General features: G+C 64.3%; 52 protein-coding genes (1 of these 52 cut by a window edge). 27 read left to right on the forward strand and 25 right to left on the reverse strand.

The genetic code is table 11. The features are described from left to right. Together RAD04_RS03770 and RAD04_RS03775 are read right to left on the reverse strand one after the other, a co-directional pair. Positions 1-284 (reverse strand): ATP-binding cassette domain-containing protein (locus RAD04_RS03770; RefSeq protein ID WP_461622711.1); only part of this gene is annotated, 284 nt, incomplete at its 3' end. Between the two features lie 66 nt (positions 285-350). Continuing rightward, positions 351-1217: an IclR family transcriptional regulator gene (locus RAD04_RS03775; RefSeq protein WP_461623155.1), complete on the reverse strand. Its 867-nt coding sequence runs from the start codon at positions 1215-1217 to the stop codon at positions 351-353. 131 nt (positions 1218-1348) lie between these two features. On the opposite strand from RAD04_RS03775, the gene RAD04_RS03780 reads away from it, so the two are divergent. From RAD04_RS03780 to RAD04_RS03825, 10 genes are all read left to right on the forward strand, one after another. Next, positions 1349-3445 (forward strand): 3-hydroxyacyl-CoA dehydrogenase NAD-binding domain-containing protein, encoded by a 2097-nt coding sequence (locus RAD04_RS03780; RefSeq protein WP_461622712.1) that lies wholly within the window; start codon positions 1349-1351, stop codon positions 3443-3445. A gap of 220 nt (positions 3446-3665) precedes the next feature. Then, complete coding sequence (gene pimA, locus RAD04_RS03785) at positions 3666-5345, forward strand: dicarboxylate--CoA ligase PimA (protein WP_461622713.1); 1680 nt, start codon at positions 3666-3668, stop codon at positions 5343-5345. Further along, positions 5342-6529 (forward strand): acetyl-CoA C-acyltransferase, encoded by a 1188-nt coding sequence (locus RAD04_RS03790; RefSeq protein WP_461622714.1) that lies wholly within the window; start codon positions 5342-5344, stop codon positions 6527-6529. The genes pimA and RAD04_RS03790 overlap by 4 nt, the downstream gene beginning before the upstream one ends. A 16-nt stretch (positions 6530-6545) precedes the next feature. Continuing rightward, positions 6546-7736 (forward strand): pimeloyl-CoA dehydrogenase large subunit, encoded by a 1191-nt coding sequence (gene pimC, locus RAD04_RS03795; RefSeq protein ID WP_018318818.1) that lies wholly within the window; start codon positions 6546-6548, stop codon positions 7734-7736. 163 nt (positions 7737-7899) lie between these two features. Next, positions 7900-9042: a pimeloyl-CoA dehydrogenase small subunit gene (gene pimD / locus RAD04_RS03800; protein ID WP_461622715.1), complete on the forward strand. Its 1143-nt coding sequence runs from the start codon at positions 7900-7902 to the stop codon at positions 9040-9042. A gap of 164 nt (positions 9043-9206) precedes the next feature. Then, the gene (locus tag RAD04_RS03805) at positions 9207-9980 is read left to right on the forward strand and encodes an SDR family NAD(P)-dependent oxidoreductase (RefSeq protein WP_461619199.1); all 774 of its coding nucleotides are present in this window, start codon (positions 9207-9209) and stop codon (positions 9978-9980) included. A gap of 273 nt (positions 9981-10253) precedes the next feature. After that, positions 10254-11759, forward strand: a complete 1506-nt coding sequence (glpK, locus tag RAD04_RS03810) for a glycerol kinase GlpK (protein ID WP_461622716.1) — start codon at positions 10254-10256, stop codon at positions 11757-11759. Positions 11760-12018: 259 nt separating this feature from the next. Further along, entirely contained in the window at positions 12019-12612 is a 594-nt protein-coding gene (locus tag RAD04_RS03815; protein WP_461622717.1) for a GNAT family N-acetyltransferase, read from the forward strand. Between the two features lie 12 nt (positions 12613-12624). Beyond that, on the forward strand, positions 12625-12915 hold the full coding sequence (locus tag RAD04_RS03820) for a hypothetical protein (protein ID WP_461622718.1): 291 nt from the start codon (positions 12625-12627) through the stop codon (positions 12913-12915). A gap of 189 nt (positions 12916-13104) precedes the next feature. Then, positions 13105-13734, forward strand: a complete 630-nt coding sequence (locus RAD04_RS03825; protein WP_461622719.1) for a glutathione S-transferase family protein — start codon at positions 13105-13107, stop codon at positions 13732-13734. A 16-nt stretch (positions 13735-13750) separates the two neighbouring features. On the opposite strand, the gene RAD04_RS03830 is transcribed toward RAD04_RS03825, so the two are convergent. The 4 genes from RAD04_RS03830 to metF form a co-directional block, all read right to left on the reverse strand. After that, positions 13751-14755 (reverse strand): DUF3592 domain-containing protein, encoded by a 1005-nt coding sequence (locus tag RAD04_RS03830; protein ID WP_461622720.1) that lies wholly within the window; start codon positions 14753-14755, stop codon positions 13751-13753. Between the two features lie 219 nt (positions 14756-14974). Then, positions 14975-15832, reverse strand: coding sequence for a tetratricopeptide repeat protein (locus RAD04_RS03835; protein ID WP_461622721.1), 858 nt, complete (start codon positions 15830-15832; stop codon positions 14975-14977). A gap of 416 nt (positions 15833-16248) precedes the next feature. After that, the gene (metH, locus tag RAD04_RS03840; RefSeq protein ID WP_461622722.1) at positions 16249-20100 is read right to left on the reverse strand and encodes a methionine synthase; all 3852 of its coding nucleotides are present in this window, start codon (positions 20098-20100) and stop codon (positions 16249-16251) included. 6 nt (positions 20101-20106) lie between these two features. Then, positions 20107-21027: a methylenetetrahydrofolate reductase [NAD(P)H] gene (gene metF, locus RAD04_RS03845; RefSeq protein WP_461622723.1), complete on the reverse strand. Its 921-nt coding sequence runs from the start codon at positions 21025-21027 to the stop codon at positions 20107-20109. Between the two features lie 398 nt (positions 21028-21425). Between metF and RAD04_RS03850 the strand changes: the two genes are divergently transcribed. Then, positions 21426-22445, forward strand: a complete 1020-nt coding sequence (locus tag RAD04_RS03850; protein ID WP_461622724.1) for an LLM class flavin-dependent oxidoreductase — start codon at positions 21426-21428, stop codon at positions 22443-22445. 126 nt (positions 22446-22571) lie between these two features. On the opposite strand, the gene RAD04_RS03855 is transcribed toward RAD04_RS03850, so the two are convergent. Further along, positions 22572-23432, reverse strand: coding sequence for a prephenate dehydratase (locus RAD04_RS03855; protein ID WP_461622725.1), 861 nt, complete (start codon positions 23430-23432; stop codon positions 22572-22574). 39 nt (positions 23433-23471) lie between these two features. Beyond that, on the reverse strand, positions 23472-24212 hold the full coding sequence (locus tag RAD04_RS03860) for a 3-deoxy-manno-octulosonate cytidylyltransferase (protein ID WP_461622726.1): 741 nt from the start codon (positions 24210-24212) through the stop codon (positions 23472-23474). A 219-nt stretch (positions 24213-24431) separates the two neighbouring features. Between RAD04_RS03860 and RAD04_RS03865 the strand changes: the two genes are divergently transcribed. From RAD04_RS03865 to RAD04_RS03890, 6 genes are all read left to right on the forward strand, one after another. Beyond that, positions 24432-24986: a c-type cytochrome gene (locus RAD04_RS03865; RefSeq protein WP_092254355.1), complete on the forward strand. Its 555-nt coding sequence runs from the start codon at positions 24432-24434 to the stop codon at positions 24984-24986. Between the two features lie 211 nt (positions 24987-25197). Further along, positions 25198-27099 carry an extracellular solute-binding protein gene (locus RAD04_RS03870; protein ID WP_461622727.1) on the forward strand — a complete coding sequence of 634 codons (1902 nt, stop codon included), beginning with the start codon at positions 25198-25200 and terminating at the stop codon, positions 27097-27099. A gap of 14 nt (positions 27100-27113) precedes the next feature. Beyond that, positions 27114-29000: an extracellular solute-binding protein gene (locus RAD04_RS03875; protein WP_461622728.1), complete on the forward strand. Its 1887-nt coding sequence runs from the start codon at positions 27114-27116 to the stop codon at positions 28998-29000. Positions 29001-29002: 2 nt separating this feature from the next. Next, a complete protein-coding gene (locus RAD04_RS03880; protein WP_091955929.1) occupies positions 29003-30112 on the forward strand; it encodes a microcin C ABC transporter permease YejB in 1110 nt (369 codons plus the stop codon). After that, positions 30112-31290, forward strand: a complete 1179-nt coding sequence (locus RAD04_RS03885; RefSeq protein ID WP_026202073.1) for an ABC transporter permease — start codon at positions 30112-30114, stop codon at positions 31288-31290. Before RAD04_RS03880 ends, RAD04_RS03885 begins: the two co-directional genes overlap by 1 nt. Positions 31291-31294: 4 nt before the next feature. Further along, positions 31295-32932, forward strand: a complete 1638-nt coding sequence (locus RAD04_RS03890) for an ABC transporter ATP-binding protein (protein WP_461622729.1) — start codon at positions 31295-31297, stop codon at positions 32930-32932. Between the two features lie 89 nt (positions 32933-33021). On the opposite strand, the gene RAD04_RS03895 is transcribed toward RAD04_RS03890, so the two are convergent. The 4 genes from RAD04_RS03895 to RAD04_RS03910 form a co-directional block, all read right to left on the reverse strand. Beyond that, entirely contained in the window at positions 33022-33249 is a 228-nt protein-coding gene (locus tag RAD04_RS03895; RefSeq protein ID WP_461619212.1) for a hypothetical protein, read from the reverse strand. Between the two features lie 36 nt (positions 33250-33285). Next, positions 33286-33567, reverse strand: coding sequence for a hypothetical protein (locus tag RAD04_RS03900; RefSeq protein WP_461622730.1), 282 nt, complete (start codon positions 33565-33567; stop codon positions 33286-33288). A gap of 200 nt (positions 33568-33767) precedes the next feature. Then, positions 33768-34622 carry a C40 family peptidase gene (locus tag RAD04_RS03905; RefSeq protein WP_461622731.1) on the reverse strand — a complete coding sequence of 285 codons (855 nt, stop codon included), beginning with the start codon at positions 34620-34622 and terminating at the stop codon, positions 33768-33770. Next, positions 34615-35988, reverse strand: a complete 1374-nt coding sequence (locus RAD04_RS03910) for a leucyl aminopeptidase family protein (RefSeq protein ID WP_461622732.1) — start codon at positions 35986-35988, stop codon at positions 34615-34617. Before RAD04_RS03910 ends, RAD04_RS03905 begins: the two co-directional genes overlap by 8 nt. Positions 35989-36188: 200 nt before the next feature. Here RAD04_RS03910 and RAD04_RS03915 point away from each other — a divergent pair, with 200 nt between their 5' ends. Then, entirely contained in the window at positions 36189-36392 is a 204-nt protein-coding gene (locus RAD04_RS03915; protein ID WP_091955935.1) for a hypothetical protein, read from the forward strand. Positions 36393-36629: 237 nt separating this feature from the next. Then, positions 36630-37445 carry a tetratricopeptide repeat protein gene (locus tag RAD04_RS03920; protein WP_461622733.1) on the forward strand — a complete coding sequence of 272 codons (816 nt, stop codon included), beginning with the start codon at positions 36630-36632 and terminating at the stop codon, positions 37443-37445. A 75-nt stretch (positions 37446-37520) separates the two neighbouring features. Here RAD04_RS03920 and RAD04_RS03925 read toward each other — a convergent pair whose 3' ends face one another. The 10 genes from RAD04_RS03925 to RAD04_RS03970 all read right to left on the reverse strand — a co-directional run bounded on the left by RAD04_RS03925 (position 37521) and on the right by RAD04_RS03970 (position 46446). Further along, positions 37521-38495, reverse strand: a complete 975-nt coding sequence (locus RAD04_RS03925; protein ID WP_461622734.1) for a type II secretion system F family protein — start codon at positions 38493-38495, stop codon at positions 37521-37523. A 9-nt stretch (positions 38496-38504) separates the two neighbouring features. Then, entirely contained in the window at positions 38505-39482 is a 978-nt protein-coding gene (locus tag RAD04_RS03930) for a type II secretion system F family protein (RefSeq protein ID WP_461619218.1), read from the reverse strand. A gap of 10 nt (positions 39483-39492) precedes the next feature. Further along, positions 39493-40962, reverse strand: coding sequence for a CpaF family protein (locus RAD04_RS03935; RefSeq protein WP_461619219.1), 1470 nt, complete (start codon positions 40960-40962; stop codon positions 39493-39495). 21 nt (positions 40963-40983) lie between these two features. Beyond that, a complete protein-coding gene (locus RAD04_RS03940) occupies positions 40984-42252 on the reverse strand; it encodes an AAA family ATPase (RefSeq protein WP_091955939.1) in 1269 nt (422 codons plus the stop codon). After that, positions 42249-42983: a CpaD family pilus assembly protein gene (locus tag RAD04_RS03945; protein WP_461622735.1), complete on the reverse strand. Its 735-nt coding sequence runs from the start codon at positions 42981-42983 to the stop codon at positions 42249-42251. Before RAD04_RS03945 ends, RAD04_RS03940 begins: the two co-directional genes overlap by 4 nt. A 20-nt stretch (positions 42984-43003) precedes the next feature. Further along, a complete protein-coding gene (locus tag RAD04_RS03950; RefSeq protein ID WP_461622736.1) occupies positions 43004-44479 on the reverse strand; it encodes a type II and III secretion system protein family protein in 1476 nt (491 codons plus the stop codon). A gap of 11 nt (positions 44480-44490) precedes the next feature. After that, positions 44491-45288, reverse strand: a complete 798-nt coding sequence (gene cpaB, locus RAD04_RS03955; RefSeq protein ID WP_461622737.1) for a Flp pilus assembly protein CpaB — start codon at positions 45286-45288, stop codon at positions 44491-44493. Between the two features lie 128 nt (positions 45289-45416). Beyond that, positions 45417-45941 (reverse strand): A24 family peptidase, encoded by a 525-nt coding sequence (locus RAD04_RS03960; RefSeq protein ID WP_461622738.1) that lies wholly within the window; start codon positions 45939-45941, stop codon positions 45417-45419. Positions 45942-46064: 123 nt separating this feature from the next. Next, a complete protein-coding gene (locus RAD04_RS03965) occupies positions 46065-46205 on the reverse strand; it encodes a hypothetical protein (RefSeq protein ID WP_461623192.1) in 141 nt (46 codons plus the stop codon). Positions 46206-46281: 76 nt separating this feature from the next. Beyond that, complete coding sequence (locus tag RAD04_RS03970) at positions 46282-46446, reverse strand: Flp family type IVb pilin (RefSeq protein WP_007599783.1); 165 nt, start codon at positions 46444-46446, stop codon at positions 46282-46284. 270 nt (positions 46447-46716) lie between these two features. Between RAD04_RS03970 and RAD04_RS03975 the strand changes: the two genes are divergently transcribed. The 4 genes from RAD04_RS03975 to RAD04_RS03990 all read left to right on the forward strand — a co-directional run bounded on the left by RAD04_RS03975 (position 46717) and on the right by RAD04_RS03990 (position 49654). Further along, positions 46717-47544, forward strand: a complete 828-nt coding sequence (locus RAD04_RS03975; RefSeq protein WP_461622739.1) for a sterol desaturase family protein — start codon at positions 46717-46719, stop codon at positions 47542-47544. A 150-nt stretch (positions 47545-47694) separates the two neighbouring features. Beyond that, positions 47695-48192, forward strand: coding sequence for a pilus assembly protein N-terminal domain-containing protein (locus RAD04_RS03980; protein ID WP_461622740.1), 498 nt, complete (start codon positions 47695-47697; stop codon positions 48190-48192). A gap of 230 nt (positions 48193-48422) precedes the next feature. Then, positions 48423-49004: a TadE/TadG family type IV pilus assembly protein gene (locus RAD04_RS03985; RefSeq protein ID WP_461622741.1), complete on the forward strand. Its 582-nt coding sequence runs from the start codon at positions 48423-48425 to the stop codon at positions 49002-49004. A gap of 23 nt (positions 49005-49027) precedes the next feature. Further along, on the forward strand, positions 49028-49654 hold the full coding sequence (locus tag RAD04_RS03990) for a TadE/TadG family type IV pilus assembly protein (protein WP_461622742.1): 627 nt from the start codon (positions 49028-49030) through the stop codon (positions 49652-49654). Positions 49655-49753: 99 nt separating this feature from the next. On the opposite strand, the gene RAD04_RS03995 is transcribed toward RAD04_RS03990, so the two are convergent. The 3 genes from RAD04_RS03995 to RAD04_RS04005 form a co-directional block, all read right to left on the reverse strand. After that, positions 49754-49966, reverse strand: a complete 213-nt coding sequence (locus RAD04_RS03995) for a cold-shock protein (RefSeq protein ID WP_028142093.1) — start codon at positions 49964-49966, stop codon at positions 49754-49756. 257 nt (positions 49967-50223) lie between these two features. Continuing rightward, entirely contained in the window at positions 50224-50511 is a 288-nt protein-coding gene (gene infA / locus RAD04_RS04000; RefSeq protein ID WP_008131890.1) for a translation initiation factor IF-1, read from the reverse strand. Between the two features lie 23 nt (positions 50512-50534). Further along, on the reverse strand, positions 50535-52109 hold the full coding sequence (locus RAD04_RS04005; protein WP_461622743.1) for a DEAD/DEAH box helicase: 1575 nt from the start codon (positions 52107-52109) through the stop codon (positions 50535-50537). Between the two features lie 505 nt (positions 52110-52614). Between RAD04_RS04005 and urtA the strand changes: the two genes are divergently transcribed. The 4 genes from urtA to urtD all read left to right on the forward strand — a co-directional run. Further along, on the forward strand, positions 52615-53937 hold the full coding sequence (urtA, locus tag RAD04_RS04010; protein ID WP_026202068.1) for an urea ABC transporter substrate-binding protein: 1323 nt from the start codon (positions 52615-52617) through the stop codon (positions 53935-53937). A gap of 84 nt (positions 53938-54021) precedes the next feature. Next, entirely contained in the window at positions 54022-55629 is a 1608-nt protein-coding gene (urtB, locus tag RAD04_RS04015; RefSeq protein ID WP_461622744.1) for an urea ABC transporter permease subunit UrtB, read from the forward strand. After that, positions 55626-56795 carry an urea ABC transporter permease subunit UrtC gene (urtC, locus tag RAD04_RS04020; RefSeq protein WP_461622745.1) on the forward strand — a complete coding sequence of 390 codons (1170 nt, stop codon included), beginning with the start codon at positions 55626-55628 and terminating at the stop codon, positions 56793-56795. Before urtB ends, urtC begins: the two co-directional genes overlap by 4 nt. A gap of 4 nt (positions 56796-56799) precedes the next feature. Further along, positions 56800-57421, forward strand: the 5' portion of a protein-coding gene (gene urtD / locus RAD04_RS04025; RefSeq protein ID WP_018318771.1) for an urea ABC transporter ATP-binding protein UrtD. The gene runs 140 nt beyond the window's last position; only the first 622 of its 762 coding nucleotides appear in the window; the start codon lies at positions 56800-56802; the stop codon falls past the right edge of the window.

Consider the following 57421-nt stretch of genomic DNA (forward strand, 5'->3'; position numbering starts at 1 on the left):
TGGAAGGTGCGGCCGATGCCGATCTCGGCGATCCGGTGCGGCGGCCGCGTCAGGATGCTCGCGCCCTCCATCAGGATGTCGCCGGATGACGGCTGGTAGAGCCGGGACAGGCAATTGAAGAGCGTGGTCTTGCCGGCGCCGTTGGGGCCGATCAAGCCGAGGATCTGGCCCTTGTGCATGTCGAAGGACACGCCGTTGAGCGCGATGATGCCGCCGAACACGACGCTGACGTCGCGAACCGCGAGCAGGGGCGATGTCCCCTGCGCGAGCTGTGCCTGCGTCATCTCGTCTCGCTCACGTCATTCAGTGAGCGAAGGGGCGATGCGAACCGCTCCCGATGATGACAAAGGCTATCTGAATCCCTCGGCCACACGCGCAACTTTTCCTCCTGATTTCAGCTTTTTGCTGACGTCTTTTTTGGAATGCGGCATTAGACCCCCGAGCGCCGCTTCGATGTTCCTTACCATCGCTAAGAGACGCGGTCCAATGTCGTTGATCAAACGCACTTCCGTGAAGCGGAATGCGGGCGCGCCGCAATTGAATGCGTAGGGACCGGTTCCGTCGTTGAGCCTGAGTGCGACGCCGGCGGCGCCGATGTCGTCGTGCCAGTCGCCGACGGAGATCGCAAAACCGTATTTCGCGACGGTTTCGCCGGAACGTTCCAGCCCGTCGCGCATCTTGGGCCAGCGGCTGCCGTAATGTTCGCGCAACAGGCGCGACAAGTCTGCGCGGTCTGCGTCGTCGAGCGCCCAGAAATAGGCGCGGCCCATCGCGCTGGTTGCAATCGGCACGCGGGAGCCGACGTCAAGTTGAACCCCGACGGTCTCGCTGCCGCGGCTTTGCCCGAAATAGATCATGCTGTGACGGTCGCGGCCGCCGACGGCGACGGCGCCGCCGGTCGCGCGCATCACGTCCTCGCGGAACGGCTCGGACAAATGCCGAACGCCGAGATTGGCGAGCGCGGCGTAGCCGAGCGACATCGCCGCGGGTGTGAGCTGGTACTTCTCGAAGCGGGGAACCGGCGCAAGGTAGCCCAGCTTGGTCAAGGTGTAGGTCAGCCGCGACACGGTCGGCTTCGGCAGGTTGGTGCGAGCCGCAATCTCCTGATTGCCGAGAAGGCCGTCATTGGGATGGAATGCGCGCAATACGTCCAGTCCGCGGGAAAGCGCGACGACGAAATTCCGATCGGTCGCAGTCTTCTTTCCTGTACGCTTCATCCCTGATCTGCTTCTTGCGCGGAGTCGTTGACAAGCCACGTGCTTCAAAATAACCCTGCCGTCAAGATGCGGAATTAAATTCCGCACCGCGAAATCGAACAAAAGTAAATCCCCACCAAGGAGGGAACACCGTGAGCGAAGTGGTCAAGCTTGAGCGTCATGACGAAGTCGGGATCGTCACCGTCGACAGCCCTCCGGTCAACGCGCTGAGTGCCGCGGTCCGCGGTGGTATCCTGGAGTGCATCAAGGCTGCGATTGCCGATCCCGCCATCAAGGGCATCGTGCTGACCTGTGCCGGCCGCACCTTCATCGCCGGCGCCGACATCACCGAATTCGGCAAGCCGCCGAAGGCGCCCGCCCTCAACGACGTGCTCGCCGAAATCGAGAATTCGCCCAAGCCCGTGGTTGCCGCGATCCACGGCACCGCGCTCGGCGGCGGCCTCGAGGTCGCGCTCGCCTGCCATTTCCGCGTCGCGGTGAAAGAGGCCAGGCTCGGCCTGCCCGAGGTGAAGCTCGGACTTCTGCCGGGCGCCGGCGGCACCCAGCGCCTGCCGCGCGCGGTCGGTCCCGAGCTCGCTGTCAAGATGATCGTCGGCGGTGATCCCATTGGTGCTGCGGAAGCGCTCAAGAACGGCCTGATCGAGGAAATCATCGAGGGGCCGGCATCGGGCGGCGAGGCCTTCGTGCGCAAGCTGCTGGCCGAGAAGCGCCCGCTGCGGCGCCTGCGCGACGACGATTCCAAGATCGCGGCGGCCAAGGCCGACCGCTCGATCTTCACCAATGCGGTCGCCGCCATGACCAAGAAGTCGCGCGGCCTGGAGGCGCCGTTCGCCGCCGCCGACGCCGTGGGCTACGCCATTGACCTACCTTTCGACGAAGGCCTGAAGAAGGAGCGCGAGGGTTTTCTGAAGCTCGTCGCCAGCGATCAGTCGAAGGCGCAGCGTTATGCGTTCTTCGCCGAGCGCGAGGCTGCCAAGATCGCGGGCGTTCCTGATGGCACCAAGTCGCGTCCCGTGAACCGCGTCGCCATCCTCGGCGCCGGCACCATGGGCGGCGGCATCGCGATGTCCTTTGCCAATGCCGGCGTTCCCGTCACCCTGATCGAGACCGGCGAGGAGCAGCTCAAGCGCGGCATGGGCATCATGCAGAAGAACTGGGAAGCGACCGCCGCGCGCGGCGGCATTCCGGCCGACGCGCCCGCCAAGCGCATGGCGCTGATCAACGGCGTCGTCGGCATCGAGAATGTCGGCGATGCCGACCTCGTCATCGAAGCCGTGTTCGAGACCATGGCGGTGAAGAAGGAAGTGTTCGGCAAGCTCGACCAGTACGTCAAGCCCGGCGCCGTGCTCGCCTCCAACACCTCGTATCTCAACATCGACGAGATCGCGAAGTCGACCAAGCGTCCGCAGGACGTGCTCGGCATGCACTTCTTCTCGCCGGCCAACGTCATGAAGCTGTGCGAGATCGTGCGCGCCGACAAGACCGCGCCGGATGCGCTGGTCACCGCGGTGAATATTGCGCGCAAGATCGCGAAGGTGCCGGCCGTGGTCGGCGTCTGCGACGGCTTCGTCGGCAACCGCATGCTGGCCCAGCGCGGCAAGCAGTCCGAGAAGCTGCTGTTCGAGGGCGCCCTGCCGCAGCAGGTCGACGCTGTCGTCACCAAGTTCGGCATGCCGATGGGGCCGTTCGCGATGGGCGACCTCGCCGGCCTCGACATCGGCTGGCGCTCGCGCAAGGACCGCGGCATCAAGTCGGAGATCGCGGACGCGCTGTGCGAAGCCGGCCGCTTCGGCCAGAAGACCGGCAAGGGCTACTACAAGTACGAAGCCGGCAGCCGCTCGGCGCTGCCCGATCCGGAGGTCGAGAAGCTGATCGACGAGACGCTTGCCCGTCTCGGCCACAAGAAGCGCGTCGTCAGCGATGACGAGATCCTCGAGCGCATGATGTATCCGATGATCAACGAGGGCGCGAAGATCCTCGAAGAGGGCATCGCCGCCCGTCCCTCCGACATCGACGTGGTCTGGCTCTATGGCTATGGCTGGCCGATCTACCGTGGCGGCCCGATGTTCTGGGCCGACAGCGTCGGCCTCAAGCACATCGCCGATCGCCTGGCCTTCTATGCCAAGGAGACCAACGACCCCAGCCTCGAGCCCGCACCGCTGCTGAAGAAGCTCGCGGCCGAAGGCAAGACGTTCGCCTCGCTGGCGGCGGCGTCGAAGGCGGCGTGATCGGACTGGGTGCCGCTGCAATGTCGCGCTACGGACAAAGCTCTCTCCGTTCCCTCCCCCCTTGTGGGGGAGGGGCAGGGAGGGGGGTGGCCCCGGGCGAGGTCAGTGTTTGTGGCTACCCCTTTCCCCAACCCTTCCCCACAAGGGGGAAGGGAGCCCGTTCGCCGGTGCCCACCTCACACGACCCGGCGACTACCGTTTTGCAGAGTATCGATCGCCAATGACCCATCCCGGCGAACAGTTCTATCCCGAGGGCGTGCGGTGGGACGACACCATCGTCCAGGGCTCGCTGCCTGACCTGCTGTCGAAAGCTGCCGCCGATTACGGCCCGCGCACCGCTCTGGAATTTCGAGATCGCCCGATCACATACACGGAGCTCGCAGCTCAGGCCGAGCGCGCGGCGGCGGCGTTCTTGCGCGCCGGCTGCAAGGGCTCCTCCATCGCGCTGTTCCTCGGCAACACACCTGACCATCCCGTCAATTTCTTCGGTGCGCTGAAGGCAGGCAGCCGCCTCGCGCATCTCTCCCCGCTCGATGGCGAGATCGCGCTGACCCACAAGGTTTCCGATTCCGGCTCGCGCCTGCTCGTCACCTCCAATCTCGCCGCCCTGCTGCCGACCGCGCTGAAGTTCCTTGAAAAGGGACTTATCGACCGTCTCATCGTCTGCGAGGACGATCATTGGGGCAAGGTCGGCACGCCGCAGGCGGCGATCCCGGATGATCCCCGCATCGTCACGTTCAAGTCCTTCGTCGAGGGCGCGAGCGCGCCGGCAGAGTGGCCGGTCGTGACTGCCGACGACGTCGCGCTGCTGCAATATACCGGCGGCACCACTGGCCTGCCCAAGGGCGCGATGCTGACGCACGGCAATCTCACCTCGGCGGTGTCGATCTACGACGTCTGGGGCAAGCCATCGCGCGCCGCGCGGGGCGAGACGATCGAGCGCGTGATCTGCGTGCTGCCGCTGTTCCACATCTACGCACTGACCGTGGTGCTGTTGTCCTCGCTCAGCCGCGGCAATCTGATCTCGCTGCATCAGCGCTTCGACGTCGAGGCCGTGATGCGAGACATCGAGGTCAAGCGCGCGACGTATTTTCCGGGCGTGCCGACGATGTGGATCGCGATCGCCGCGCTGCCGGATCTCGACAAGCGCGACTTCTCCTCGCTCGCCACCATCGGCTCCGGCGGCGCGCCGCTGCCGGTGGAGATCGCCAACTTCTTCGAGCGCAAGGTCAGCAAGAAGCTGCGCAGCGGCTGGGGCATGACCGAGACCTGCTCGCCCGGCACCGGCCATCCGCCTACCGGCCCCGACAAGTCCGGCTCGATCGGCCTGATGCTGCCCGGCATCGAGCTCGACGTGGTCGCGCTCGACGATCCCAAGCGCGTGCTGCCGCCGGGCGAAGTCGGCGAGATCCGCATCAAGGGCCCGAACGTCACCAAGGGCTACTGGAACAAGCCGGAGGGATCCACGGACGCCTTCGTCGACGGCCGCTTCCTCACCGGGGACATCGGCTATGTCGACAGCGACGGCTATTTCTTCCTGGTCGACCGCAAGAAGGACATGATCATCTCCGGCGGCTTCAACGTCTATCCGCAGATGATCGAGCAGGCGATCTACACCATTGCTGGCGTGCACGAGGTGATCGTGCTCGGCATTCCCGACCAGTACCGCGGCGAGGCCGCGAAGGCCTTCATCAAGCTGAAGCCGGAGGCAAAGCCGTTCTCGCTCGACGAGCTGCGCGCGCAACTCGCCGGCAAGCTCGGCAAGCACGAATTGCCGGCCGAGGTCGAGTTCGTCGACGATCTGCCGCGTACGCCGGTTGGAAAATTGTCGCGCCACGAATTGCGCCAGCAGCAGAAACCGTCACAATCCACTAAAACCGCATCAGGAGCTCGTTCTTGACCGACGCCGTCATCGTTTCCACCGCCCGCACCCCGATCGGCAAGGCCTATCGCGGCGCGCTCAACGCCACCGAGGGCGCAACTCTGCTCGGCCACGCCATCGGTGAAGCCGTCGCGCGCGCCAAGGTCGATCCGAAGGAGGTCGAGGACGTCGTGATGGGTGCAGCGCTGCAGCAGGGCGCGACCGGCGGCAACATCGCGCGCAAGGCGCTGCTGCGCGCCGGCCTTCCCGTCACCGTCGCCGGCACCACGATCGACCGGCAATGCGCCTCGGGCCTGCAGGCGATCGCGCTCGCCGCGCGCTCGGTGATCTTCGACGGCGTCGAGATCGCGGTCGGCGGCGGCGGCGAGTCGATCAGCCTCGTGCAGAACGACAAGATGAACGGCTTCCACGCCCAGGACCCGGCGCTGCTCAAGATCAAGGGCGAGGTCTACATGCCCATGATCGACACCGCGGAAGTCGTCGCCAAGCGCTACGGCATTTCGCGCGAGCAGCAGGACGAGTATTCGCTGGAGAGCCAGCGCCGCACGGCTGCAGCCCAACAGGGCGGCAAGTTCAAGGAAGAGATCGCGCCGATCACGACGCAGATGGCAGTCACCGACAAGGCGACCGGCACCGTGTCGATGAAGGACGTCACGCTGTCGCAGGACGAAGGCCCACGCCCGGAGACCACGATCGAAGGCCTCGCCGGCCTCAAGCCCGTGCGCGGCGAAGGCTTCTCGATCACCGCCGGCAATGCCAGCCAGCTCTCGGACGGCGCTAGCGCGTCCGTCATCATGAGCGACAAGGAAGCTTCAAAGCGCGGTCTCAAGCCGCTCGGCATCTTCCGCGGCTTCGTCTCGGCCGGCTGTGAGCCGGACGAGATGGGCATCGGTCCGGTCTTCGCCGTGCCGCGCCTGCTCAAGCGTCACGGTCTCACCGTCGACGACATCGGTCTCTGGGAGCTGAACGAAGCCTTCGCGGTGCAGGTGCTGTATTGCCGTGACAAGCTCGGCATCGACCCCGAGAAGATCAACGTCGATGGCGGCGCGATCGCGGTCGGCCATCCCTACGGCATGTCCGGCGCACGCCTCACCGGCCACGCTTTGATCGAAGGCCGCCGCCGCAAGGCGAAATACGCGGTCGTCACCATGTGCGTCGGCGGCGGCATGGGCGCGGCCGGCTTGTTCGAGGTTTTGCAGTAATTCACAGGAGGATCCGATGGATCTCGCATTCACGAAAGAAGAGCAGGCGTTTCGCGAGGAAGTGCGACAGTTCTTCCGCGACAACGTGCCGCCGGATACGCGGCGCAAGATGGTCGAGGGGCGTCACCTCAGCAAGGACGAGATGGTGACGTGGTGGCGCATCCTCAACAAGAAGGGCTGGGGCGTCAGCCACTGGCCCAAGCAATATGGCGGCACCGGCTGGACCAGCGTGCAGCACTACATCTTCAACGAGGAGCTGCAGTCCTATCCGGCGCCGCAGCCACTCGCCTTCGGCGTCAGCATGGTCGGCCCCGTCATCTACACCTTCGGCAACGAGGAGCAGAAGAAGCAATATCTGCCGCGCATCGCCAATGTCGACGATTGGTGGTGCCAGGGCTTCTCCGAGCCGGGTTCCGGCTCCGACCTTGCCTCGCTCAAGACCAAGGCCGAGCGCAAGGGCGACAAGTGGATCATCAACGGCCAGAAGACCTGGACCACGCTGGCCCAGCATGCCGACATGATCTTCTGCCTCTGCCGCACCGATCCCGGCGCCAAGAAGCAGATGGGCATCTCCTTCATCGTGTTCTCGATGAAGTCGAAGGGCGTCACGGTGCGCCCGATCCAGACCATCGACGGCGGCGTCGAGGTCAACGAAGTGTTCTTCGACGACGTCGAGGTGCCCTACGAGAACCTGATCGGCGAGGAGAACAAGGGCTGGGATTACGCCAAATTCCTGCTCGGCAATGAGCGCACCGGCATCGCCCGTGTCGGCGTCTCCAAGGAGCGGCTGCGCCGCATCCGCGATCTCGCCGGCAAGGTGGAATCCGGCGGCAAGCCGATCATCCAGGACGCCGCGTTCCGCGAGAAGCTCGCGGCGTGCGAGATCGAGCTGAAGGCGCTCGAGCTCACCCAGCTCCGTGTCGTCGCCGACGAAGGCAAGCACGGCAAGGGCAAGCCCAATCCGGCCTCCTCGGTGCTGAAGATCAAGGGCTCCGAGATCCAGCAGACCACCACCGAGCTGCTGATGGAAGTGATCGGCCCGTTCGCCGCGCCCTACGACGTGCACGGCGATGACGGCTCGAACGAAGCCATGGACTGGACCGCCCAGATCGCGCCGAGCTACTTCAACAACCGCAAGGTCTCGATCTACGGCGGCTCCAACGAGATCCAGCGCAACATCATCGCCAAGGCGGTGCTGGGGCTGTGAGTCAACAATGACGGTGTCGTCCCCCGCGAAGGCGGGGGACCCAGGACGCCGCGGCGGTCGTGAGTACGGCAGGCGGCTGCGTTTACTGGATCCCCGCCTTCGCGGGGATGACGTCTGAGGGTGAGGCGACGGCAGGGCAATTCCCGCCGATTTGGAGAGAAACATGGATTTTGACCTGAACGAGGAGCAGCGGCTTCTCAAGGAAAGCATCGACGGCCTGCTGACCGATTCCTACGATTTCGAGCAGCGCAAGAAGTACATGAAGGAGAAGGGCGGCTGGAGCAAAACGGTCTGGCTCAAGCTCGCCGAGCAGGGGCTGCTCGGGCTGCCGTTCAGCGAGGCCGATGGCGGCTTCGGCGGCGGCGGCGTCGAGACCATGATCGTGATGGAAGCGCTCGGCAAGGCGCTGGTGCTCGAGCCGTATCTGGCGACGGTGGTGATCGGCGGCGGCTTCCTGCGCCATGCCGGCACTGACGCGCAGAAGGCTGCGCACGTGCCCGGCATCATCGACGGCAGCAAGACGCTGGCGTTTGCCCAGCTCGAGAAGAACTCGCGCTACGATCTCTTCGACGTCTCGACGACGGCGAAGAAGAAGGGCGACGGCTGGGTCATCGACGGCGAAAAATTCGTCGTGCTCAACGGCGAGAATGCCGACACCTTGATCGTCACCGCGCGCACCAAGGGCGACCGTCGCGACAAGACCGGCATCGGCGTGTTCCTGGTGCCGGCGAACGCCAAGGGCGTGACCAAGAAGTCATACCCGACCCAGGACGGCCTGCACGCCGCCGACATCACGCTTACCGGTGTCGAGATCGGCCCCGATGCCGTGCTCGGCAATCCCGAGGATTCGCTGGCGCTGATCGAGCGCGTCGTCGATGAAGCCCGCGTCGCGCTCTGCGCCGAGGCGGTCGGCCTGATGGACGAATCGCTCAAGACCACGGTCGAGTACATCAAGACGCGCAAGCAGTTCGGCGTCGCGATCGGCTCGTTCCAGTCGCTGCAGCATCGCGCCTCCGACATGTTCGTCGCGGCCGAGCAGGCCCGCTCGATGTCGATGTTCGCGACCATGGCTGGTGATTTCGAGAACGCCAAGGAGCGCTCCAACGCCATCGCCGCGGCCAAGGTGCAGATCGGCAAGTCGCTGAAATTCGTCGGACAGCAGGCGATCCAGCTTCATGGCGGCATCGGCATGACCATGGAGGCGAAGATCGGTCACTACTTCAAGCGCCTCACCATGATCGAGAGTTCGTTCGGCGACACCGACTACCACCAGCGCCGCGTCGCGGATGGTGGCGGGTTGATCTGAGTTGATCTAGGCCACACGAAGACTGTCATGCCCCGGCTTGACCGGGGCATCCAGTACTCCGCGATGGCTATGCGTTTCACGCAACTTCAGCCGCAGAGTACTGGATCGCCCGATCAAGTCGGGCGATGACACCGAGTAAATGGCGTCAGCGGAGCCCAACAACAATGAAAAACACCCCGTTCGATCTCACCGGCAAGGTGGCCGTGGTCACCGGCTCCAGCCGCGGCATAGGCCGCTCCTCCGCCGAGCTGCTCGCAAAGTTAGGCGCCAAGGTCGTGGTCTCCTCGCGCAAGGCGGACGCCTGCAAGGAGGTCGTCGACGGCATCATCGCTTCCGGCGGCGATGCCACCGTCATCCCCTGCAACATCGCGCGCAAGGCCGAGGTCGAGGCGCTGATCGCGGGCGCCACGAAGCATTACGGCAAGATCGACATCCTCGTCTGCAACGCCGCGGTGAATCCCTATTACGGCCCGCTGCTCGACATCACCGACGAGGCCTTCGACAAGATCATGGGGAGCAACGTCAAGAGCAACATCTGGCTCTCCGCGCTCGCGATCCCGCAAATGGCAGAGCGCGGAGGCGGCTCCGTCGTCATCATCTCCTCGATCGGCGGCCTGCGCGGCTCCACCGTGATCGGCGCCTACGGCATCTCGAAGGCCGCCGACTTCGCGCTGTGCCGCTCGCTCGCCGGCGAGTGGGGCCCGAAAGGCGTCCGCGTCAACTGCATCGCGCCCGGCCTCGTCAAGACCGATTTCGCCCGCGCGCTGTGGGAAGACGAAGCCATGCTGAAGCGCCGCACCGCCACCACGCCGCTGCGCCGCATCGGCGAGCCGGACGAAATCGCCGGCGCGGTCGCCTATCTCGCTTCCGATGCTTCGAGCTTCATGACCGGTCAGACCATCGTCATCGACGGCGGCGTGACCACGGCGGCGGTGTAGGGATTTGCGAGGTCTTTCCTCAGGTCGTCCCGGACAAGCGTAAGCGCAGATCCGGGACCCACCACAGGGAGTGGTTTGGCGAGGACTCGGAGTTGGCAGCTCGCCCCATAATCACCCCCTGGGGTTATGGGTCCCCGCGTTCGCGGGAACGACGACTGAGCTTGGGCTGGGCCCCGCATCCAACCTTGACCTTCCCGCCCTAATCCGCTCCCTTTGGCGCGACACAATCACTCCCTCCAGTGAAACGCCAAGCTAAACGCCAAGGTAGCCGCCATGTCTTTCGTCCTCGCCATCGACCAGGGCACCACCTCCTCGCGCGCCATCGTGTTTCGCGGCGATATATCCATCGCGGCGAAGGCGCAGCAGGAGTTTCCGCAGCATTTCCCGGCTTCGGGCTGGGTCGAGCACGAGCCCGAGGACATCTGGACCTCGACGGTGATGGTCTGCCGCGAGGCGATCGAGCACGCCGGCATCACCGCGAAGGACATCGCGGCGATCGGCATCACCAATCAACGCGAGACCACCGTGGTGTGGGACCGCGCCACCGGGCAGGCTGTGCACCGCGCCATCGTCTGGCAGGACCGCCGCACCGCCGACATCTGCGCAAAACTCAAGGCCGACGGCCGCGAGCCCGTGATCTCGCAGAAGACCGGCCTGATCATCGATCCCTATTTCTCCGGCACCAAGGTCGCCTGGATCCTCGACCACGTCCCCGGCGCGCGGGCGCGCGCCGCGCGCGGCGAACTGATGTTCGGCACGGTCGATTGCTACCTGCTCTGGCGCCTCACCGGCGGCAAGGTGCACGCCACCGACGCCACCAACGCCTCGCGCACGCTGCTGTTCAACATCCATACCGGACAGTGGGACGACGAATTGCTGGAGATCATCGGCGTGCCGCGCTCGATGCTGCCCGAGGTGAAGGACTCCTCCGCCCGCTTCGGCGAAAGCACGCCCGATCTGTTCGGCGGCGCGATTGCCATCTCAGGCATCGCCGGCGACCAGCAGGCGGCGACCATCGGCCAGGCCTGCTTCCGTCCGGGCATGATGAAGTCCACCTACGGCACCGGCTGCTTTGCCTTGCTCAACACCGGCACCACGCCGGTCGCGTCGAAGAACAAGCTGCTCACCACCGTCGCCTACCAGCTCGATGGCAAGCGCACCTACGCGCTCGAAGGCTCGATCTTCGTCGCAGGCAGCGCGGTGCAATGGCTGCGCGACGGCCTCGGGATCATCAAGCACGCGGCGGAAACCGGCCCCCTCGCCGATCAATCCGACTCCATGCAGAGCGTCTATCTGGTCCCGGCTTTCGTCGGCATGGGCGCGCCCTACTGGAATCCGCGCGTGCGCGGCGCGCTGTTCGGCCTCACCCGCAACACCGGCCCCGCCGAGCTGGCCCATGCCGCGCTGGAGAGTGTTTGTTACCAGACTTTCGACCTCTGGGCCGCGATGCGTGCGGACTGGCCGAGCTCGGAAACCGCCAGCGTCGTGCTCCGCGTCGACGGCGGCATGACGGCGTCGGATTGGACTATGCAGCGCCTCGCCGATTTGTTGGATGCACCGGTCGATCGTCCCGTGATCCAAGAAACTACCGCGTTAGGCGCCGCCTATCTCGCCGGCCTCCAGGCCGGCGTCTATCCCGAGCCGACCAAGTTCGCCGACAACTGGCGCCTCGAGCACCGCTTCAAGCCGAACATGAGCCAGGCCACGCGCGAGCGGAAGCTCGCGGGCTGGGCAAGGGCGGTGAAGGGCGTGCTGGCGAGCGATGAGGGGGAGGGCTGATACGCCACCATCCACGTCGTCGTCCCTGCCTAGTGCGCAATTGCGCACGGGCGCAGGGACCCATACCGCGAGGTCTATCGATCGCTGGCGGAGCCAATCCCGAACGACCGATCTTCGTCAAACCACTCCCTGTGGCTATCGCGACGAGCGCAAGCGCTCGCGCGGAGGTCCCGGATCAGCGCTCGCTCCGCTCGCTTGTCCGGGACGACGACAGAATGTGTAGCGCCGAGCCACTCGCGGTGATGCGGAGCAAGCAAGAATGATCCTCCCCGACGGCTATTCCGACGTGCCCGCCGGCAAGATCGCCGCCGTCGTCACCCATCTGGAGATGACCGCGCCTCCCGCGCGCCGCGACGATCCCCCCGGCGTGTGGACCCTGCGCAAGGTCGACGCCCCCACGCTCGATTGGTATCCCGACATCTCCCGCCGCGTCGGCGAGGACTGGCTGTGGTTCTCGCGCGCCCGCATGACCGACACGGAGCTCGCCGCAGTCGTCCATGCGCCCGGTGTTGAGGTCTACGCACTGGTGGTGGACGGCCGCGATGAAGGCCTGCTGGAGCTGGATTTCCGCGAGCCCGGCCAGTGCGAGCTGGTCTATTTCGGCGTCACCGCACCCCTGATCGGCACCGGCGCCGCGCGATTTCTGATGAACCGCGCGCTGGAGCTCACATGGTCGCGCGACGTCCGCCGCGTCTGGGTCCACACCTGCACCCTCGACCATCCATCGGCCGTTGCCTTCTACCAACGCTCCGGCTTCCGCCCGTTCCGCCGTCAGGTCGAGGTCGCGGATGATCCGCGGCACGACGGCACGGCGCCGCGCGATGCCGCGCGGCACGTGCCGTTGATCGGATAGCAGGAGGTGGCCATGTCGGACTTCTCGTTGGATTTTCCTGCGGACTTTGCGGACTATGAATGGCAGTTGGAAGCGAAAGGCTGGTTCTCGCAGTCGCTCCTGATTGTTGCGGGAAAACGCTATCGCCTGAATTTCTACGATCCTGTGCGCCTTCGTCAGGAGATCGAAGACATGCTTGCAAAAGGCGAGGCGTTCTTTGAACCGAACCTGGTGGTTGTGCGGTCAGTGACGAGGGCAAGCATGGAGGGTGCGGCGGCTCAGTTGGCGCAGTCGAGCACGCTAGCTCTTCTGTTGGAGGAGTAGCGCTCGCTCACCGCGAGCGGAGCGACGGGTTGGCAATGCGTTATCGGAATGACTCATCCTGTTGCAATGCGGCGCAACCCATTTAGGATGGTGCAAAGCGCAACCCATAACCGAGTGTCTCCGTCGCTCCTCGCAAATCCCTTTGCGAGGCAACGGTGGGCCGCGGCTTGATCGATGACGAGATGCACCATGTTCCTGATCGGCCAATACGACTCGCCCTTCGTCCGCCGCACCGCGATCGCGCTGCGGCTCTACGGCATTCCCTTCGAGCACCGGCCGTGGTCGACCTTCGGCGATGCCGACAAGATCGCACCGTACAACCCGCTGCGCCGCGTGCCGACGCTGGTGCTCGACGACGGCGAGGCGCTGATCGAGAGCACGGTCATCCTTGATTATCTCGACGAGCGCGTCGGCGAGGGCAAGGCGATGCTGCCGCGCAGTGGCACTGAGCGGCGGAAGCATTTGCGCATCTGCGCGCTCGCTTCCGGCCTCGGCGACAAGGCGGTGAGCCTGCTCTATGAGCGCGTGCTACGGAAGGAGCAGCTTGCGCTGTGGGTCGAACGTTGCCAGGCGCAGATCGCGGACGTGCTGAAGGTGCTTGAGGCTGAGCTCGCCAAGGTGACGACGCCGTATTGGCTGGGTGGCCGCATCGGCCACGCCGACATCGCGGTGGCCTGCGTCGTCCGCTTCACCCGTGAGGCGCATCCGCAGCTGTTCGACGCGTCGCGTTACCCGGCGCTGGCTGCGCATGCCGAGCGTTGCGAAGGGCTGGCACCGTTTCAGGAGATCGTACAGCCGCTGGCGCCGCCGAAGGGGTGAGCCGCATCAAGCGCCTCTATGCGAACCCGATTTTGATCAGGATCGTCAGGAAAAGGCCTCCGACGACCGCGCAGACCGCGGCACCGATCAACGGCTCCAGCGTGCCTTCCCGGCTCGCAGGCTCCAGCACCGCATGTCCCGGCTGTTCCGGATCGTAGTAAACTTTGACGTTCTGCCCGGGACGATGTTTCGCCGCGGCCTTTTCGGCGACCTCGCGCAGCCCGGAGATCATGGTGCCGCCCCAATCGACTTCGGTGCCGATGAAGTCGCGCTTGCCGACCCTGTAGGCGTAGCGGAGGTCGACCTGATAGCGGTGTTGCAGCTTGCTGGATCGTGAGTTGTCGTCGTCGCTCTTCTCCTCGATGATTTCCTCGATCACGTCGCAATGGGTGACCCTGCCGGCCGCCGTCGGCCAGCGCAGGCTGGCGCTCGCCAGCCGGCGCGTCCGGACATACGCTGCGAGGCAGAACACGCCGCCCACGAGCACGATGATCGGCAGCGCGAACGCGAACAGCGGAACGCCGTTGCTGGTGTAGAGCACATGCCCCGCGAGCGAATGCGCGGTGAGCGTGGCGGCAATGACGCCGAACACGATGGTGAACGCCACCAGCGCCGCGAGGTTCTGCGCGGCAGCAGGTTCGAGCAGCGCCTCGGTCGGTTGCTTCGGATCGACATGGACGTCGACATGCGCTCCGACCGGATACCGTCCGATCAGTTTTGCGGCCAGGACCCGCGTCGTGATGACCTGGCCGCCGACAAAGACCTTGTCGCTTTCCAGCTCCTGGCCGCCGGCCTGATAGCGATAGCGGATGACGGGCTTGGCGTCGTTCTGATCGTCCGAGGCGTGCGTCGCCGGCTGATCGACCCTGGAGACCGTGATGATGCCCTCTACCTTGTCCCAGCTCCGCGCGGCCTGCATCCGGCCCCGCGTGCGGACCAGATTGAACAGCATCAATCCAAACAGAAGCACCGAGATGCCGGCGGCAATCTGCGTCCACATCAATTGTTGGGCGTCCAGCATCCGATCCCCCGCGCCTCGGCCGTGATCGCCATTGGTCGCGGCGAGCGCGCGTTGCGTTCACGGCACTGTCGCCGTTGCGGGAGATCGTGCAGCCGCGGGCCTCCGAAGGTGTGATTCCCGGGGCGTCATTCCGGAACGAAGCACGCGGGCCGGAATTCCGAGGTTGCGGCGCGAGATTCCTGGTTCGCGCTTTGGCGCCCCCCGGAACGACGGGGGCGACTACCTCCGCCGCGTCACGCCGTTCGCCCGCAGATATTCGTCCAGCTCAAACCCCAGATCCTCGGCGCGATCGAAATACGCCTCTGCGGCATCCGGGTCCTTCGCCATCCCTTCGCCGCGCGTGGCCATCACGCCGAGCGCTGCGGCGGCGCGACCGATGCCGAGATCGGCGGCGCGCTTGTACCAGTGGACGGACTCGCTGAGATTCTTCTCGATGCCAGGCAGTTGCCCGGTGGCATAGAGTGCGCCGAGATTGGCGCAGGCGCGCGGCTGGTCGCGTTGTCCGGCCTGCTTCAGGTAGAACACTGCCTTGTTGCGGTCACCGATGCCTTGCATCGCATAGACGAACAACTCGAAATAGGCATCGGCGTTGCCGCGCTTCGCCGCTTCGAGATGCAATGCAAGGCTTCTGGCCACGTCCTTCGGTTGCCCGCGACCGTTGTAGGCCATCAGCCCCAGGAGGTAGCGCACCGCGCCATCGGGGTCGTCGCCGGCAAGCGCTTTCTGCGCGTAAGCATAGGCGTCGTCATATTTCCTGAACGTCCAGTAGAGATTATAGGCGGTGAGATAGGCGCCGTAATCCGAGCCGAGTTCGGCCGCGCGCTTGTAGGCAGCGATCGCAGCGTCGCGATCGCGCGGCACGCCCCAGCCGTTCCAGAGGCAGCGGCCATAGTCGACCCAAGCGTTGGCGTGCCCGCCGAGCGCGACCTCATGCAGCGCTCTTACAAGCGTGTCGCGACTCTCGACCGGCGCCTCGCTTGCCTCGATCGCCTTGAACAGGGCTACCGCGGCCAAATAGAGCTGGTCATCGCGCGACGGCGAGCGGGGTTGGGCAAGGAGCTGTGTGACGGTTTGCATGGTTCCGCTGGCATCATTTGATTTGGACGGACGCTGCGCGACCTCGGCCGCCGCCGCCTCGAGCGGGGCAGCATGATGCGAAACAAAGGACCCGCCCATCATCACGAGGCAGAAGGCCAGGATTTCCAGACGATTACGAATGCCGTCCTCCCGCGCGCCGATCGGCTCGAAGTGCTGCCCTGGGTTCCGGCTCTGCGGAGCGGCACTTCGTTCCGCCTCGCGTCCGGGACACGAGATCGAAGCACGCGGCATCGAGTGCGGAACTCACGCGGCAGGCGATGATGGAACATTACCAGTGCTTTGCCCGACGGAGCAAGCCGCTTCGGCAAGACCGAAATTACTCAGGATTTTCAACCCCATCGCTACTGTGCATGGGGTTGTTTTTCAGATTTTTGGTTTTGCAGCTAGAGCGGGGTCTATCCCGCCCCTGCGCGCTTCTTCTGCCAGACGAGGTGCACGGCGCAGGTGCAGCCCGGCGGATGCGAGGCGAGATCCTTCGACGTCTCGTCGTTCGCCGCCGTTGCCGCAAAGGCCTTGTCGCTGTCCTCTCGCGATGGGATGTAGTTCAGCACCGGCGCGAGCCAGCGCTCGGCTTCCGCCACCGTCATGCCCTTGCGCGCGGCGTAGTCCTCGACCTGGTCGCGCTCGATCTTGCCGACGCCGAAATAATAGCTCTCGGGGCTGGCGAAATAGAGCCCGGACACGCTGGAGCCCGGCCACATCGCAAAGCTCTCGGTCAGCTTCACGCCGCAGGTCGCTTCCGCATCGAGCAACTCGAACAGCGTCGCTTTCTCGGTGTGATCGGGCTGCGCGGGATAGCCCGGCGCAGGGCGGATGCCCTGATACTTCTCGAGGATCAGCTCGTCGTTGGAGAGCGTCTCGTCCGGCGCGTAAGCCCAGAACTCGCGGCGCACGCGGGCGTGCATGCGCTCGGCGAAGGCCTCGGCGAGACGATCGGCCAGCGCCTTGCACAGGATCGACGAGTAGTCGTCGTTGGCCATCTTGAAGCGGTCGGCGACCGCATCCTCGCCGATGCCGGCCGTGACGACGAAGCCGCCGACATAATCGGGCACGCCCGCGGGCGCGACGAAGTCGGCGAGCGCCGCGTTGAAGCGGCCTTCGCGCTTCTCGAGCTGCTGGCGCAGCGTGTGCAGCGTCGCGATCTTCTTCGTGCGGCTCTCGTCGGCAAAGAGCGCGATGTCGTCACCTTGCGCGTTCGCCGGCCAGAAGCCGATCGTTGCGCGCGCCCGGAACCATTTTTCCTTGACGATGGTGTCGAGCATCTTGCGCGCGTCGTCGTAGAGCGAGCGTGCGACCTCACCGACCTTGGCATCGTCGAGGATGGCGGGGAAGCGCCCCGCGAGTTCCCAGGTCTGGAAGAACGGGGTCCAGTCGATGCAGTCGACCAGCTCGGCGAGATCGTAGTCGTCAAAGCTGCGGATGCCGAGGAAGGTCGGCTTCACCGGCTTGCTTTTGGCAAAGTCGACCGGCACGCGGTTGGCGCGCGCTGCGGCGAGCTTCAGACGCTTCTTGTCGGCCTGCGCGCGCAGATGCGCGTCCGAGATCTTTGCATATTCGGCACGCACCTCGGCGGCATAGGCTTCGCGCTTCTCGGGCGAGAGCAGCGAGGACGCAACGCCGACGGCGCGGCTGGCGTCGTTGACATGCACGACGGGGCCGGCGCGATAGCTCGGGTCGATCTTGACTGCGGTATGCACGCGGCTCGTGGTGGCGCCGCCGATCAGCAGCGGCAGCTTGAGGCCCTCGCGTTGCAATTCGCCGGCAAAGAACGCCATCTCGTCGAGTGAGGGCGTGATCAGGCCGGAGAGACCGACGATGTCGGCCTTCTCCGCCTTCACGGTCTCCACGATCTTGGCGGCGGGCACCATCACGCCGAGGTCGATCACCTCGAAATTGTTGCACTGGAGCACGATGCCGACGATGTTCTTGCCGATGTCGTGGACGTCGCCCTTCACGGTCGCAAGCACGATCTTGCCCGCGGAGGAGGAGCCTTCCGTGCCAATGCCGTTCGCGGCGTTGCGCGCCTTCTCTTCCTCCATGAACGGCATCAGCCAGGCCACCGCCTGCTTCATCACGCGGGCGGACTTCACCACCTGCGGCAGGAACATCTTGCCGTCGCCGAAGAGGTCGCCGACCACGTTCATGCCGGCCATCAGTGGGCCCTCGATCACGTCGAGCGGACGCGAGGAAGCCTTGCGGGCTTCCTCGGTGTCCTGCTCGATGAACTCGGTGATGCCATGCACCAGCGAATGCGACAGCCGCTTCGCCACCGGCCATTCGCGCCAAGCGAGATCGGCTTCCTTGGTCTGGGTCTTGTTGCCGCGGAATTTCTCCGCGAGCGCCAGCAGCCGTTCGGACGCGCCCGGATCGCGGTTGAGCACGACGTCCTCGCACACCTGGCGCAGCTCAGGATCGATGTCGTCATAGACGATCATCTGCCCGGCATTGACGATGCCCATGTCCATGCCGGCCTTGATGGCGTGATACAGGAACACTGAGTGCATCGCCTCGCGCACCGGCTCGTTGCCGCGGAACGAGAACGACAGATTGGAGACGCCGCCCGAGATGTGCGCGCCAGGCAGGTTCTGCCGGATCCAGCGCGTCGCCTCGATGAAATCGACGCCGTAATTGTTGTGCTCCTCGATGCCGGTCGCGATCGCGAAGATGTTCGGATCGAAGATGATGTCCTCAGGCGGGAAGCCGACCTTGTTCACCAGGATGTCGTAGGCGCGCTTGCAGATTTCGGTCTTGCGCGCGAAGGTGTCGGCCTGGCCGACCTCGTCGAACGCCATCACGACGACAGCCGCGCCATGACGGCGGGCGATCTTGGCCTCGTGAATGAACTTCTCCTCGCCTTCCTTCATCGAGATCGAATTGACGACCGGCTTGCCCTGCACGCATTTCAGGCCGGCTTCGATCACCGAGAATTTCGAGGAATCGACCATCACGGGGACGCGGGCGATGTCGGGCTCGGCGGCGACGAGGTTGAGGAACGTCACCATCGCGGCTTCGGAGTCGAGCAGGCCCTCGTCCATGTTGACGTCGATGATCTGCGCGCCGTTCTCGACCTGGTCGCGCGCGACTTGCAGCGCCGCCGTGTAGTCGCCGGCCGTGATCAGCTTGCGGAAGCGGGCGGAGCCCGTGACGTTGGTGCGCTCGCCGACGTTCACGAACGGGATCGCGTCGGTCAGGATGAAGGGCTCGAGGCCGGACAGCCGCAGGCGCGATGCGATCTCCGGCACGATGCGCGGCTTGTGCGGGGCGACCGCGGCGGCGATCGCCGCGATATGGTCCGGCGTGGTGCCGCAGCAGCCGCCGACGATGTTGACGAGGCCATCGCGCGCGAACTCGCCGACGAGGCGCGCCATGTATTCCGGCGTCTCGTCATACTGGCCGAACTCGTTGGGCAGGCCGGCGTTCGGGTAAGCGCAAACAAGCGTGTCGGCGACGCGGCCGATATCAGCAATGTGCGCGCGGAGGTCTTCGGCGCCGAGCGCGCAGTTGAAGCCGATGGTCACAGGCTTGGCGTGCCGCACCGAATGCCAGAACGCTTCCGGCATCTGGCCGGAGAGCAGGCGGCCGGACTTATCGGTGATGGTGCCCGACACCATCACGGGCATGTCGATGCCGCGCTCTTCGGTGATCTCGGCGATCGCATAGAGCGCCGCCTTGGCGTTCAGCGTATCGAAGATGGTCTCGACCAGCAGCAGGTCGACGCCGCCGTCGAGCATGCCACGGATCTGCTCGCCATAGGATTTGCGCAGATCGTCGAAGGTGACGGCGCGGTAGCCGGGATTGGAGACGTCGGGAGAGATCGAGGCGGTGCGGTTGGTCGGGCCGATGGCGCCCGCGACGAAGCGCGGCTTGCCGTCCTCGGCCTCGACGCGCCGTGCGGCATTGCCGGCGAGGCGGGCGCCTTCGCGCGCCATCTCGTAGACGATGTCGGTGAGGTCATAATCGGCCTGCGCGATCGACGTCGTGGAGAAAGTGTTGGTGGCGACGATGTCGGCGCCGGCGCGCAAATACGCCGCGTGGATGTCCTCGATCGCCTGCGGCTGGGTCAGGATCAACAAATCGTTGTTGCCGCGCAGGTCGCGATGAAAGTCCTTGAAGCGCTCACCGCGGAAGGCTTTCTCGTCGAACTGCAGGTTCTGGATCATCGTGCCCATGGCGCCGTCGAGCACGAGAATACGCTCGCGCGCGGCGTTGAGCAGGGCAGTTCGCTTCGGAGAGGTGGGTACGGTCATGTTGTCTTAAGCCGCCTTCTGCGCGCTCTTGGCGCGGATGCCGAGCAAATGGCTGATCGCGAACACGAGATCGGCGCGGTTCATGGTATAGAAATGGAAAGTGTCGACGCCGTGCTTGGCGAGCTTCTGCACCTGGCCGGCCGCGACGGTCGCGGCCACCAGCTTGCGGGTCTCGGCGTCGTCGTCGAGGCCTTCGAATTTCGCGGCGAACCAGTCGGGCACGGTGGTGCCGGCGCGCGTCACGAAATTGCGGGCCTGCTTGAAATTGTGCATGGGCATGATGCCCGGCACGATCGGGATGTCGATGCCGCGCGCCCGCACGCGGTCGAGATAGCGGAAATAGAGGTCGTTATCGAAGAACACCTGGGTGATCGCGCGCGTCGCGCCGGCATCGACCTTGGCCTGCAGCGTGTCGATATCATCATCGAAGTCGCGCGCTTCGGGGTGCTTCTCGGGATAGGCCGACACCGACACTTCGATGTCGGCATGCCGCTTCTTGATCCCCGCGACAAGCTCGGCCGAGCTCTGATAGCCGTCGGGATGGCTGGCATAGGGCGTGCCGATGCCGCCGGCGGGATCGCCGCGCAGGCCCACGATATGGCGGACGCCGACCTCGTGATAGCGGTCGACGATCTCGTCGATCTCGCCGCGCGAGGCGCCGACGCAGGTCAGATGCGCCGCCGGCAGCAGCGCGGTCTCCTTCAGGATGCGGGCGATGGTCGAATGGGTGCGCTCGCGGGTCGAGCCGCCGGCGCCATAGGTCACCGAGACGAATTTCGGGTCGAGCGGAGCGAGCCGGTTGATGGTTTCCCAGAGATTGCGCTCCATATCTTCCGTCTTGGGCGGGAAGAACTCGAAGGAGATCGCAGGCCGCTTCAGGTGCCCGTCTTGCCCGTCGGCTCGGGCAGGAATCGTCAGATCGGTCATGGCACCACTCGCTCCAGATGTGCCGCCAGATCCTGGCGGCCGACGGTCAGGTCTAGCTTGGGAGAGCCTATGATAGGACAAAGGTAGTTTGATCGACAGCCCATCAATGATGGGAAATGGCCCACTTATGCCAACAATGGCTGAATTATTGAACATCTATCGGCCTGAATGGGATGCCGGTGTCTTCATAATAATATAATTATTTCAATAGTTTGTGGGGGTTCTGATGGATGTCTGAGGCAGACGACTTAGGTGGGCAGAATGGAATCGATGTTGTTGGGGTTGTCTTTAGCCCACCATCTCGGTTCGGTCCGGTGCACGGGCTCGCGGTCGGCACACGTCAGATCTGCGCAGCCGCCCCATTGTCGCCGCGCGGCCCTCCACTAGGTTAGCGCGCCATGATCCCGCTCTCAGTCCTCGACCTCTCCGTCGTCACATCAGGCACCAGGCCCGCCGCGGCGCTGCGCAACAGCATCGACCTGGCGCGCCATGTCGATGGCCTCGGCTATGTCCGCTACTGGCTCGCCGAGCATCACAACCTCGCCTCGGTCGCGAGTCCCGCGCCAGACGTCATGATCGGCCAGATAGCGGCGGTGACGAAGCATATCCGCGTCGGCTCCGGCGGGGTGATGCTGCCCAACCACGCCCCGCTGGTCGTCGCCGAGCGATTCAAGATGCTGGAGGCCCTGTTTCCCGGCCGTATCGACCTCGGCCTTGGCCGGGCGCCCGGCACCGATGGCGCCACCGCCTATGCGCTCCGGAGCCGGCTCGACCGCCGCGAGGGCGACGATTTCCTGGAGCGGCTGCACGAGCTGATTCTGTGGGAGACCCGCGAATTCCCCGCAGGTCACCCCTACCACAACGTCGTCGCCATGCCCGACGACACCAAACTGCCGCCGATCTGGCTGCTCGGCTCCAGCGATTATTCCTCGGAGCTCGCCGCACAGGTCGGCATGGGCTTCGCCTTCGCGCATCATTTTGCGTCCCACGATGCGGTCGATGCGATGGTGCATTATCGCAACCGCTTCCAGCCCTCGGTCTGGCGTGCGGCGCCCCAAGCGATCCTCGCGGTCGCCGTCATCACCGCCGATACCGATGAGGAGGCCGAACGGCTCGCCAGCTCGTTCGACCTCAACCGGCTGCGCCGCGACCGCGGTCAATATCTGCCGCTGCCGAGCGTCGAAGAGGCACTGGCCTATCCTTATTCCGACTCCGAGCGCATCTCGATCCTCCGCAACCGTTCCCGCCTGTTCGTCGGCAGCCCCGCGACGGTGCGGAAGAAGCTGCAGCCGCTGATCGACGCGAGCAAGCCTGACGAGCTGATGGTGATCACGGCGGTGTACGATCACGAGGCGCGGAAGAAGTCGTATTCGCTGCTCGCGGAGGCGTTCGGGTTGGTGAAGCCGGGCGCCGCATAGGAGCTGCCATGCCCCGGACGCAGCGCAGGCCCTTCAGCGGTGCGCTGCTGAGCGGGGGCCCATCGCAGCGCCGGGTCGCGTCGCCGCTGGATCCCGGCTCGCGCTTCGCGCGTCCGGGACACGAGATCAATCCTGCTGCGTCTCGCTGAACGTCGCGCGGAAGGGGTGGCCGGGATACACGCCGACGATGCGGAATTCGCGCGAGAAGAATTTCAGCTCCTCGATCGCGAAAGCGAGACCCTTGTCTTCAGGGTGGCCGTCGACGTCGGCGTAGAACTGCGTGGCGAAGAAATTGCCGTCGACCATGTAGCTTTCGAGCTTGGTCATGTTGACGCCGTTGGTGGCAAAGCCGCCGAGCGCCTTGTAGAGAGCGGCCGGCAAATTGCGCACCCGGAACACAAAAGTCGTGACCAGCGGGCCGGAGCCTTGGGCGGCCCATTTCGGATCGCGCGCCAGCACCACGAAGCGGGTGGTGTTGTGCGCCTCGTCCTCGATGTCCTCCGCGAGGATGTCGAGGCCGTAGATCTTGGCGGCGAGGCGGGAGGCGATCGCGGCCACCGTCTTGTCCTTGCGCTCGGAGATGTCGCGAGCGCTGCCGGCGGTGTCGGCATGCACGATCGGCTTGACGCCGAGCTTGCGGATGATGCGCCGGCATTGGCCAAGCGCATGCACATGGCTCTCAACGCTCTTGATGTCGTCGAGCTTGGTGCCCTTCACCGCCATCAGCTGATGCCGGACCGGCAAAAACCATTCACCGATGATGAAAAGGCCGGAGGCCGGCAAGAGGTGATGGATATCGGCAACACGGCCCGCGACCGAATTCTCGATCGGGATCATGCCGAGATCGGCCTCGCCGGAGGAGATCGCCGACAGCGCGTCCTCGAAGGTGGCGCAGGGCATCGGCTCGGCGTCGGGATAGGCCTCGACGATGGCGATGTGGGAATTGGCCCCGGGCTCGCCCTGGAATGCGATCTTCATCTTGCTCATATCTAAAAAGTGCTCCTGGGTCGGCCTTGTAACAGCGGCTCAGGATTTGGAAAGGATGCTGCGGGCGGTTTCCAGGTCCGCCGGCGTGTCGACCCCGCGGGGTACGGTGTCGACGATGGTGAAGTCGATGCGCATTCCCGCCTCGAGCGCCCGGAGCTGTTCGAGCTTCTCCTGCAATTCCAGCGGCGAGGGCGGCAGCGAAACGTAACGCTCCAGCGCGGCGCGGCGATAGGCGTAGAGGCCGATATGGTGGTAACGCGGTCCGTCGCCGGTCGGCGCAGTCGCGCGTGTGAAATAAAGTGCACGCATGCGCTTGCCGCCGAGTGAGGTTCCGATCGCCTTCACGACGCTCGGGGCGAGGTCCTCCTCCTCGGTGTGGATCTGCGAGGCCAGTGTCGCGATGTCCACGGCCGGGTCTTGCAGCGGCGGCAGCACCTCGCGGATGTTGTCGATCGTGATCGTCGGGAAATCGCCCTGCAGATTGACCACGATCTCCGCCTTGCCGTCGGGATCGAGCTTCTGCATGGCCTCGTGGATGCGGTCGGAGCCGGACGGGTGTGTGGGGCTGGTCATCACGGCCTCGCCGCCATGGGCCGTCACGACCGAAGCGATCTCGGGCGTATCGGTCGCGACCGCGACCCGGCCTATTCCGGCGGCCTCCGCGCGGCGCATCACGTGCACGATCATCGGCAATCCCGCGATATCGGCGAGTGGCTTGCCGGGCAGGCGGGTGGCGGCCATACGGGCCGGGATCAGCACCAGGATGCGAGGATCGATCATCGGGTCAAGAGCCTGGAAACGGGGCGTTTTCCGCGCCGAGAAATGGGGTGGGGACGGGCCGAAAGCCGGGTCGCTTATACGGGTTGCCAGACCCCGGGCAAACCGATATCTCAATGGCAAAACTCGGGGAAACAATAGGGAACGTTTGATTCTCCCGAGGCTCGTCCTGGCGGCCGCCCGGCCGCTCGATCCTTCTTGCGGTGTGGGGCCTGGCCGGAAATGGACTCTTTCGAACTCAATAAAATCATGGGTGCCGTGCTTGGTACCTGTCTCTTTCTCTTGGTGACCAGCTTTACCGCCCAGGCTCTTTTCTCGCCCAAGATGCCGGAAAAGCCGGGCTTCGAGATCGCCGTGAAGGAAGACGCCGGCCACGGCAAGGAAGGCGGCGCTGCCGCCGCGGCCTCCGAGCCGATCGAAAAGCTGCTCCAGACCGCCTCCGTCGAAAAGGGCGCGGCGGCCGCCAAGAAGTGCGGTGCCTGCCACACTTTCGAGAAGGGTGGCCCGAATCGCGTCGGTCCGAACCTCTATGGCGTCGTCGGCGAGAAGAGGGGTGAGGGCCGCGGCGGCTTCAATTTCTCCGCTGCCATGAAGGGCAAGGGCGGTACCTGGACATTCGACGACCTCAACAAGTTCATCGCCAATCCGAAAGGCTTCATCCCGGGCACTGCGATGGGCTTCGCCGGTATTGCCAAGGATTCCGAGCGCGCCGACGTCATTGCCTATCTGAATTCGCTGTCAGAGCATCCTCAGCCGCTGCCGACCGCGTCGAAGTAAGGCCTCAAGAACCCGATCTTGGAATAAGCGGCCAGGCTGAAAAGCCTGGCCGTTTCCTTATCCGGCCTCGCGGTGACGTTATCGGGGCGTTTGGCCGCATCCGACGGGCCGTCCGGCCTTCCAAGATGAGGAAAAAGCAACATATTCGGTCGAAACCTCGCCTATATTGGGAACTTAAAGGAGTAGCCTCCTTCAAGACAGGAATGTTGATTTGGCCATCACCCGACGTGATCTCCTGCTCACCGGCACTGCGGCCGCAGCGCTCCCCGCCCTCGGTTCCGTAGCGGGCCTTTCCGTCGTCGGCAGTGCCGAGGCGCAATCGGCGAATGAGCTTCCTTGGCGCCATGCCTTGTCGCTGTTCGGAAAGGTCAAGTACCCCGCCGACTTCAAGCGCTTCGACTACGTCAATCCGGAAGCGCCCAAAGGCGGCGTCGCGCGCCAGATCGCGGTCGGCACCTTCGACAATTTCAATATCGTCGTGTCGGGCGTGAAGGGGCAGGTCGCCGGTGCCGTCGCATTCATCTACGAATCCCTCACGACGCCCTCGCTCGACGAAGTCTCGACCGAATACGGCGCGCTGGCCGAGGCCGTCAGCCATCCGGACGATTTCTCTTTCGTAACCTATCGTTTGCGGCCGGAAGCCAAATGGCACGACGGCAAGCCTGTCACCGCGGATGACGTGATCTTCTCGCTCGATTCCTTCAAGAAGCACCACCCGATGTACTCGGCCTATTACAGCCATGTGGTGAAGGCCGAAAAGGTCGGCGAGCGCGAGGTGAAATTCGTATTCGACGCGCCGGGCAACCGCGAACTGCCGCAGATCGTCGGGCAACTCACAGTCCTGCCGAAGCATTGGTGGGAAGGGACCGACGCGCAGGGCCGCAAGCGCGACGTGTCCGCCACCACGCTCGAAGTGCCGCTCGGTTCCGGCCCCTACAGGGTCAAGGACTTCGTTGCGGGACGGTCGATCGCGCTGGAGCGCGTCAAGGACTATTGGGGCCGCGACCTCGCCTCCAATGTCGGTCGCAACAATTTCGACGAGCTGCGCTACGAATATTTCCGCGACGCCACCGTCGCGATCGAGGCCTTCAAGGCCGACCAGGTCGATTGGCGCACCGAGAACAGCGCGAAGAACTGGGCGACCGCCTACGACTTCCCGGCCGTGAGCGAAAAGCGCGTGATCCTCGAGGAGTTCGCCAATCGCAGCTCGGGCGTGATGCAGGCGTTCGTGCCGAACCTGCGCCGCGGCAAGTTCAGCGACCCGCGCGTGCGGCGTGCGCTCAACTACGCGTTCGACTTCGAGGAGATGAACAAGCAGATCTTCTTCGGTCAATACAAGCGCGTCAGCAGCTATTTCGACGGCATCGAAGAGCTGATGGCAACCGGCTTGCCGCAGGGCCAGGAGCTCGAGATCCTTGAGGCCGTCCGCGCCGAAGTCCCGCCCGAAGTCTTCACCACGGCCTACGCCAATCCGGTCGGCGGCAGTCCGGAAGCTGTTCGCGATAATCTGCGCGAGGCGCTGCGGCTGTTCAAGGAGGCCGGCTACGAGGTGCGCGACCGCAAGCTGACCGACGTCAAGACCGGCGCCCAGTTCACCCTGGAGCTGCTGAACTCGGATCCGAGCTTCGAGCGGATCACGCTGTTCTACAAGCCGTCGCTGGAGCGGCTCGGCATTGCGGTGAGCGTGCGGACGGTCGATCCGACGCAATACGAAAACAGGACGCGGGAGTGGGATTTCGACATCGTCACAAAGTCCTGGGGGGAGTCGCAGTCTCCCGGCAATGAGCAACGAGAACGTTGGGGCTCTAAAGCCGCTGACATGGCCGGGTCTGACAATATAACGGGGATCAAGAATCCGGCGGTAGATAAGCTGATCGATCGTGTGATCTTCGCGAAGGATAGGGACCAGCTCGTCGCCGCGACCAAGGCGCTCGACCGCGTGCTGCTGTGGAATCATTACGTCGTGCCGCAATGGACCTATACGAAGGTGCGCACCGCGCGCTGGGACCGCTTCGGCCGGCCGACGGAAATGCCCAGATACGGTCTGTCCGGCTTCCCCTTCATCTGGTGGTACGACGCAGACAAGGCGGCGCGGATCGCAAAGAAGTCGTGAAGGATATTCCCCGCATGAGGCAGATGTCACGCCGCCACGTGCTGGCCTTGGGTGTCGGCAGCGCCGTTGGTGCGTCCCTGAATGCGCAGCTGCTGCGTGGTGCGCATGCATCGGAAGCCGGGATTGAGGTTCACGGCATCTCGGCGTTCGGCGATCTCAAATATCCCGCCGACTTCCACCATTTCGACTACGTCAACGTCGATGCGCCGAAGGGCGGCACGTTCTCGCTCATCCCGTCGGTGCGCGCCTACAACCAATCCTACCAGACCTTCAACTCGCTCAACGCCTTCATCCTGAAGGGCGACGGCGCTCAGGGCATGGACATGACGTTTGCGCCACTGATGGTGCGGGCAAGCGACGAGCCTGATGCGATGTACGGGCTTGCCGCCAAATCCGTGCAGATATCGCCGGACAAGCTGGTCTACCGCTTCACGATGCGGCCGGAGGCGAAATTCCACGACGGCACGAAGCTCACCGCGCATGATGCGGCGTTTTCACTGACGGCGCTGAAGACCAAGGGCCATCCCCTGATCCTGGTGCAGCTGCGCGACATGGTCAGCGCGGAGGCGGTCGACGACGCAACGCTCGTCGTTACCTTTGCCAAGGGCCGGGCGCGCGACGTGCCGCTCTATGCCGCGAGCCTGCCGATCTTCTCGAAGGCGTACTACGCGTCTCGCCCGTTCGATGAATCGTCGCTGGAGACCCCGCTGGGCTCCGGTCCGTACAAGGTCGGCAAGTTCGAGGTCAATCGCTATATCGAGTATGAGCGGGTGAAGGACTGGTGGGCTGCCGATCTGCCGCCCTGCCGCGGTACCTATAATTTCGATGTCGTGCGCTATGAGTTCTATCGCGACCGCGACGTCGCTTTCGAAGGGTTTACCGGCAAGAACTATCTCTACCGGGAAGAGTTCACCTCACGCATCTGGGCGACGCGATACGACTTCGCGGCCGTGAAGGATGGCCGCGTCAAGCTCGAGATCGTGCCCGACGACACGCCATCCGGCGCGCAGGGCTGGTTCATCAATACCCGGCGCGAGAAATTCAGGGATCCCCGCGTACGTGAGGCCCTGATCGACGCTTTCGACTTCGAATGGACCAACAAGACCATCATGTACGGCGCCTATGCCCGTACGGTGTCGCCGTTCCAGAACTCCGATCTCATGGCCAGCAACGGGCCTCCGTCGCCGGAAGAGCTGAAGCTGCTCGAGCCATTCCGCGGTCAGGTTCCCGACGAGGTGTTCGCTGCGCCCTTCGCGCCGCCGGTTTCCGACGGATCGGGGCAGGACCGAGCTCTCTTGCGCAAGTCGCAGCAGCTGCTCAACGAAGCGGGCTTTCCGATCAAGGATGGCAAGCGAATGCTGCCGAGCGGAGAGGTGTTCAAGATCGAATTCCTGGCGGAGGAGCCCTCGCTCCAGCCGCATCACGCACCGTATATCAAGAACTTGGGGACGCTCGGCATCGAGGCGAGCCTCCGCCTCGTCGATGCCGTGCAATATCGCGCGCGCGTGGAGGATTTCGACTTTGACATGACGATCCAGCGCTTCAGCATGTCGGCGACGCCGGGCGATGCCATGCGGGCGTTCTTCTCGTCGCAAGTCGCCGCAACCAAGGGCTCGTACAATCTCGCGGGCGTCGCCAGCCCGGCGATCGACGCCATGATCGAGAAGATCATGGCAGCCGAGAGCCGCGAGGAATTGACTGTCGCCTGCCGCGCCTTTGACCGCTTGTTCCGCGCCGGCCGCTATTGGGTGCCGCAATGGTATAACAAGACGCACCGGCTCGCGTACTGGGATCAGTTCAGCCATTCGCAGAAGCTGCCGCGCTACGCCAATGGCGTCGGCGCTCCCGACATCTGGTGGTCCGACCGCGCCAAGGCGGCCAAGCTCGAGCAGGCGAAATAGCCATGAGTGCCTATATCGCCCGCCGCATCCTCCTGATGATCCCGACCTTGCTCGGAATCCTGTTCGTCTCCTTCGTCGTCGTGCAGTTCGCGCCCGGCGGCCCGGTCGAGCGCGTGATCGCGCAGCTCTCGGGGGCCGACACCGGCGGCACCTCGCGCATTTCGGGCGGCAGCGACTTTGCGCAGCGCGCGCCCGGGCAGGTCGGGGCGGGGGGCGATGCCATCAACTCGAAATATCGCGGCGCGCAGGGCCTCGATCCCGACTTCATCAAGAAGCTCGAGGCACAGTTCGGCTTCGACAAGCCGGCGCCGGAACGCTTCGCGCTGATGGTTTGGAATTTTGCCCGCTTCGATTTCGGCAAGAGCTATTTCCGCGACGTCAGCGTGCTCCAGCTGATCAAGGAGAAGCTGCCGGTCTCGATCTCGCTCGGTATCTGGCTGACATTGATCACCTATCTGATCTCGATCCCGCTCGGCATCCGCAAGGCGGTCAAGGACGGCACACGCTTCGACACCTGGACGTCGACCGTTCTGGTGCTGGGCTATGCCATTCCTGGCTTTCTGTTCGCGATCCTCCTCATCATCCTGTTTGCAGGCGGCTCGTTCTTCAACTGGTTCCCGCTGCGCGGACTGACCTCCGACGGCTGGTCGCAGTTTCCCTGGTACTGGAAGATCATCGATTATTTCTGGCATCTGACGCTGCCGCTGATCGCCATGGGGCTCGGTGCCTTCACCACCATGACGTTCCTGACCAAGAACTCGTTCCTGGACGAGATTCGCAAGCAATACGTCATGACCGCGCGCGCCAAGGGCTGCGGCGAGGGCCGGGTGCTTTACGGCCATGTCTTCCGCAATGCGATGCTGATCGTGATCGCGGGCTTCCCCGGGACGTTCATTCACGCCTTCTTTTCAGGCTCGCTCCTGATCGAGACCATCTTCTCGCTGGACGGGCTTGGGCTGCTCAGCTTCGAGAGCGTGCTCAATCGCGACTATCCCGTGGTGTTCGGCACGCTCTACATCTTTTCGTTGGTCGGCCTCGTGATCAATTTGGTCTCCGACCTCACCTATATGTGGATCGACCCACGGATCGATTTCGAGGCGCGGGAGGTCTGATGACGGTTACCGCGCCGACGCCGATCGAGACCACGACCCAGTCCCCGCTGGGTGAGGTCGTTCCGATCACGCGCAAGCCCTTCGCGCCTTCGCCGCTCAACAGGCGGCGGTGGCAGAACTTCAAGGCGAACCGCCGCGGCTACTGGTCGTTCTGGATCTTCATCGCCCTGTTCGTGGTCTCGCTGTTCGCGGAGCTGATCGCCAACGATCGGCCATTCCTGATCAAGTTCGACGGCCGGCTCTATTGGCCCGCTTTCGTGACCTATTCGGAAACCACCTTCGGCGGCGACTTCGAAACCGCTGCCGACTATCGCGATCCCTATTTGCAGAAGCTGATCAAGGACAAGGGCGGCAGCATCGTCTGGCCCCTGATCCGCTATTCTTACGACACCCACAATCTCGACCTGCCGACGCCGGCGCCGTCGCCACCGACATGGATGCTGACGGAAGCGCAATGCAAGCCGGTGGTGGAGAAGAAGGGGCTGAAGAGCTGCCGCGACCTCGAATATAACTGGCTCGGGACGGACGATCAGGGGCGCGACGTGGTCGCCCGGCTGATCTATGGCTTCCGCATCTCGGTGCTGTTCGGCCTTTGCCTCACCATCGTCTCGTCCGTCATCGGCATCGCAGCGGGAGCGGTGCAGGGCTATTTCGGCGGGCGGGTCGATCTCATCTTCCAGCGCTTCATCGAGATCTGGACGGCGATTCCCTCGCTTTATCTTCTTCTGATCCTGTCCTCGGTGCTCGTGCCCGGCTTCTTCGTGCTGCTCGGCATCCTCCTGCTGTTCTCCTGGGTCTCGCTGGTCGGTCTGGTGCGGGCCGAGTTCCTGCGCGGGCGCAATTTCGAATACATCCAGGCGGCGCGGGCGCTGGGCGTTTCCAACCCCGTCATCATGTTCCGCCACCTGCTGCCGAACGCGATGGTCGCGACCATGACGTTCCTGCCCTTCATCGTGTCGAGCTCGGTGATGACGCTGACGGCGCTCGATTTCCTGGGCTTCGGCCTGCCGCCGGGATCGCCTTCGCTTGGCGAATTGCTGTCGCAGGCCAAGGCCAATGTGCAGGCGCCCTGGCTCGGCTTCTCCGGCTTCTTCTCGGTCGCGAGCATGCTGTCGCTCTTGATCTTCATCGGCGAAGCCGTGCGCGACGCCTTCGATCCGCGCAAGACGTTCAGGTAAGCCGATGGACGCGATCAACCAGCCCCTGCTTGCCGTTCGCGACCTGTCGGTGGCCTTCCACCAGGGCGGCACCACCACGCTCGCGGTCGACAAGGTCTCGTTCCAGATCAAGCGTGGCGAATGCCTGGCGCTGGTCGGCGAATCCGGCTCCGGCAAGTCCGTCAGCGCGCTCTCGATCCTCAAGCTGTTGCCCTATCCGAACGCCTCGCATCCCTCGGGCAGCATCCGCTTCAAGGGGCAGGAGCTGATCGACCGATCCGAGCAGCAGATGCGGGAGATTCGCGGCAGCGACATCTCCATCATCTTCCAGGAGCCGATGACCTCGCTCAATCCGCTGCACACGATCGAGGCGCAGATCGGCGAGATCATCCAGCTGCACAATCCGACCAGCAATGCCGAAGCGCGCCGGCGGACGCTGGAATTGCTGACGCAGGTCGGTATTCCCGAGCCGGAGACGCGACTGAAGAGCTATCCGCATCAGCTCTCCGGCGGTCAGCGCCAGCGTGTGATGATCGCGATGGCGCTCGCCAACGAGCCGGATCTATTGATCGCGGACGAGCCGACGACGGCGCTCGATGTCACCGTGCAGGCGCAGATCCTGGCGCTGCTCGCCGAGATCCGCTCGCGGCTCGGCATGAGCCTGCTCTTCATCACCCACGATCTCGGCATCGTGCGCCGCATCGCCGACACCGTCTGTGTCATGAAGAGCGGCGAGATCGTCGAGCAGGGGCCGGTCGAGCAAGTCTTCAAGGGCCCGAAGCATCCCTACACGCGCGACCTGCTCGCGGCGGAGCCGAAACCCGATCCCGCGCCGCCGCAGCCGGGTGCGCAAGTGGTGATGTCCGCCAACGACCTGAAGGTCTGGTTTCCGATCAAGCGCGGCCTGATGCGCAAGACGGTCGGCCACATCAAGGCGGTCGACGGCGTCAGTGTCGCCGTGCGCAAGGGCGAGACGCTCGGCGTCGTCGGCGAATCCGGCTCGGGCAAGACCACGCTGGGGCTGGCCCTGCTGCGGCTGATCTCCTCGAACGGGCGTATCGTGTTCCTGGGGAAAGACATCCAGGGGCTGCGTTTCAAGGAGATGCGGCCGTTCCGGCGCGACATGCAGATCGTGTTCCAGGACCCGTTCGGCTCGCTCAGCCCGCGTATGTCGGTCGCCGACATCATCGCCGAAGGTCTCTCGGTGCATCAGCCGAAGCTGTCGGGCGAAGAGCGCGAGGCGCGCGTCGTCAAGGCGCTGGAAGACGTCGGGCTGAAGCCTGACACCCGCTACCGCTATCCTCACGAATTCTCCGGCGGCCAGCGCCAGCGCATCAGTATCGCGCGGGCGGTGGTGCTGGAGCCGGATTTCGTCGTGCTGGACGAGCCGACCAGCGCGCTCGACATGCTGTTCCAGGCGCAGATGGTCGATCTGTTGCGCGAACTCCAGCGCAAGCGCGAGCTCACCTACATGTTCATCTCGCACGATCTGCGCGTCGTTGCTTCGCTTGCGAGCCATCTGATCGTGATGCGCGGCGGCAAGGTCGTCGAAGAGGGGCAGGCCGCCGAGCTGTTCAAGAACCCGAAGACCGACTACACGCGCGCGCTGTTCGCGGCGGCGTTCCGGCTGGAGACGGCGGGAAACGGGTCGGTGGCGACGTAGTCCGTCATTCCAGACGCGCGACATTGCGGCGCCCGGAGCGTTTCGCCGGAGCAGGCTGCACGAGGCAGCCCGCGCAGCCCGCCTTGATGTTACGCGGCGCGTTCCTTGTCTGACGCTTCCTCGAGTGTGGCCGCAGTGTCTTCCAGCTTCTTGTCGTAATTGGCCTCGAGCCTCTCGATACTATCGGCCCACATCCTCAGCATTGAGACCTGGAAGTGCATCATCGGCTTCAAGGCATTCATGCCGATTGCTGTCGCTGCGGCGATGCGCCGTTGAGGGTCGGGCACGAAACGGTTTGCATTGGTGTTGTCTGCCATGCTGTTCGCTCCTTCGCTCTGGTGTTATGACCTAAGCTATCTGTCCTGTTGCGAACTGCTTGCTTCCAAACGCTCGGCCAGAAGTTGATCTGCCGCGCGGCGCGCGCATTGGTCGTCATGCAATTCATCCAGCTTTTTCAAGTAGGCGACCGCGGCTATCTGCAAGAGATCGAAATCATCCTCGCCGGTACCGCGAAGATTGGAGATGTAGCTGTAGAGGGCGGAACGCCTGTCGTCGTTCTCGCTGATGCCGCTGTGGAGCAGCAAGTAGTTTCGCCAAGCGAACGCACACGCGCCTTCTCTGGCTTGAGAATTCATGGGCACCTCCTAAAGCCAGAGAAAGATTGACGCCGCGTTTCGTTCCGCAAATCTCCTCAGATGTAACGTTGTTCCGTAGCTGCGCCGCAAGGTAAACCATTCTGCCGGTGCCAATGCGCCTGTTCCGTCAGCAACCGCGTCCGAAACCTGTTCGGATGCCCGAGAACAAAGATCGGGTACGATCCCTTCGATCCACGGCCCTAGAGCCGCTTGATCGCGACGACCTCGCTGCCGGCCTGCCTGATCCGCGCAATCGCAGGCTCGATCGCCTCGATCACCGTCGCCATGTGATGCGCGTTGGCGTGAACCATGGTGTTGCCGTCGCGGACGATGGCGACATGGCCCTTCCAGAAAATGAGATCGCCGCGCAGCAAGCTGCTGCGCTCATGCGGCTCCAGTGCGCGGCCGAGACCGGCCAGTTGCATGTCGCTGTCGCGTGGGCAGCCGACGCCCGCTGATGTCAGCGACACCTGGACGAGCCCTGAGCAATCGATGCCGAAACTGCTTTTGCCGCCCCAGAGATAGGGCGTGCCGGCGAAACGTTCGGCGACCGTCACAAAATCCGGCTCGCGATGATCGAGCGGGGCGAGATGGGCCTTGGGCAAATATTGTCCGTCGCGCGTCACGGCGAAGCTGCCGTCCTCGCGCGACACAGCCAGCCTGGATCCCATCACGAGCGTATCGGCCGGCGGCAGCTTGATCGAGGGACCGGGGAAGGCGAACGTCCGCAGCGCGCTGACCACATGGGTCGGCGCCGCCGAGGGTCTCAGGAGCGCTGCATCCGGCAGCCAACCCACATAGCCATCGCCATTGAGCTGGCCCCACGCCCAGCCCTCGCCGTTGCGGTCGTAGACCGTGACGCGTTCGCCGCGCAGCGCCTCCGTCATCAGCATCGCGCCCGACGACGGTTGCTCCCGCACCGGCGCGACCGGATCAATCACCTCGAATTCCTCGCCGGTGACGAAGCGATCCGCCTCGACCTTGCCTTCGAGATATTTCGCGGCGAGGTCGCCCCGCGCCGGCGTCAGCCTCGGGTCGTATTTTGGATCACGCATAGCGCTCGCTCAGCAAGGTGTAGATGGCGCGTGCGGCCTGGCACTCGCCGCCTTCGGGACGGGCCGGCTTTGCCGACGGCGTCCAGCCGTAGATGTCGACATGCAGCCAGCTCTTGGCCTGATCGACGAAGCGTTGCAGGAACAGCGCGCAGGTGATCGAGCCGGCAAAGCCGCCTGATGGTGCGTTGGTGATGGTAGCGGTCTTGGAGTCCAGCCAGGAATCGTAAGGCGGCCACAACGGCATGCGCCACAACGGATCGTTCTCCTGCATCGCGCAGCGCGATAGGTCGGCGGCAAGGCTCTCATCATTGGTGTAAAAAGGCGGCAAATCCGGTCCCAGCGCGACACGCGCAGCACCGGTCAGCGTGCCCAGATCGATCAGCAAATCGGGCTTCTCCTCATCAGCCAGCGCCAGCGCGTCGGCCAGCACCAGCCGGCCCTCCGCATCCGTATTGCCGATCTCCACCGTGATGCCCTTGCGCGAGGTGAAGATGTCGAGCGGGCGGAAGGCGTTGCCTGCGACCGCGTTCTCCACCGCTGGAATCAGCACGCGCAGCCGCACCTTCAGCTCCGCATCCATCACCATGCGCGCCAGCGCGAGGACGTTGGCCGCGCCGCCCATGTCCTTCTTCATGATCAGCATGCCGCTCGACGGCTTGAGGTCGAGCCCGCCGGTGTCGAAGCAGACGCCCTTGCCGACCAGGGTCACCTTGGGATGATCAGGATCGCCCCAGCCGATGTCGATCAGCCGCGGCGCACGGTTCGAGGCCATGCCGACGGCGTGGATCAGCGGGAAGTTCTTCTCCAGCTCATCGCCGACGATGCAGGCGAAGCTTGCGCCGAACTCTGCGGCGAGGTCTTGCGCGGCGGCGGCCAGCTCCGCCGGCCCCATGTCGTTGGAGGGGGTGTTGATGAGGTCGCGCGCGAGCATCGCGGCATCAGCGATCCGCTCGATCTCGACCGCATCGATGCCATCGGGCGGCACCAGCCGGACGTCGGGCCTGTCAGCCTTGCGGTAGCGCGCGAAGCGGTAGCGCCCGATCGCAAAAGCGAGCGCCGCCAGCCGTGCATCGTGGGGTGCATTGGCAAAGCGATAGATCCCCGGCGGCAGCAGGCCGGGCAGGGCGCCGGGCCGGAACAGGTCGCGCGATCTCGCCCCCTCATCCTCGAGGCCGAACAGCACCTGTGCGATTGCGCCGTCGGGCGCAGGCAGCGCCAGATAGGCACCCGGCTTGGCGGCAAAGGCGCATGCCGCGGCGAACGCGCGTTGCGGCGGCGCCAGCGCCTCGGCGACCTGATCCCAGCTCGATTTGGTGACGAAGGTGATCGGGATGGCGGCGGGCGACGTCTCGAAGACAGAAGGCATTGGCGGGTCCGGATCGACAGATCAAACAGGTCATGCGAATGGATGAGACTTCGCAGAGTTTCGCCGCCGCTGCAATCGGCTTTGCTGTCACCGTTCGGCGAGCCGCTACTCGCGGCGAGGGGGCCATGCTAGGTTCCGGCAACGGTCGCCAGAGTTGGAGATCAGGCGACCGACGACAAGGCGCGCCGGGAGGAAGTGCAATGGAATTTGTGTGGAGCGTGGTCACATTCATTGGCGAGGCCGTTGAGGCGATCTTCGGCTATGTCGAGCATCACCATTGGATATTCGCGTTCCTTGCCGGCGGTTACGTCTTCTATCTCCACGACCGCTCGGTCCACGCGCGGTTCGATGCGCTCGACAGGCGCGTCGACGAAATCCGCAAACGGCTTGCCATCGAATATTGATCGGGCGAGACCATACCGTCGTCGCTCGTATCTCGTATCTCGTGTTGAGAACGGTCGTTCCCGCGAGCGCGGTTTCGACCTGCTGCTGCTGGATTGCAACCGCGCAAGCCTGACGACGCTTGCGAGCGGGAATATCGACGAGAGCACGGCCCGGGGGCCGTGTTAACCGGCCGTTAGGGTTAACAGTCTATTGCTGGCGCGTTCGGCTCGATCAATCGGCTCGAGAGTCAAAGCGTCATGCGTCTACGGTTCAGTCTTGCTCGGCTTCTTGCGTCCGCCTCGCTGGTCGCGGCGGTGGCCATGGGTCTCGGCGGCTGCACGGGCATGTCGAAACTCTCCGACGTGACGGGCTCGATCGGCGGACCACGGGCAGAGGCGGCTCCCACCGATCCGGCGCGCGCCGTCGAGGTCTATGGCGAGCGCTACCGCGCCAATCCCAAGGATGCCGATGCCGCGCTCGGCTACGGTCAGGCGTTGCGCGCCAACGGCCAGCGCGCCCAGGCCGCCGCCATGCTCGAGCAGGCGACCATCGCCAATCCCGGCAACAAGGCGCTGCTCGCCCAATACGGCCGCGCCCTCGCCGACAACGGCAATTTCCAGCAAGCTTACGACGTGCTGTCGAAAGCGCATTCGCCTGACAATCCGGACTGGCGCCTGCTCTCGGTGCAGGGCACCGCGCTGGACCAGATGGGCCGTCACGAGGAAGCGCGTTCCTACTACGCCAGCGCGCTCAAGATCGCACCGGGTGATCCCGGCGTGCTCTCCAATCTCGGCCTGTCCTACATGTTGTCGAGAGACCTTCCGAAGGCCGAAGAGGCGCTGCGGCAGGCCTACGCCTCGCCTCGTGCGAGCATCCGGGTGCGGCAGAATCTCGGCCTTGTCGTCGGTCTGCAGGGCCGCTTCGCCGAAGCCGAGACCATCGTGAAGGCAGATCTGCCACCGGATCAGGCCGCGGCCAACGTCGCCTATCTCAAGGAGATGCTCAGCCGCAGCGACGCTCCCCGCGGCGCACCGAAGCGGACGCCGGTCGCCTCGCTCAGCCAGCCCGACTGATCAGACCTGATCGTCTCTTCTATCGTCTCATCCTGAAAGCTGCCCGCGGGCCGCATGCGCGGCCCGGGTCTTGCGTCATTGCATCTCGGAGATCTTGATGCCGGTCGGTCCGAGAATGACGACGAACAGCACGGGCAGGAAGAACAGGATCATCGGCACGGTCAGCTTCGGCGGCAGGGCGGCAGCCTTCTTTTCAGCCTCGTTCATGCGCATGTCGCGATTTTCCTGCGCCATGACGCGCAGGGAATGTCCGAGCGGGGTGCCGTAACGCTCCGCCTGCTGAAGCGCGAGACAGACCGATTTGACGCCCTCGAGCCCGGTGCGTCGCGCCAAATTCTCGTAAGCGACCTTGCGATCCTGAAGATAGGACAATTCGGCCGTGGTCAGCGTGAACTCCTCCGACAGCGCGATCGACTGTCCCACGATCTCGGTGGCGACTTTCCGGAACGCCATCTCGACCGACATGCCGGATTCGATGCAGATCAGAAGCAGGTCGAGCGCGTCGGGAAAGGCGCGCTTGATCGAGAGCTGGCGCTTGGAGATCGCATTCCTGAGGAACAGCATCGGCGCCTGGAGGCCGAGATAGGCGGCGCCGATGCAGATGCCGATCTTGATCGGCATGCCCTGCTGCAGATGCGCGATCAAGAAAACGTAGATGACCGAGCCGATGAAGAGCACCATCGGCGCGACCATGCGGGCAAACAGGAAGGTGATGTAGGGCGCCTGACCGCGGTAACCCGCCATGATCAGCTTGTCGCGCGCAGCTTCCTGCGCGAGCCATTTGGTGAGGTTGAAGTCCTCGACGACCTTGGAGACGAGCTGCTTCGGCGTCTGGCGCAGCGTGACCTTTTCATTCTTGTGAAGGCGCTCACGCTCGCGCTGCCGGATGCGCTCGCGCTCGCTCGCCACCGCCTTCATGCGCTTGGAAAGGCCCTCGCCGGCGAACAGGGGCATCACCAGCGTATAGACGGTGGCGCTGGCGGCAATGGCCGCCAGCATCATGGTCATGAAGTGGACGTCATGTAGTTTCGCGACGAGAAACTGGACCATACTGCACCGTCAGAAATCGAAATTGATCATCTTCTTCATCACCATGATGCCGACCGCCATCCAGACGACGCAGCCGACCAGCATGAGCTGGCCGGTGGGATGGGTCCACAGCACCGAGATGTAATGTGGCGTCGTGAGGTAGACGAGGAACATCACGATCGGTGGCAGCGAGCCGATGATGCCGGCCGAGGCCTTGGCTTCCATCGACATGGCCTGGATCTTTTCCCTCATCTTCTTGCGGTCGCGCAGCACCTTGGAAAGGTTGCCGAGCGCTTCGGAGAGGTTGCCGCCGGATTTCTGCTGGATCGAGATGACGATGCCGAAGAAGTTGGCCTCCGGCAACGGCATGCGATCATAGAGCCGCGAGCAGGCCTCGCCGAGCGGCATGCCGATCGCCTGGGTCTCGATGATCGCCAGAAACTCGCTGCGCAGCGGCTCGGGCGCGTCGGCCGCGACGACCTTGATCGATTCGAACAAGGGCAGGCCCGCCTTGATGCCGCGGACGATCACGTCGACCGCATCGGGCAGTGCCGCCAGGAACTTGGCCTCGCGGCGCTTTTTCAGGAAGCCCAGTGCCCAGCGCGGCAGGCCGAACCCGCCGGCAAAGGCGAGGCCGGCAGCACCGATCAGGCCCCCGCCGGCGAACAGAGCGGCCGCGAAGAACGCGCCCGCCACGGCGGCGGAGACGATCCAGAATTTCTGCGGCGTCCAATCGAGCCCCGCCTGCGACAGGCGGACGGGGAGCGGAGCGCTCTTCTCCTGCAGGCGTCGCGCCTCGAGATCCTTCAACGTGGTCTCGACTTGCTCGCGGCGCGAGCGCTGGGTCTTCTCGGCCTGGCGGGCCGTGGGCGCCTCGGCCCGCGAGATCGAGGCGCGGCGGCTTTCGGCCTTTCGTTCCCCGGACAGCAGCGGATAGAGGAAGACCCAGGCGATGCCGCCGACCGCCGCGGTGGCAAGGAATGCGAGGGCGAGGACCTGCACGTTCATGCTGACCTGCTCACGTCTTCGGCGCGACTTCCGCCGCGTCCAGCGCAGCGGCAAGGCGCTTCTCGTCGCCGTAATAGCGGGCGCGTTCCCAGAATTTCGGACGGCCGATGCCGGTCGAGCGGTGCCGGCCGATGATCTTGCCGTTGGCGTCCTCGCCGACCATGTCGTAGAGGAAGATGTCCTGGGTGATGATGGTGTCGCCTTCCATGCCCATCACCTCGGTGATGTGGGTGATGCGGCGCGAGCCGTCGCGCAGGCGCGCAGCCTGGACGATGACGTCGATGGAGGCGCAGATCATCTCGCGGATGGTGCGTGAGGGAAGCGAGAAGCCTCCCATCGTGATCATGGATTCGCAGCGCGACAGGGCTTCGCGCGGGTTGTTGGCGTGCAGCGTGCCCATCGATCCGTCATGGCCGGTGTTCATGGCCTGGAGCAGGTCGAACGCCTCGGGTCCGCGAACCTCGCCGACGATGATGCGCTCGGGGCGCATACGCAGGCAGTTGCGCACCAGCTCGCGCATGGTGATCTGGCCCTCGCCCTCGATGTTGGGCGGTCGGGTTTCCAGCCGCACCACGTGAGGCTGCTGGAGCTGGAGCTCGGCGGCGTCCTCGCAGGTGATGACGCGCTCGTCATGCTCAATATAGTTGGTCAGGCAGTTGAGCAGCGTGGTCTTGCCGGAGCCGGTGCCGCCGGAGATCAGCACGTTGCAGCGGACGCGACCGATGATCTGGAGGATTTCGGCGCCTTCCGGCGAGATCGCGCCGAACTTGACCAGCTGATCGAGCGTCAGCTTGTCCTTCTTGAATTTGCGGATGGTGAGCGTGGGGCCGTCGATCGACAGCGGCGGCACGATGGCGTTGACGCGGGAGCCGTCGGCGAGGCGCGCGTCGCAGATCGGCGAGGATTCGTCGACGCGCCGGCCGACCTGGCTGACGATGCGCTGGCAGATGTTGAGGAGCTGCTGGTTGTCGCGGAAGCGAATTCCCGTGCGCTGGATCTTGCCGGCGACTTCGATGTAGACGGTGTTGGCGCCGTTGACCATGATGTCGGCGATGTCGTCGCGCGACAGCAGCGGCTCGAGCGGGCCGTAGCCGAGAACGTCGTTGCAGATGTCGTCGAGCAGTTCCTCCTGCTCGGCGATCGACATCACGATGTTCTTGATCGCGATGATCTCGTTGACGATGTCGCGGATTTCCTCGCGCGCGGACTCCGAATCGAGCTTGGCGAGCTGGGCGAGGTCGATCGCCTCGATCAGCGCGCCGAAGATGGTCGCCTTGACCTCGTAATAATTGTCCGACCGCCGGCTCTCCATGGCCGGAGGCGGCGGCGCCTTGGCAGGCGCAAGCGGCGGCGAGGCGACGGCCGGCGGAGGCGGGGCGCGCGACACCGTCGGCGCCGGAGCCTGGGCAGGCTCGGGCGACACGGCGCCGGGCTTGGGCGCCCGAAGGTCGGTGTCTGTTCCGCTACGCTTACCGAACACTTAACAACTCCATGCGGCGGCTTATTTTCCCCGCAACTTGTCAATCAGGGGTGAAAGCAGGGACGACTTTTGTTTCTTGGTCTCGCTGCGGCCCGTTAGGCGCTGAGCGATCTGAAGAAACATCTCGATCGACTTGTGGTTGGCGGAGATCTCCGCGATCATCTGGCCGTTGTTGGCGGCCGAGCCGAAGATCTGCGGCTCGAACGGGATCGAGACGATCGGCTGGCTCTCGATCGCCTTGGCGAACTCCGCGGCGGCGATTTCGGGGCGTTTCGGCACGCCGACCTGGTTCAGGCAGTAGAGCGGTGGCCGGTCGTTGGGACGCGCAGCCTTCAACAGATCGAACAGATTCTTGGTATTGCGCAAATTGGCGAGGTCGGGCGCGGCCACGATCAGGATGTCGTCCGCTCCGATCAGGGCGCGCTTGGTCCAGCCCGACCATTGATGCGGTATGTCGAGCACGATGCAGGGCATGGTGGAGCGCAGGGTGTCGAACACGGCGTCGAAGGCGTCGGTGCCGAAATCATAGACCCGATCCAGTGTCGCCGGCGCCGCCAGCAGGCTGAGATGGTCGGTGCATTTCGACAGCAGGCGGTCGATGAAGGCGGTGTCGACGCGATCGGGCGAGAACACGGCGTCGGCAATGCCCTGCGGCGGGTCCTGATTGTAGTCGAGCCCGGCGGTGCCGAAGGCGAGGTCGAGATCGGCGACGACGGCGTCCATGGCGAGGTCGCGCGCGATCGCCCAGGCGACATTATGGGAGATGGTGGAAGCCCCGACGCCGCCCTTGGCGCCAACCACCGCGATGATGCGGCCGACCGCCTTGGCTTCCGGCGCGGAGAACAGGTTGCAGATCGAGCGCACGACGTCGATCGCGCCGACCGGCGCGAGCACGTAGTCGCTGACACCGCGGCGCACCAGCTCACGATACAGTGTGACGTCGTTGATGCGGCCGATCACGACCACGCGGGTGCCGGCGTCGCAGACGGTGGCGAGCTGGTCGAGCCCGCCCAGCAGGTCGTTGCGTCCGTCGCTCTCGAGCACGATGACGTTCGGCGTCGGGGCCGAACGGTAGGCCTCGGTTGCAGCGGCCATGCCGCCCATCTGGATCTTCAGATGGGCCTTGCCGAGACGGCGGTCTTCGCCGGCCGCCTGGACCGCGGCGGCGGTTTCCACGGTCTCGCAGAAGGCCTGGACCGAGACGCGCGGCGCGGGCGCAATATGCTCCTCGGCCGGCGGAGGAGCAGCGTCCGGCTGCTCTTCGTGTGTCTGGCGAGCGTAGCTGATCATTTGCCGGTGTCGCTGAGTTTGGCCTTGTCGGCCTCGGGATAGGTGATCGCCGTCGTGACACCCTTGCGATATTTCTCGAGAGCGGTGATGCGCCGCGGCGTGTAGGACGGAGTTTCAGGCCGCGGCTGCTCGAGGTCCGACGGATTGTCGACCATCGCCGCGAGGTTGCGCTGATAGGCGCAGCCGTAATTGTAGTAGTCCTTGTTCTCGAACCATCTCTTGTTCTTCATCGAAGGGCCGACGTCCTCCGGCCACAGGCCGCAGGGACCCGCGACCGCGGCGATCTTGGAATAAGTGAGCCGGATCGGCGGCAAGAAGCGCTTGTCTTCCGGCTGGTAGGGTCGAACGTTGACGCCGCGCGGCGGAACGCCTGCTCCCGCCAGCATCGCCTGGATTTCACGCATCGTGTCCGCGACCGGACGCGCATTGGGCGTGCCGGACGGCACGTCGATACGGATGGCGCCCGTGCCTTCGTGCAACCATGCCGATGCGACACCCATCACGTCCGCGCGCTGGGCGGCGGTCAATCCGCCGCGGGCATGGCCGACGAAGACGACGATCGAACGATTCTGCTCCTCGATCGCGATCGGATGGCGCTGCTTGTAGTCGTCGGGAATGGAGGCCGTGACGGCTTCGTCATGCTGGCACCCGCCGAGCGCGAGCGCCATGCCGACGAGCGCGCCACCGAGACGGATGGCGCGTTTGCGAAGCTGGGGTGGTCTTGTGATCATCGTGAAGTCCCCGTTCCGCCTCAGTCGGTGATGAAGCCGTAGGTGCCGCGGTAGTTCTTGGCCGGTTCGGTCCGGCCGGGCACGCCGTAGATGCGGTTGATATTGCCAAGCAGCTGGGCCTGTGGATCCGCAGGCGGGGCGAAGCCGTCATCCGGCCGCGACAGGTCCTTTGGCGCCACCGCGCGAACGACATAAGGCGTCACGATCACGACCAACTCGGTCGCGTTGTTGACGAAGTCGCGGCTGCGGAACAGCGTGCCGAGGACCGGGAGCTGCATCAGTCCCGGCAATCCGCTGACTGCCTGCTTGGTCTGCTGCTGGATCAGGCCGGCCATCGCCATCGCGCCGCCGGAGGGAATTTCCAGCGAGGTCTCGGCACGGCGGGTCCTGATCGAGGGCACCGTCACCGAGTTCACCGACGTCGAGGTCACGGCCTGCGACAGCGTGATCGCATTCTCGTTCGACAGCTCCGAGACCTCGGTCATCACCCGCAGGCTGATCTTGCCTTCGCTCAGCACCACGGGTGTGAAATTGAGCGAGATGCCGAACTTCTTGAAGCTGATCTGGGTGGTACAGACATGCGTGGTGGGATCGCAAGCATAGCCCGCCGGCACCGGGAATTCGCCGCCGGCGATGAACGTTGCCGATTCACCAGAGATCGCGGTCAGGTTCGGTTCGGCCAGCGTGCGGATCACGCCAGCGGTTTCCATCGCGCGCAGGGTGGCCTGCACCGACGGCGCCGCGCCGAACTTCGTGGTCAGATTGTTGCCGTCCACGAGGTTGTGGCCGAGAGCGGTGAACGGATTCGAGTTGGAGAAGCTCACCACCGACGTGCCGTAGTTGAGGTTCGCGGTCAGGTCGATGCCGAGCTGCTTGACGATGTTGCGCTGGACTTCGGCCACCGTCACCTTGAGCATGACCTGGTCGCGGCCGCGGACCACGATCGAGTTCACCACCTTGTCGGCGCCGCCGGCCAGGCGCGCGGCGAGGTCGTTGGCCTGCTGCGCTTCCATCGGGTTCGCCGCCGTGCCGGTCAGGACGATGCCGTCGCCGAGTCCGTCGATCTGGATGTCTGAATTCGGCAGGACCTGCTTCAGCGCCGCCCGCACACCGTTGAGGTCGCGCTTGACCGCGATGTCATAGGCCGCGATCTGCTGGCCTGCAGAATCGAAGAACACGATGTTGGTCTGGCCGAGCGCGGCGCCGATGATGTAGGCGCGCTGCGCCGAGCGGACCACCGCATTGGCGATCTTGGGGTCAGCGACCAGCACGTCCTTGATGTCGCGCGGAAGGTCGATCACCACGGACTTGCCGATGCCGAGCGAGAGGAAGCGGGCGTTCATCTGACCGTCGGCAGCGACCGGCGCGCCGGGGCGATAGTCGGCGGCGACCACGGGGCTCAGCACCGGGTTGAATGCCAGCGCGAAGGCGGCCGAAAACGACAGGGCGCGGACCATGGAGGTTCGCATCGTCGCTATATCTGCCCTGCATTTCATGTCGCCTGTCCTCATCGTGCTTTCGCCGTCGAGCTCGGAATGCCGTAGCGAATGATCGAGACGCCGTCGCGCTTCTGGGCGGATTCGTCGAGCGTGATCTCGCTCATCTTGACGTCGGCAATGCTGCGCAGCGCCAGCGAGAGCGTTCCGGCCTGACGGGCCGAAGAAAGCGCCTGGGTCTGTGCGGAAGTGAGTTCCAGGGTCACGGTCTTGCCGACCACGGCGTTCTGGCCGTCCTTCTCCTTCGGGGCCTGGTCGATGGCGAGGACGCGCACATTGACCAGGATGATCTCGGACGTGATGACGTCCTGGCCTCCGGCGGCCTGGTCCGGGTTCTTGAGGCGGCGCGTGAGCAGGACATCGACGCGGTCATTGGGCAGGATGAAGCCGCCTGCGCCGGTCTCCGGCGAGATTTCGGTCGAGATGGCCCGCATGCCGCTGGGCAGGATGGCCGCCATGAATCCGGAGCCCTCGGCCTTGACCAGCTTCTGGTCGCGGATCGGCTCACCCTGAATGAACGGCGCGCGCGCGATCGAACCGGTCACCTGGGTCACGCCCTCGGGACGCTCGTTGCGGCGGATGAAGGTGGCGCTGGCGGTCGCGGCCGGCCAGGTTTGCCATTGCAAATCTTCCGGCTTCACGGTCTGGCCGAGACCGATGTCGTTCTTGGCAACGAGGACGTCGACGGTCGGAAGCTGCGCAACCGGGGCCGGAGGCGGCGCAGAATTGTCCGAGCCGCTCGCCAGGTACGCGGCGACACCGCCGGCGCAGATGGCGACCGCCAGGACGACAATGCGTGCCCTATTCATACGCTTCACTTTCCAACAAAACGCCGCGACGCTGCCGCCGCCGTAATCGGCAGTTGACCAGCTATTCGTCAAAGCATGGTTAATGAGGCGTATCTAAATCGCCTTAACGCCGGGTTTACCCGTTGTGTTCAGCGCAGCGCGAGGTGAGCGAGATCAATCGCCTTCACCCATTCGGTCTCCGGGTAGACCATCAGCGCACTCAGTGCGAGCGCGATGCCGTAGGGGATCCCGCTCTCCTTGGCATGCAGCCGGGCGAGCCAGGCCTGGCCCGCCAGCCCGTAGGGCAGCGGCCATTGCCGGAACTGGAGCAGGAGCAGCGTCAGCGCCCCGCCGAAAAGCGAGGCGTAGAGCAGGAAGTTCATCAGTTGTGCGAAGCCGAACCAGAGTGCGACGGAGGCCGCGACCTTGGCGTCGCCGCCGCCGACCCAGCCCATCGCAAAGCAGGTGAAGGCGATGACCAAAAGAAGCGCGCCGGCGCCGACATGACTGAGCATCTCGTAAGGTGCCATGCCACCGGCGAGGGCAAGCGCGAAGAAGCCGGCGACCAGCGCCAGCGACACCCGGTTCGAGATCGTCATCGTGAGGAGATCGCTCGCGGCAGCAAACGCCATCAGGGCCGGGAAGAGCAGAAGGCGCGCAAGGTCGAGGATCATGGGCTGCGTCTTGAGGCCTGGGTTTGCCGCGGAAACTGGCGTCGGGGCGATGCTAGCCGGCAGTGCTAAACAAACCGACAACGGCAGCAAGAGCGCGCGAGGTTGAAGCCGCGGAAAGCGTCGTCACCAGAGGCTGGCAATGCGCGCGGCGAGCGCGGCCGTCGCAAGCAGCAGCGCAAGGCAGACCCAATAGACCGGCGAGCCGGCCTGTGCCGCCGCTGTCTCGTTTGCCGCGATCGCGGCATCGGTTCTGTACTTACGCAACGCCACTGGAACTCGCCGTCTTCGGAATAACAAAGGCCCCGGAGATCCGGGGCTTTTGCCGTCGTTCGTCGGTTGCTTACTTCAGCGAGCTGCTGATCGAGGTGAACTTGGCGTTCAGCGTGGTGCCGAGGTTGTTGACGACGGTGATGATGGCCAGCGCGATGCCGGCGGCGATCAGGCCGTATTCGATGGCGGTGGCGCCGGATTCATCCTTCGCGAAACGTGCAATCAAGTTCTTCATGAACATAACTCCATCTGGGGTGGGGATCGCCTCGTTCGGCGCCGTCTTTGACCCGATGACCATGAGAGCCGAGCTCTTTCGGTAGAGTTAATTCGATCGGGCAAACCCGCTTGCGGCGCGATGCTTTGGCCCAGAGTGAATTTCGTCTTAAGGCGGCGCCTGTAATTCGTTCCGGTTCCGGATGTACCGTCGGCGCGGCGCCTGGCTTCACGCTCCCTTAAATTTAGCGGCGTAGGCGTAACTGAGCTGGAATTCGCAAGAGAGGCGACGATGTCGAGCCTGCCCATGCAAGTCGCCCTGATGCTCGGCGAGACCATCGTCAAGGTGATTCCCATCACCTTCGCGCTCGCGGCGGTCTTCACCGTGCTCGAACATTTCTGGGCCTGCAATGCCGGCGCGCCGTGGTGGCGCAAGCGCGAGATCATCACCGACATCTGCTACTGGTTCTTCGTTCCGGTGTTCGCCCGCACCATGCGGATCGGACTTCTGATCGTCGGCGCGAGCCTCGTCTTCAACATCCACGACGCCGACGAACTCATCGCCTTCTATGACAATGGCCACGGCCCGCTGTCGTTAATGCCGCTCTGGGTCCAGGCTGTGTTGTTCCTGATCCTGTCCGACCTCATGCTGTATTGGTTGCACCGGCTGTTCCACGGCGGCGGGTTCTGGAAGTACCACGCGATCCATCACTCCTCGGAGGAGATAAGCTGGATTTCGGCGGCCCGCTTCCATCCCGTCAATCTCGTGCTCGGCACGATCGGCGTCGACGTCGTGCTGCTGATGGCCGGCATTTCCCCGAACGCGATGGTCTGGCTCTCCCCGTTCACGACCTTCCATTCGGCCTTCGTGCACGCCAACCTGAATTGGAGCTTCGGGCCGTTCAAATATTTGCTGGCGACGCCGGTGTTCCACCGCTGGCACCACACCTCGCTCAAGGAGGGCGGCGACACCAATTTTGCCGGCACGTTCCCGATCTGGGATGTTCTGTTCGGCACCTTCCGTATGCCCGAGGGTAAACTGCCGCAGGATTACGGCAAGGACGAAGCGACCATGCCGAAGGAGATCGCGGGCCAGTTCGCCTATCCGTTCCGCCGCTAGCCTCGAAGGCGGGAAAACGCCAGTCTGTTCAAACAATAGTCGGCGAGTTTGCGGAACGTTCACGAATTAAGGGCAGGTTAGCCGGGTCGGGCACTGGCTCCGCCGTATCGAGTCGCTTCTGCCGGTTTGTGACGTCCCGGGGGTAAGAGTATGCGTAAAGAATTGCTGCGCCGTCGGGCGCGCGTTTGTCTTCTGGTTGCGGCCGCGGTGCTGGCATCGCCGGCCGCCGGCTTTGCCGACCCCACCGCCGACACCATCGCGGTCAATGTCGACCAGGCAAAGCTGGTGCGGCTGCCCGGCAAAGTGGCGACCATCGTGGTCGGCAATCCCCTGATCGCCGACGTCACGCTCCAGCCCGGCGGCATGATCGTCGTGACCGGCAAGGGCTATGGTGCCACCAATTTCATCGCGCTCGACAGGGCCGGCGAGATTCTGGTCGATCGCCAGATCCAGGTCGAAGGTCCGAGCGACCGGCTCGTCACCGTTTATCGCGGGATCGAGCGCGAGTCCTACAGTTGCGTGCCGCTTTGCCAGCGTCGCGTGACGCTCGGCGACAGCGACACCTATTTCAACAACACGATGAGCCAGGCCGGCTCGCTGAGCGCCAGCGCCAGCGGTGGTGGCGGCGGTCCGCCCAAGTCCAATTAGCGGCACTGATCGGCGGGTTTGCCCGGCCTGCATCCCGCCAGGCTCGCTTTGCGGATACGAGGCAGAGGGCTCTGCGCCCGCGCCGCGCTTTCCGCGGGCTGGGGGCGCTGCTGGTTAACGCATTCTTAACGGCCCGGTCCGCCGGCTGCGGATCGCCTGAAACACTTAGACAATCAGTTTCCGCTATTGAACGGGACAGTTGATCGCCCGTTGCTGGGGAATTTGACGCGATGCCATCGCCTGCACCTTCGAGATTCACACTCCGGAAAGCGCTAGGCCGGTTTTGCGGCAACCGCCGCGGTTCCGCGGCCGTCGAATTCGCCCTGGTCGCACCGATGTTCTTCGGGCTGCTGTTCGCCATCATCGAAACGGCGCTCATGTTCTTCGCGAGCCAGGTGCTCGAGACCATCACGCAAAATTCCGCGCGCGCGATTCTGACCGGCCAGGCGCAAGCGCAGGGCGGTTCGGTGGCGGCCTGTCAGACCACGCCCAACGTGGTCATGGCGTGCGACCAGACGACGTTCAAGGCCTATGTGTGCACGCAGATCCCGGCGCTGTTTGATTGCAGCAAGCTCTACGTCGACGTCGTGAGCACCAGCTCCTTCGGGTCGCTAAGCCTGACGAACTACGGCGATTCCTGCAATTTCAACCCGGCCGGCATGCAGTACAGTGCCGGGACCTCCGGCCAAGTGGTCGTGGTGCGGCTGTTCTATCAGTGGCCGCTCATCGTCACCGGCCTCGGTTACAATATCGGGTGCAGCAACAAACGGCTGATGGTGGCGACCATGGCCTTCAAGAACGAACCCTTCTGAGACAGATGGATCCGAGCGGACCGATGCAGGCGATTGTGAATATCTGGCGGAATGCACGTTGTTCCGTGCGCGACTTCGCCGCCGACAAGCGCGCGCTCGCGGCGACGGAATTTGCGGTCATCGTCCCGCTGATGCTGGTGATGTTCTTCGGCACTGTCGAGTTCTCGTCGGCCGTGGCGATAGATCGCAAGGTCACATTGATCGCGCGGGCTCTGTCCGATTTGGCATCGCAGTCGGTCAAGCTCACCGATGCCGACATGAAGGATACGTTCACGGCGAGCATCTCGGTCATCATGCCCTACGACGCTACCCTGGTGAAGGGTACGGTCTCCCAGATCCAGATCGATGCCAACAGCATTGCCACGATCCAGTGGAGCAGGGCCGGGACCATTGCGAGCGGTGCGACGCAAGCGACGCTGGCGACCTCGGCCCGCAAGCCCGGCGACAAGGTCACCAGCATGATTCCTGCGTCGCTGTTGATTCCGTCGACCTACCTCATACTCAGCGAGGCGAGCTACACTTACACGCCTTCCGTGGGCTATGTGTTGAAGTCGAGCATACCCTTGGGCGATGTGTCCTACACCCGGCCGCGCCAGGTCGCCTGCGTCCCCTATCCCTATCCAGATAACAACAACCAATCGACGTGCTGACATCCGCGAGCAGGCGCTAAAATGAAAAAGGCCGTGCGTCGCGCACGGCCTTCTTGTTGTCTTTGGCTTGCGAGCCGATCGGGCCAAGCGCCCGGCGGCTCAGCCTTCAGAGCGGAGGTTGTCCGCTGCCGACTTGCCGGAACGGCGGTCGGCCACGATCTCGTAGGAAAGCTTCTGGCCTTCACGCAGCGTGCCAAGGCCCGCACGCTCCACAGCGCTGATGTGGACGAACACGTCCTGGCCGCCGTCGTCGGGCTGAATGAAGCCGAAGCCCTTGGTCGCGTTAAACCACTTCACGGTTCCCATGCTCACGGGGATAGTCCCTTCTCAGATAACACAATGTTAGAGCCTGCTTGCGCAGGCCGGTTAGATCGAATTTTTGGAAGGGTCGTCAGCGTGTCTGAACCGGCTGTACCGGTGGATGCTAATGTCGTCCGGCCGAAAATCGATAAATTCATTTTATCGGAATTGAGGCCTCAAAACAATCCGGACATGCACGATTTTTTGATCCGCCGCGATGTCCGCGGCGGATCCACATAAAGGTCGGAATCTTAGTTCCGCTCAGGCGCCTAGCGACGGCGGAACTGACCGCCGCGCTGGCCCGGACGAGGTGGTCCACCCACCCCGCTGGGACGCTCGTCCTTGTGGCGGAAAATCAGCCGGCCCTTCTCGAGGTCATAGGGCGACATCTCCACCGTCACGCGGTCGCCTGCCAGCGTCTTGATGCGGTTCTTCTTCATCTTGCCGGCGGTATAGGCGACGATCTCGTGTCCGGCGTCGAGCTGCACGCGGTAGCGTGCGTCGGGGAGGATTTCGGTGACCAGTCCTTCGAACTGGATCAGCTCTTCCTTAGCCATGAATTTCTCCAGGTCGTGGACGGCTAGTGCGAATAGGGTTTGCGGTTCGGTTGGCCGTTCGGCCGACTCTCACGGCGCAAAAAGGCAACGCCTTGTATCCCATCAGCTGCCCCGGCGCTATGCGTGGAACGCTGTTCTGGACGGCTGCCTGCAGAAGAATGCGTCTTCCCGCCAGAGCGTGGACGACGAGACCCCTTTGAGCCCTTCGGGCCATTGCCGGGCCGCCCGTCAGCATGTCGCGCTTCGCCGCCATGTCGGCCTTCACCGGGGCGTCCATCGCCGTGCTTGCCGGCGCTATGGTGGCGTCCGTCGGAGTGTCGTTCGTCGCTACGACGCCCGTCCCCGTGGCGTCCCTCGCCATGCCTTGCGCCTTGCGGACGCTGGCCCGGGCGGCCTCCGCGGCCCTGTCGTTGCTGCGGCGCGGGAGGACCCGCATCGCGGCGACCGGCGTCGGTGCGGAGATCTTCGCGCGGCAGTGCCACCTTGATCAGCCGTTCGATGTCGCGGAGATAGCTGAGTTCCTCGCCGCCCGCGACCAGCGAGATCGCGGTGCCGTCGGCGCCGGCGCGCGCGGTGCGGCCGATGCGGTGGACGTAGGTTTCCGGTACGTTGGGCAGGTCGAAATTGATGACGTGGCTGATGCCGTCGACGTCGATGCCGCGGGCGGCGATGTCGGTGGCGACCAGGGTGCGGATCTCGCCCGAGCGGAACTGGGCCAGAGTCCGTTCGCGATGGTTCTGCGACTTGTTGCCGTGGATGGCGCTTGCGGGGATGCCGGCCTTCTCGAGCGACTTCACCACCTTGTCCGCGCCGTGCTTGGTGCGGGTGAAGACCAGGGCGCGGTTGACGGGCTCGTCCTTCAGAAGCTTGGTGAGGAAGGCGGGCTTGGCGGAGAAATCGACCTGGACGATGCGTTGATTGATGCGCTCGGCGGTCGAGGAGACCGGGGTCACCGCGACGCGGGCGGGGTCCCGCAGCATCGCGTTTGCAAGCTCGGCGATGTCCTTCGGCATGGTGGCCGAGAAGAACAGCGTCTGCCGCTTGATCGGCAGCTTGGCGACGATTTTGCGGATGTCGTTGATGAAGCCCATGTCGAGCATGCGGTCGGCTTCATCGAGCACGAGGAATTCGACGCTCGAGAGCTTCAGCCCGTTGCTCTGCACTAGGTCGAGCAGGCGGCCGGGGGTGGCGACCAGCACTTCGACGCCCTGCATCAGCGAGCGGACCTGGCGGCCCATCGGAACGCCGCCGATGGCGAGCGTCGAGGACAGGCGGATGTGGCGGCCATAGGCGTTGAAGCTGTCGAGGATCTGGCCGGACAGCTCGCGGGTCGGCGACAACACCAGGACGCGGGTCGTCTTGGGCTGTGGCTTGATACGGTGCTCGAGCAGGCGGTGCAGGATCGGCAGCGCGAAGGACGCGGTCTTACCGGTCCCGGTCTGGGCGATACCGACGACGTCGCGGCCGGTCAGCGCCGTGGGAATGGTCTGGGCCTGGATGGGGGTGGGGGTGACGTAATTCTCTTCTTGAAGAGCGCGCGCGATGGGTTCGGCGAGGCCGAAGTCCTGAAACGAAGTCAAAAGAGGGGTTCTTTCCATGTCAAAAGCGCAACGCCCGGCGCATTCAGCGCGGCGCACGCAAAAGGGTGTCGAGAAGACACCTGCGTGTTTGGGGTGTCGGATGGCTTGGGAGATATGGGGCAAGCCAGAGGCCCGTAAGGGCTTAAGAACACGCGGCTCGCGACGACCGCTTGATTCGCAAGAGGTCTCGGCCGCTCATATGGAACATCGAGGGGGCGCTTTCAAGGCAAGCTCGCTCAAAATGGCGATTGCGGTGCAGAAATAGTTGTGCCGGAAATTTAGCCAGAACGGGCATTTTGCCTATAAAATGACCAGCCTGCCGCTTTGGCATACATTTGAATTGCTCAAGATTTGGGCTGGTTCCGGGGCGGGAAACTTTGATTTCTAGCAGTTTTGTTAGCAAAACCAATTGGTTGGCAGGTGCTCAGTCCATGGCATGGTTCTTGCGAATCCGTTAATCGCAGGCGGCCGTGGGGCCGTTTCGCAGCGTTTTTCACGTCTGCGTCAGGGAGATGAGACACTCATGTTTAGCAAATCCACTCACGATATAGCGGCGTCATTTAGCCGCCGCGGCGTGCTCGCCGCGACCGCCGGACTGGTGCTCGGTCTGGCTTCATTGACTGGCGCCAAGGCCGCGGATGACACCATCAAGGTCGGCGTGCTGCACTCCCTGTCCGGCACCATGGCCATCAGCGAAACCACGCTGAAGGACACCATCCTTTTCCTGATCGACGAACAGAACAAGAAGGGCGGCGTTCTCGGCAAGAAGCTCGAGGCCGTTGTCGTCGACCCCGCGTCAAACTGGCCGCTGTTCGCCGAAAAGGCGCGCGAGCTGATCACCAAGGATAAGGTCTCGGTCGTGTTCGGCTGCTGGACCTCGGTGTCGCGCAAGTCGGTGCTGCCCGTCTTCAAGGAGCTGAACAACATCCTGTTCTACCCCGTGCAGTACGAGGGTGAGGAGAGCGAGCGCAACGTGTTCTACACGGGTGCGGCACCTAACCAGCAGGCGATCCCCGCCGTCGACTACCTGATGAAGGACGAGAAGGTGAAGCGCTGGGTGCTCGCGGGCACCGACTACGTCTATCCGCGCACCACCAACAAGATCCTGGAAGCCTATCTGAAGTCGAAGGGTGTCGCCCAGGAAGACATCATGATCAACTACACGCCGTTCGGTCACTCCGACTGGCAGACGATCGTGGCCGACATCAAGAAGTTCGGCTCGGCCGGCAAGAAGACCGCGGTGGTCTCGACCATCAACGGCGACGCCAATGTTCCCTTCTACAAGGAGCTCGGCAACCAGGGCATCAAGGCGAAGGACATCCCGGTCGTTGCGTTCTCGGTGGGTGAAGAAGAGCTCGCCGGCATCGACACCAAGCCGCTGGTCGGCCATCTTGCCGCCTGGAACTACTTCCAGTCGATCAAGTCGCCGGAGAACGAGAAGTTCATCAAGGCATGGCAGGCCTACACCAAGAACCCGAAGCGCGTGACCAACGATCCGATGGAAGCGCACGTGATCGGCTTCGACATGTGGGTCAAGGCGGTCGAGAAGGTGAAGTCGACTGATCCGGACAAGGTGATCGACGCTCTCCCGGGCATCGAAGCCAAGAACCTGACCGGCGGCGTGTCGAAGATGCTGCCGAACCACCACATCACCAAGCCGGTGTTCATCGGCGAGATCAAGGGCAACGGCCAGTTCGACGTGGTCTGGAAGACCCCGGGACTCGTCGCGGGCGATGCCTGGTCGAAGGAGCTCGACGGCTCCAAGGACCTGGTCGGCGACTGGGTTGGCAAGAAGTGCGGCAACTTCAACACCAAGACCAACAAGTGCCTCGGTTCGGGCTCCTGATCCGGATCTGACACGCCATAGCACGCCCGGAGAAGGCGGCGATCCCGCCGCCTTCTCCACTCATTTCTGCCGGGGTCATTCACAGTGCCAGCCCATTTGTCCGCGCGCCTCTGCTCGCTTGCGCTCTCGTTGTTCCTGATCGTGTTCGCGCTGCCGGCCCTCGCCGGTCCGTTCGAGGATGCGGTCGCCAAATTCGCCAACGATGATTATTCCGATACGGACGAGGCGATCGGCGTGATCGCAAGCAGCGGCAATCCGCTGGCTTTCCCCATCATCAGTGCGCTTCAGGACGGCCGCCTGATGGCCGACCTCGACAGCAAGAAGGTTTACGTCACCGGCACCGACGGCAAGTCGATCGATGCCGCGACCGGCCAGGCGGTGGCCAGCGTTCCCGACAGCGCGAGCGCGGTCCGTCTCAACAACCGCCTGCGCCGCAGCGTCGACGCCGCGCTGGGCAGCCTGACGCTCCAGTCGCCGGACGTCGGGACGCGGCTCCAGGCAGCGCAATCCGTCTTCAAGTCGCATGAGGAGACCGCGCTCGAGGCGGTCGACGGTGCGCTCGCCAAGGAAACCAACAGATCCGTCAAGGCTGCGCTCGGCGATGCCCGCGCGGCCATCCTGCTGTTCAAGTCGGACGCCACCGAAGTCGAGAAGCTGGAGGCGGTGGCCACCCTCAAAGGGCGCGGCGACCAAGAGGCACTGGCCCTGCTCACAGGCATGGGCGACCAGCCGGCGTCGGTGACCAAGGCTGCCGCGAGCGCGATCGGCTCGATCCAGAGCTCGCTCGCGGTCTGGTCCATGGTGCAGAATGCCTGGTACGGCCTCTCGCTCGGCTCGGTGCTGCTGCTCGCCGCGATCGGGCTCGCCATCACATTCGGCGTGATGGGCGTGATCAACATGGCGCATGGCGAGATGGTGATGATCGGGGCCTACACCACCTTCGCGGTGCAGGAGGTGATCCGCACCCGCTATCCCGGCCTGTTCGACTATTCGCTATTGATCGCGGTGCCGCTGGCCTTTGTCGTCGCCGGCGCGATCGGCGTGCTGATCGAGCGCAGCATCATCCGTTTCCTCTACGGGCGTCCGCTGGAGACGCTGCTCGCGACCTGGGGCCTGTCGCTGGTGCTGCAGCAGGCCGTGCGCACCATGTTCGGCCCGACCAACCGCGAGGTCGGCAATCCCTCCTGGATGAGCGGCGCCTTCGAGCTCGGCCAGATCACCATCACCTATAACCGGCTCTGGATCCTCGTGTTCACGCTCGCCGTGTTCGCGATCCTGCTCGCGATGCTGCGCTACACCGCGCTCGGCCTCGAGATGCGCGCGGTGACGCAGAACCGCCGCATGGCGGCCTCGATGGGCATCGCCACCTCGCGCGTCGACGCGCTGACCTTCGGGCTCGGCTCCGGCATTGCCGGCATCGCCGGCGTGGCGCTATCGCAGATCGACAATGTCAGCCCCAATCTCGGCCAGAGCTACATCATCGACAGCTTCATGGTCGTGGTGTTCGGCGGCGTCGGCAATCTCTGGGGCACGCTGGTCGGCGCCTTCACGCTCGGCATCGCCAACAAGTTCCTGGAGCCGGTCGCCGGCGCCGTGCTCGGCAAGATCGCCATCCTGGTTCTCATCATCCTGTTCATTCAAAAGCGCCCGCGCGGCCTGTTCGCGCTCAAGGGCCGTGCGGTGGAAGCATGACCCCTCACATGCTGACGCGATCGCTGGACCGCAGCGCGACGATCTTCCTTGCCGTCGTCGCGGCCTGCGGCATCCTCATCCCGCTCTCCAATTTGCTGCTGCCCGCGGGCTCGTTCCTGCAGGTGCCGACTTATCTGGTCGCGCTCTGGGGCAAATATGTCTGCTACGCGATCCTCGCGCTTTCGATCGATTTGATCTGGGGCTATTGCGGCATTCTCTCGCTAGGCCACGGCGCCTTCTTCGCGCTTGGCGGCTACGCGATGGGGATGTATCTGATGCGGCAGATCGGCACCCGCGGCGTGTACGGCAATCCGATCCTGCCCGACTTCATGGTGTTCCTGAACTATTCGAAGCTGCCCTGGACCTGGTACGGCTTCGACATGTTCTGGTTCGCGGCGCTGATGGTGCTGCTCGTGCCCGGCCTGCTGGCCTTCTGCTTCGGCTGGCTCGCGTTCCGCTCCCGTGTGACCGGCGTGTATCTGTCGATCATCACGCAGGCGATGACCTATGCGCTGCTGCTCGCCTTCTTCCGCAACGATTTCGGCTTCGGCGGCAACAACGGCCTGACCGACTTCAAGGACATCCTAGGTTTCAATGTCCAGGCGGAGGGCACCCGCGCGGCGCTGTTCGCGCTGAGCTGTCTGGCACTGATCGCAGGTTTCCTGATCTGCCGTGCGATCGTCTCCTCCAAGCTCGGCAAAGTGCTGATCGCGGTGCGTGACGCGGAGTCGCGCACGCGCTTCCTCGGCTACCGCGTCGAATCCTACAAGCTGTTCGTGTTCACGGTGTCGGCCTGCATGGCCGGCGTCGCCGGCGCCCTCTACGTGCCGCAGGTCGGCATCATCAATCCCTCCGAATTCGCGCCCGGCAATTCGATCGAGGCGGTGATCTGGGTCGCGGTCGGCGGCCGCGGCACGCTGGTCGGCGCCGCGCTCGGCGCCGTCGTCGTCAACTACGCCAAGACGTTTTTCACCTCGGGCGTGCTGGCGCCGTACTGGCTGTTCATGCTGGGCGCATTGTTCATCCTGGTGACGTTGCTGCTGCCGAAGGGCATTGTCGGGACTTTCAACGCCTGGTGGGATCAGTCGAAGGAAAAGCGCAGCGCCGCGGCCATGGCGAGTGCTGCGGCCGAGGACGGCATCACCGAAGCGAAGATGGCGGAGTAGCGCAATGAACGTCATGGATAACCGCGCAACCTCCGCAATGCTCTATCTCGACGGCGTGCACGTCTCGTTCGACGGCTTCCACGCCATCAACAATCTGTCGCTGACGCTCGAGCCCGGCGAGATGCGCGCCATCATCGGCCCCAATGGTGCCGGCAAGACCACGATGATGGACATCATCACCGGCAAGACCAAGCCCGACGAGGGCACGGTTCTGTTCGACGGCGTCACCGATCTGACGCGGCTCGACGAGACCCGCATCGCCGAACTCGGCATCGGCCGCAAGTTCCAGAAACCGACCGTGTTCGAGAGCCAGACCGTGCAGGACAACCTCCTGCTCGCGCTCAATGTCGATCACAGTGTCAAGGGCACGCTGTTCTGGCGCGGCAGCAAGGCGGAGTCCGAGCGCATCGACAAGGTGCTTGAGACGATCCGTCTCACCGAGGCCCGCAACCGCCTTGCCGGCAGCCTCAGCCACGGCCAGAAGCAGTGGCTGGAGATCGGCATGCTGCTGGCGCAGGACCCGAAACTGCTCCTCGTCGACGAGCCCGTCGCGGGCATGACCGACGTCGAGACGCATCTGACAGCCGAACTGCTGAAAGAGATCAACAAGACCCACACCGTGATGG

This window comes from Bradyrhizobium sp. 25ACV, assembly GCF_054863005.1.

Bases quoted from the DNA above. Each gene is read 5' to 3' on its own strand.
- RAD04_RS03775 (WP_461623155.1), bottom strand. From the start codon at position 1,217: ATGAAGCGTACAGGAAAGAAGACTGCGACCGATCGGAATTTCGTCGTC.
- pimA (WP_461622713.1), top strand. From the start codon at position 3,666: ATGACCCATCCCGGCGAACAGTTCTATCCCGAGGGCGTGCGGTGGGAC.
- pimC (WP_018318818.1), top strand. From the start codon at position 6,546: ATGGATCTCGCATTCACGAAAGAAGAGCAGGCGTTTCGCGAGGAAGTG.
- pimD (WP_461622715.1), top strand. From the start codon at position 7,900: ATGGATTTTGACCTGAACGAGGAGCAGCGGCTTCTCAAGGAAAGCATC.
- RAD04_RS03805 (WP_461619199.1), top strand. From the start codon at position 9,207: ATGAAAAACACCCCGTTCGATCTCACCGGCAAGGTGGCCGTGGTCACC.
- glpK (WP_461622716.1), top strand. From the start codon at position 10,254: ATGTCTTTCGTCCTCGCCATCGACCAGGGCACCACCTCCTCGCGCGCC.
- RAD04_RS03815 (WP_461622717.1), top strand. From the start codon at position 12,019: ATGATCCTCCCCGACGGCTATTCCGACGTGCCCGCCGGCAAGATCGCC.
- RAD04_RS03820 (WP_461622718.1), top strand. From the start codon at position 12,625: ATGTCGGACTTCTCGTTGGATTTTCCTGCGGACTTTGCGGACTATGAA.
- RAD04_RS03825 (WP_461622719.1), top strand. From the start codon at position 13,105: ATGTTCCTGATCGGCCAATACGACTCGCCCTTCGTCCGCCGCACCGCG.
- RAD04_RS03830 (WP_461622720.1), bottom strand. From the start codon at position 14,755: ATGCTGGACGCCCAACAATTGATGTGGACGCAGATTGCCGCCGGCATC.
- RAD04_RS03835 (WP_461622721.1), bottom strand. From the start codon at position 15,832: ATGCAAACCGTCACACAGCTCCTTGCCCAACCCCGCTCGCCGTCGCGC.
- metH (WP_461622722.1), bottom strand. From the start codon at position 20,100: ATGACCGTACCCACCTCTCCGAAGCGAACTGCCCTGCTCAACGCCGCG.
- metF (WP_461622723.1), bottom strand. From the start codon at position 21,027: ATGACCGATCTGACGATTCCTGCCCGAGCCGACGGGCAAGACGGGCAC.
- RAD04_RS03850 (WP_461622724.1), top strand. From the start codon at position 21,426: ATGATCCCGCTCTCAGTCCTCGACCTCTCCGTCGTCACATCAGGCACC.
- RAD04_RS03855 (WP_461622725.1), bottom strand. From the start codon at position 23,432: ATGAGCAAGATGAAGATCGCATTCCAGGGCGAGCCCGGGGCCAATTCC.
- RAD04_RS03860 (WP_461622726.1), bottom strand. From the start codon at position 24,212: ATGATCGATCCTCGCATCCTGGTGCTGATCCCGGCCCGTATGGCCGCC.
- RAD04_RS03865 (WP_092254355.1), top strand. From the start codon at position 24,432: ATGGACTCTTTCGAACTCAATAAAATCATGGGTGCCGTGCTTGGTACC.
- RAD04_RS03875 (WP_461622728.1), top strand. From the start codon at position 27,114: ATGAGGCAGATGTCACGCCGCCACGTGCTGGCCTTGGGTGTCGGCAGC.
- RAD04_RS03880 (WP_091955929.1), top strand. From the start codon at position 29,003: ATGAGTGCCTATATCGCCCGCCGCATCCTCCTGATGATCCCGACCTTG.
- RAD04_RS03885 (WP_026202073.1), top strand. From the start codon at position 30,112: ATGACGGTTACCGCGCCGACGCCGATCGAGACCACGACCCAGTCCCCG.
- RAD04_RS03890 (WP_461622729.1), top strand. From the start codon at position 31,295: ATGGACGCGATCAACCAGCCCCTGCTTGCCGTTCGCGACCTGTCGGTG.
- RAD04_RS03895 (WP_461619212.1), bottom strand. From the start codon at position 33,249: ATGGCAGACAACACCAATGCAAACCGTTTCGTGCCCGACCCTCAACGG.
- RAD04_RS03900 (WP_461622730.1), bottom strand. From the start codon at position 33,567: ATGAATTCTCAAGCCAGAGAAGGCGCGTGTGCGTTCGCTTGGCGAAAC.
- RAD04_RS03905 (WP_461622731.1), bottom strand. From the start codon at position 34,622: ATGCGTGATCCAAAATACGACCCGAGGCTGACGCCGGCGCGGGGCGAC.
- RAD04_RS03910 (WP_461622732.1), bottom strand. From the start codon at position 35,988: ATGCCTTCTGTCTTCGAGACGTCGCCCGCCGCCATCCCGATCACCTTC.
- RAD04_RS03915 (WP_091955935.1), top strand. From the start codon at position 36,189: ATGGAATTTGTGTGGAGCGTGGTCACATTCATTGGCGAGGCCGTTGAG.
- RAD04_RS03920 (WP_461622733.1), top strand. From the start codon at position 36,630: ATGCGTCTACGGTTCAGTCTTGCTCGGCTTCTTGCGTCCGCCTCGCTG.
- RAD04_RS03925 (WP_461622734.1), bottom strand. From the start codon at position 38,495: ATGGTCCAGTTTCTCGTCGCGAAACTACATGACGTCCACTTCATGACC.
- RAD04_RS03930 (WP_461619218.1), bottom strand. From the start codon at position 39,482: ATGAACGTGCAGGTCCTCGCCCTCGCATTCCTTGCCACCGCGGCGGTC.
- RAD04_RS03940 (WP_091955939.1), bottom strand. From the start codon at position 42,252: ATGATCAGCTACGCTCGCCAGACACACGAAGAGCAGCCGGACGCTGCT.
- RAD04_RS03945 (WP_461622735.1), bottom strand. From the start codon at position 42,983: ATGATCACAAGACCACCCCAGCTTCGCAAACGCGCCATCCGTCTCGGT.
- RAD04_RS03950 (WP_461622736.1), bottom strand. From the start codon at position 44,479: ATGAAATGCAGGGCAGATATAGCGACGATGCGAACCTCCATGGTCCGC.
- cpaB (WP_461622737.1), bottom strand. From the start codon at position 45,288: ATGAATAGGGCACGCATTGTCGTCCTGGCGGTCGCCATCTGCGCCGGC.
- RAD04_RS03960 (WP_461622738.1), bottom strand. From the start codon at position 45,941: ATGATCCTCGACCTTGCGCGCCTTCTGCTCTTCCCGGCCCTGATGGCG.
- RAD04_RS03970 (WP_007599783.1), bottom strand. From the start codon at position 46,446: ATGAAGAACTTGATTGCACGTTTCGCGAAGGATGAATCCGGCGCCACC.
- RAD04_RS03975 (WP_461622739.1), top strand. From the start codon at position 46,717: ATGTCGAGCCTGCCCATGCAAGTCGCCCTGATGCTCGGCGAGACCATC.
- RAD04_RS03980 (WP_461622740.1), top strand. From the start codon at position 47,695: ATGCGTAAAGAATTGCTGCGCCGTCGGGCGCGCGTTTGTCTTCTGGTT.
- RAD04_RS03985 (WP_461622741.1), top strand. From the start codon at position 48,423: ATGCCATCGCCTGCACCTTCGAGATTCACACTCCGGAAAGCGCTAGGC.
- RAD04_RS03990 (WP_461622742.1), top strand. From the start codon at position 49,028: ATGCAGGCGATTGTGAATATCTGGCGGAATGCACGTTGTTCCGTGCGC.
- infA (WP_008131890.1), bottom strand. From the start codon at position 50,511: ATGGCTAAGGAAGAGCTGATCCAGTTCGAAGGACTGGTCACCGAAATC.
- RAD04_RS04005 (WP_461622743.1), bottom strand. From the start codon at position 52,109: ATGGAAAGAACCCCTCTTTTGACTTCGTTTCAGGACTTCGGCCTCGCC.
- urtA (WP_026202068.1), top strand. From the start codon at position 52,615: ATGTTTAGCAAATCCACTCACGATATAGCGGCGTCATTTAGCCGCCGC.
- urtC (WP_461622745.1), top strand. From the start codon at position 55,626: ATGACCCCTCACATGCTGACGCGATCGCTGGACCGCAGCGCGACGATC.